The following is a 57,671-nucleotide window of genomic DNA, read 5'->3' on the forward strand; positions in this document are numbered from 1 at the left end:
TGGTCGATGCGCCGGTGTCGGGCGGGATCGCCGCAGCCAATGGCGGAACGCTCACCTTCATGGTCGGCGGAACCGACAAGGCGTTCGCGCGCGCCGAAGTAGTGCTGAACGCGATGGGCAAGGCGGTAATCCACGCGGGCGATGCGGGCGCGGGCCAGACCGCCAAGATCTGCAACAACATGCTGCTTGCGATCTCGATGATCGGCACCGCCGAGGCGATGAAAATGGCCGAGAAGCTCGGGCTCGATCCGCAGAAATTCTACGAGATCAGCTCGCAGTCCTCGGGCTATTGCTGGTCCCTGAATGCCTATACCCCCCTGCCCGGCGTCGGTGTCGAAAGCCCGGCGGACAAGGATTACCAGGGCGGCTTCGCGACCGGGCTGATGCTCAAGGATCTCAAGCTGGCGATGGACGCGGCGCAAACCGCCGATGCCTCGACCCCGCTGGGCCGCCACGCGAAGGAGCTTTACGAGCAGTTCGCCGAGGACAATGCCGGGCTCGATTTCAGCGCGATCATCAAGTCGCTCTGATCTCTTCCAGCACCCGCGCGAGCCATTCGCGCGGGGCCTTGCGACGGCCGATATCGGCGACGAATTCCTGCCCGCGCGCGACGCTTCTCAGTTTCCCGCCGCGTAGCCACCGGTCTTCGCGGTCGTGATAGCTCAGCCCCCCGCGCTTCAGCCAGACGGGCCGCGACCACACGGACGGCGGGCCGCCGGGCACCGTCAGCCGCAAGGCGTCGCTGGCGGTCTTCGCTTCGGTGCCCGGGCCACGGTACACCACGTCGTTGCCCGCGTGCAGTGCGATGGCATGCGGGTGCTTCGCCTCGATCAGGTCTTGCGGCACGCTGTCCGACAGATCGATAATCTCGGCGATCTCGCAATAGCCATAGATCCGATGATGCGGTTCACCGCCCGCTTCACGAAACAGTCCGAAGAAGAGAAAGACATCGCCTTCCCCCACACCCTGATTGGCAAGATGCGTTTGCGCGGCCCCGCATTGGCCGAACAGGCAATGACCTTCGCCGGTGAACATCGGATCGTGATGGCACAGGTCCTCCGCGCCGAGCTTACCGCGGCTGGCATGCGCGGCGTGATCGCCCAGCCCGAGATCGCCGTAGGTGGTGTGCGAGGCCTTGCCCGCGGGGATCGGCAGGCTGACGGGTCGTCCCGCGACGATCGGCGAGGGCCCGCCACCCGACGCGCTGTCGAAGCCCTTGCGGGAGAAGATAATTCGCACGTCATCCTAGTGCCTTAAGCGGTCGAGAGTGACAAGCGCGCGCATCGGTCCTATCTGCCCGCGCATGACAAGCGAAAACGATGGCAAGGTCACCGCCCTGATCATGGCGGGCAAACGCTCGGGTGTGCTCGATCCGCTCGCCGAACGTGCAGGCGTGGCGCAGAAGTGCGTCGTGCCCGTCGGCGGCATGCCGATGATCGAACGCGTTGTCGCCAATGTCGCGGCCAGCCCGCGGATCGGTGAAATCCGCGTGGTCGCACACGAACCCGACGAGATCGCCGCCATTCCGTCGATCGCCAAGCTGCTGGCCGAAGGCCGACTGGTGTTCAAGCCCGGGGCCTTCAACCTGGTCGACAGCGTTTTTGCAGGGGCCGAAGGGGCGGACTATCCGCTGCTGATCACCACCGCGGACAATTGCCTGTGGCTGCCCGAGGATTTCAGCGAGTTCGCCGACAAGGCGATCGCCAGCAAGGCCGGAGCCGCCGCAGCACTGGCGCACAAGGAAGACGTCCGCGCCGCGGACCCGCAGGGCCAGTCGCGTTTCTACGAATTTTCCGACGGCGGCTATTCCAACTGCAACGCCTACTGGATCGGCTCCCCCGAAGCGCTCTCCGCTGCCGAGATCATGCGCGGCGGGGGGCAGTTCGTGAAGTTCCCCGGCCGCATCGCCAAGGCTTTCGGCGTGATCAATCTGATCCGCTTTTTCCTCGGCTGGGGCACCAAGGAAAAGCTGTTCGCACAGGTTTCGCGCCGGTTCGGCTTCAAGCTCGTCCCGATCGAGATGAGCCACGGTCATTGCGCCATCGACGTGGACAATGAACGCACCTTCGAAGTGACCGAGAAGTTGCTCGCGAAGCGGCTCGCCACCGCCTGACGGGCACGCCGTAATGCAGCGCCTGCTCAAGAACATCGGCTGGCTCCTGACCGGGCGCGGCCTCAATGCGGTGTTGAGCATCGTCTACCTCGCGCTTGCGACGCGGACGCTCGGTCTCGACAATTTCGGCTATTTCGCGATTATCCTCGCGCTGGGCCAAACCGTAACCGGCCTCGCCAATTTCCAGACGTGGCAATTCGTCGTCCGCTGGGGTGCCGACGAACTGGCCGATGCGACCGGCTTCGCGATCGCGCTGGATCTGCTTTCGATGTTGCTCGGGCTGGTGCTGGCAGCCGTGCTGGTCTCGACCGCGCCGTTGTGGCTGCCGTTGCCCGACGATCTGTTACCGCTGGCTTTCGGCTATTGCGTCGTGTCGCTGCTGGCGATCCGCACCACACCTACGGGGCTGCTGCGCTTGCGCTTCGCCTATGCCCGCACGACCGCTGCCGAAGCGACGCAGCCCGTGGTGCGCGCGGCGGGTGCGGCGCTCGCTGCCCTGACCATGCCCACGGTGACCGGCTTCATCCTGGCATGGGCAGCGGCCGAGGTCGCCGTCGCCGTGGCGCTGTGGATCGCGGCCGCACGCCTCGAACCGATCCATCTGTCGCGGATCAGTCTGCGTCACATCCCGCGTGCGCATCCGGGTGCGTGGAGCTTCGTCTGGTCGACCAATATGACCGGCAGTCTCAATGTTGGGGCGAAGCAGGTGCTCATCCTGCTGGTCGGCGCGATCGGCGGTGAAACCGCAGCCGGCGGTTACCGGGTCGCCAGCCAGCTCGGGCAGGCGCTTGTCAGCCTTGCGCAGACCGTCTCCAAGGCGATCTACCCCGAACTGGTCCATGCCAAGGAAACGGCGCATGCCATGGCGCGGCGCATGGCCAACATCGCGCTGATCGCGGGCGTTCTGGCGGTGCTGGTCACGCTGTTCCTCGGCCGCTCCGCGCTCGCCCTGATTGCAGGGCCCGAATTCCGCGTATTCTGGACCATGGTCATTCTCGCGATAGCGGGCGCGATCGAACTGGTCGGCGCGAGCCTTGAATCGCTGCTCGTCAGCGCGGGTCGCGCCGGCACGGCCTTCCTTATCCGCGCAATCCCGACGCTGCTGGGCCTCGCACTGCTCGAGGTAGCGATGGGGTGGAACGGGCTGAAAGGCGCCGCCTTCACCGTTATGGGTGCATCCGCCCTGTCGGTGCTGGGCTTCTGGGTGGCGATCATCTCGCTCTCTCAGATCACGATCACCGTCAAGCCGAAGCCGGACTTGCCGCACAAGCGCTAGCGTACGCCCAGCGCCTCGGCCTCGGCTTGCAGGCGCGCGGCAGCCGCAGGATTGGCGGCGACCGCATCGGCCAGCGCCTTGCGCGCGCGGTCGGGCTGTCCGAGCGTCATGCGCGAGCGCATCAGCATCACCCAGCCATCGACATTCGCCGGACTTGCGCTGAGCTTCTGCTCGAGACTGGCCACCATGCCCTCGGCCATCTGCCGCTGCTCGCCCGGGGGAATGGCCGAGGCGGCAGCTATCTGCGCGGAAGTGGGCCCCGGAATGGCGCCCGTCGACGTCAACCGTTCGCCAGCCGATACGCCTGCGGCAGCGCGAGCGGCCTGTACCCGTTCGACATCCGCGTCGATCGCGATGCCGTTGATCCGCCCGACCTGTTCGATGGTGCGTACGAGGTCTTCCTCCCATGGGGCACCCTGCGGCGTATCGCCCAGCAGCGACAGCCATTCGTCGAGTGCCGCGCGATGGTCGCCATCGAGATCGCGCTTGACCGCGAGGAAGTATCGGGCCCGCGGATCGTCTGCATCGATCTTGACGGCCCGTTCGAAGGCGGCAAGCGCTTCGGGGGGCAATGGGTCCCGTTTGCTGTCCATGACCAGCGCCTCCCCCAGCGCCGACCACAGCACGGCCTCACCCGGGTCGATCTCCGCAGCCTTGCGATAGGCCGCAGCTGCAGCGCCATATTCGCCCTGTTCGAAACGCAGGAAGCCCAATTCCTGCCACGCGGCGCCATCATCGGGCGTTTCGGCAACACGTTCTTCCAGCCTGTCGAGCGGCGTCCCCAATTCGGCGTCGTCTGCTGAGATCGAATCGGTGCTCAGCGAGCGGTATCCGACTGCCGCCAGTATTGCTGCCAATGCGAGGCCGAACAGCAGCACGCCCCCTTTGACCCGGTTTCCAGACTGTGTTTCGGCCATGCCAATCCCCCTTCATGCATGGCTATCGCGGTCGGTCGAGACAAGCAATTGCCTCTGCCCGTCATTTGCCTATGATGCGCCCCCACAAGATAAGCGGGTTCGCAAGCCTCCGGGGGGGATTGCGTTGGGCGATAAGGTACGCGTTGCGATTGTAGGGTCCGGTCCTGCCGGGCTGAGCGCGGCCGCGCATGCGGCACAGCGCGGCATGAGCCACATATTGCTCGAGAAGACCGATCATCTGTCGGACACCATCTTCAAATACCAGAAGGGCAAGCACGTCATGGCGACGCCCAGCAATCTGGTGTTGCGGAGCGACCTCGATTTCGACGCCGGCAAGCGCGAGACAATTCTCGACACCTGGGACCGCCAGATCGCCGAAGGCCAGGTCAATGTACGCACCAACGCCGATGTCACCGCGATAGCGGGTAGCACCGGAGCCTTCACCCTGTCGCTGAAGGACGGTTCGGTGATCGAGGCCGAAGCGGTCGTGCTGGCGATCGGGACGCAAGGAAATCCCAACCTGCTCAAGCTTCCCGGCGCGGATCTGCCGCACGTCCAGTACCAGCTGGACGATCCCACCGAATATGTCGACGAACATATCACCGTGATCGGATCGGGCGACGCCGGGATCGAGAATGCACTTGGCCTCGCCGCCGACGAAGCGCAGGGCAATGTCGTCACCATCCTCAACCGCCGTGCCGATTTCGCGCGCGCCAAGGGGGCGAACGTCAAGCTGCTCGAGGAGGCCGAAGCCGACGGTCGTATTTTCGTACGGCGGGAGACCAGCCCGATCGAGGTTCGCGAGGGCGAGATCGTGCTCGAAACGCGCGACGGGCAGGAGACGATTCCCTGTCACCGGATCATCGCGCGCACCGGTTCGCAGCCGCCGCGCGCCTTCATCGAGCAATGCGGCGTCGAATTCGCCAGCGCCGATCGCGCGGCCTTTCCCAAGCTGACGCCGAGCTTCGAGACAACCCAGCCCGGCATCCACGTGATCGGCGCGCTCGCGGGCTATCCGCTGATCAAGCACTGCATGAATCAGGGCTACGACGTCATCGAGTTCCTCGATGGCAATACCGAGCTCAAGCCTGCCGACGAACCGATACTCGCGGAAAAGTTCGCCGATCTGCCGGGGCGGCGGACGGTGGATGAATGGCTCGAGACGTTCCGGTCGCAGGTCATTATACTTCAGGAACTCAGCCCCTTGCAGATGCGCGAGCTCATGCTCGACAGCACGGTGCATGCCTATGGTCGCGATGAGGTCATTTTCAGCCGCAACGAACCGGGCTCGTCGATGTTTGCCATCGCCGAAGGCTCGGTGCTGGTCGAGGTGGATCCGTCCGACAGATCGGTCACCGTGCCGATCGGTACCGGGTCCATCTTCGGCGAGGTCGGACTGATTTCCGGCCGCAAGCGCGGATCGACCATTCGGGCAGCCGAATCCACCGTCGCGGTCGAATTCTCGCGTCTCGCCGCGCTCAAACTGCTGGCGACGGCACCGTCGGCCAATCGCGCGGTCAACCGCATCTCGATCGAGCGTCAGGTGCTGCAGATCTTCGGATCGGGGCTAACACCGGAAGACATTGCAGAGCTGGTCGAAGCTGCCGAAGTCGTGAAAGTACCGGCGGGCGAAGTGGTGATCGAAGAGGGGGCCGACGACAAGGACATCTACATCGTCCGGGTCGGATCCATGGTGGTGGAGAAGGATCTGGGCGGCAAGCCGGTGTTCCTCTCCTATCTTCCCGCGGGATCCTATTTTGGCGAGATGGCCGTCATCGACGGATCGAAACGCAGCGCCAGCGTGCGCGCCGCGATCAAGAGCGAGGTTATCCGCTTCCCCGGCGAGGCCTTTAACGCGCTGCTCGATGCCAAACCCGATATCCGCGATCGCGCGCTGACCGACATGGCGGCGCGCCGCGAGATCAACGACTTCGTCGAAAGCCGCAAGGCCAGCTTCGGCGGCGCAGTCGACATGTATTCGCAAACCGCGCAATTCCTGGTCGACAATGGTCTCGGCGAAGCGACCGACGTGCTGCTGATCGACGAGAAGCTGTGCGTCGGATGCGACAATTGCGAAAAGGCCTGCGCCGACAGCCACGACGGATTGAGCCGGCTCGATCGCGAGGCGGGCAGGACCTATGCGCACCTGCATGTCCCGACATCCTGCCGCCATTGCGAACACCCGCATTGCATGGCCGATTGTCCGCCCAATGCGATCAGGCGTGGCCCGGATGGCGAGGTCGTGATCGACGAGACCTGTATCGGTTGCGGCAATTGCCAGCGCAACTGCCCCTATGGGGTGATCCGCATGGACGCCAAGCCGCCGACCAAGCCCGGATTGCTCAACTGGCTGCTGTTCGGCGCTGGGCCGGGGCCCGGCGAAGCCAGCTACGCCTGGCGGAAGAACAAGGCTGCCGAAGCGGGCGAAACCGCCAAGCTGGCGATCAAATGCGACATGTGCAGCGGGATAGAAGGTGGCCCCGCCTGCGTTCGCGCGTGCCCGACCGGTGCAGCGATCCGGGTCAGCCCGGAACGCTTTCTCAGCGTGGCACGGCTCGAGGAAGGGGTCGACTGATGGCCACGCTTTCCCCCCGCGATCGCGATGCAGGCTATGCCGAGATCGAACAGCGCCGCTCCGCAAGCCATGAGAGCTTTCTCGCCCATCGTGCCTACTTCTGGGCGCGGGTGGCCGGGTTCGCGAGCCTCTTCGTCATCATCACCTACCTGCTGGTCGATGTCGAACCGAGGCACAATGGCGGCAGCTGGTACGGCTACACGCTCGGCACCATCGGTGCGGGACTGATCGTCTGGCTGGCATGGCTGGGCATACGCAAGCGCCGCCCCACACCGGGGAGCTGGAGCCTGAAGGCCTGGACCAGCGCGCATGTCTATCTGGGCCTGTCGCTCGTGATCGTCGGTACGTTGCATACGGGCTTCCAACTCGGGTGGAACGTCCACACGCTCGCCTGGGTGTTGATGATGCTCGTCATCATTTCAGGCGCCTACGGCATTACCGTCTATGCCTCGCTGCCCCAACGCCTGTCGGAAAACCGGCGCGAGATGACGCGCGAGCAGATGATCGAGAGCCTTGCCACGATCGACAAGCAACTCGAGGCAGCAGCCCAGCCCCTGACCCGCGAGGATGCCGATATGGTCATCGCCGCGCTTGAGCAGGATGTTTTCGCTTCGGGCATCCGCGCGCGGTTCGCCGGCGCCGGACGGTCGGATGCCACGCGCCGCGCGCTCGAGCACATTTCGACCGGCCGCGCCTATGACGATGATCCCGACGACCTTGCCCAGCGCAAGGTTCGCGCGCTGCTCGGCAAGCGCGCCGCGCAGATCGACCAGATCCGCCGACAGATGCAGACCAAGGCCCTGCTCGAGATCTGGCTCTATATCCATGTGCCGCTGACGATCGCGCTGCTAGCCGCGCTGACCGCGCACATCGTCAGTGTCTTCTATTACTGGTGAGGAGCGCGCCATGACATTCCTCATCCGGACCATCGATCACACCGCCACCGGGCGGGAGATCGTGCGCGATCGCTCGATCGAAAGCGATCGGCTGAGCATTGGCCGCGCAACGACCAACGACGTTGTGGTGGCAGACCTCGCGGTCGAGCAGCACCATGTATCGGTATCGACCGGCGACCGTGGCCAACTGTCGATCGAGGCAATCGGCAGCCGTGACTTTACTCTCGACGGGCACCGGCAAACCTCGGTCACGCTCGATCCGGCGCGTGGTGGAGCGCTTACACTGGGCCTTTATACGCTGACCTTTGGACGCGAACCCGACGGCAAGACGCTGGTTACCGTCACGCAGGAGGAGCGTGAATTCGGCAATCGCGACGCCATCCGCGGGTTCGACCTCGCCAGTGCCATGCCAAGCAAGCGCGCCGCAGCGTGGATCGGCGTGCTCGTCATACTCGGTGCGTTTCTCGTGGTACCGATCTGGAGCAGCTTGGCGCGCGAGGACAAGCAGGCCGGCGCTGATGGCATCGACCAGGTGGCATGGGATTCCAGTTGGAGCACCGGCAAGCTGAGCCTTGCGCACCACTCGCTCGAGAACAATTGCGAGGCCTGCCATGTCGAACCCTTTGTCTCGGTCCGCGACGAAACCTGCCTCTCCTGCCACGATGACATCGGCAATCATGCCGACAGGCCGCGGCTCGCCACTTCGCGCGGGCCGATGAGCACGGGCGAGGCGCTGCTGTGGCAAGTAGCGGAAACCTTCGGCAAGGAAGGCCCCGAAGCCTGCACCACCTGCCACACCGAACATGAAGGCGCTGGCCGCATGGAACCGGCGGCAGAGCAGTTCTGCTCCAGCTGCCACGAGGACATGGACGCTCGCCTCACGGACACCGCGCTGGGCAACGCGCACGATTTCGGCACTGCGCATCCCGAGTTGCAGGCATTGGTGCACACCGCATTGGGCGATGACCGGCGCAGCCGCGTCATGCTCGACGGCAAAGCGCGCGAGCAGAACGGTTTGCGTTTCCCGCATGCCATGCATCTGTCGGCGACCAATGGCGTGGCGCGCATGGCGGATACGCTGCCGGCCTATGGCGAGGCGCTGGTGTGTTCCGACTGTCACCTTCCGACCGACGACCGCAATGGCTTTCTGCCGGTGGAAATGGAGAGCAGCTGCGAAAGCTGTCATAGCCTCGTCTACGACAAGGTCGGATCGACCTTCCGCAGCCTGCGCCATGGCGATGTGGCGCAGATGCGCGCGGATTTGATGGCGATGGACCGCGCGCCGCGCCGGCCGGTCACGCAAGGGCTGCGCCGCCCGGGCGAGTTCAAACGCGGGGGTCGCTACTTCCAGGATTTCGGGCGCCCGGCGCGCAATTACACCGCTGTGGCGCAGGCGCTATCTGATCAGGGCGTCTGCGGCGAATGCCACATCCCGTCCGGCGACGGGGGCGTCATGCCGGTCTTCCAGCACAGCGACTATTTCCTCAATGCGCGGTTCGATCACGAAGCGCACGAGCAGGAAGACTGCACCACTTGCCACGCCGCGGACCAATCGGACAGCGCCACCGACTTGCTGATGCCCACTCTGGCGAGCTGCCGCGAATGCCATGGCGGAGCAGAGGCGGTTCAAGCAGAGGTCCCGTCGACCTGTGCGATGTGCCACAGCTATCATCCGCCGAATTTCGGTCGCGGCGGCGACGGGCCACAAAGCCCGGCACCTGACCGCGTGGCGCACGTCTTACGCCCGCGTGGAGGCGCAGAATGACCGGCGCGCAGCAAACCGGCGCCACGGTGGGAGAATGCCCTTGCTGATCGCCCAGTTGACCGATGTGCATATCGGCTTCGATCCGGACGCCCGTCCGGAGGAGCTCAACCGTATCCGCTTTCGTGCGGTGCTGGACCGGCTTAAGAACGCGCCGCACAAGCTCGACCTGCTGTTGCTGTCAGGGGACCTGACCGATCATGGCGATCGTGACAGTTTCGACAAGATCGCGGCGGTTCTATCGGACATCCCCTGTCCGATCTTACCGCTGGTCGGCAACCATGACGATCGCGAGGAATTGCTCCGCGCCTTCCCCCAGACACCGTGCGAAGATGAGTTCCTGCACTATGTGGTGGAGCGCGACGGGCTGCGGATCATCTGCCTCGACACCTTCGAACCCGGTCGCCATGGCGGTGCCTTCTGCGAGCGTCGGCGCGACTGGTTGCGTAACGAATTGAAGAAAGGCGGCGCGCGCCCTTGCGTCATCTTCATGCACCACCCGCCGATCGTAAGCGGGATCGACTGGATGGATCCCGCCCCGACCGAACAATGGATCGTCAATTTCGGCGACGCGATCGACGGCTTCCAGGATGCCATTCTGGCAATCCATTGCGGCCATTTGCATCGCCGGGTGCATGCCCGGTTCAAAGGTATTCCCCTGGGCATCACGCCATCGGTAGCGCCGCTCGTCGCGCTCGACCTGCGCCCGATCGACGAAGACCGCGCCGACAATCGTGCGCTGATCACCACCGAACCCGCAAGCTATGCGCTGCATTTCTGGAACGGGGAAGACCTCGTGACCCACTACGAAAGCTGCGGCGAGTGGGATGTACTCGCCCATTTCGGTGAGCACCTGAAGCCCATGGTTCGCGAAATGAAGGCCGAGCGCCGCTAGAGCAGACGCCGCCAGAACGTGGACTGACGCGCCAATAGCGGCGCATCTTCAGCCTCCCAGCGTCAGGAAGTCATTCGCCGGGTGCGCCCGCGTCCCGATCGAGCCACGGGCCGCGCCCGCCCACCCATGCAGTCATGTCGGGAGTGTCCGACACTTTCCACGGCACCCCGGCGCGGGTCAGGAACAGCTTTTCCATCTCCGCCCGGTTGAACGGCCGCGATCCGAGCCGCCCGAACACCGCCATCTGGCCGCCCGTCTCATCGACCCCCCGGTCGCGGTCGAGCCCCTTGCTGAGCGACAGCGCGGCGCCCTTGGTGCGGGCCCAGGCGATCAGTTCGGGCTTTGGTGCGGGGCTGAAACCGTAGAAATTCGGCTGGCTGTCCGGGGTGGTCAATTGCAATACCTTCAGCCCGTTGCGGCCATCCGCCACATAGGCGAACAGCGTCGCATTGGTCGAACCGACGATAACGTCCTCCGCATCGTCGAGCATGCCGTCGAGCGTCACCCGCTGGTAGAGTTTGGGCGCAAGCGGCCTGGTCACATCGAGGATGACCAGGCCGTCGCGCTTGGCCGCGACATAGGCATAGGTGCGCGCAACATAGATGCGCCGCGCCTCGGCTAGCGGAACCGTCGCCTGCGGCATCGCCACCGGATTGCGCATGTCGGTCACGTCGAACAGCTTCACGCCTTCGGCGTCGGTGACCCAGAGATAGCGGAACTGGATGGTCGAAGCGCGGGCATCGGTCAGCGCGCGCACCGCCATCAATTGCGGATCTGCAGGATCGGTGAGATCGATTGTCACCAAACCTGCATCGGCAGCGATATAAGCGATATCGCCCGCCAGAGTGACATGGCGCGCGCCTTTCAGGACACCATCCGGGTTCCACGCCGTGGAGCCATCGGCAAAGCGCGTGCGATCGAGCTTGTTGTTGCGAAACTCGCCATCGGCCATCGTTTCGACATTGACCAGCACCAGCCCTTCGACCGCGTCGGTGATCACGGCGTAGTCGTAAATCGGCCGCATCGGCTGTTCCTGGTTCACCTGCAGCAGCGTCATCGGTGAGCCGTCGGCATTCAAGACCGGGTTACCCTCGGCATCGCTCACCGGCGTCTGCGCCATCGCCTTGTTGCGGTCGGGCCGCACGGGCTGGTTGGTCGCCAGTGCCATGCAGGTCGCGTTGGTGGTCTTCACATGCGTGTCGTGCCCCGCCGCGCTGAATGGTGCGGTGAGGATGCGTTCGGATACGCCCTTGTTGGCGATCGAGGCCACGTCGTAGACGCGGAACCCGCCCTGGCCTTCGGCAACGAACATGTATTCGCCGCGCAATTGCAGGCAGCCGACACTGTCGCGCGTGCCTTCATGGACGTTGGCGAACTGTTCGAAGGCCTTCGTCTCGCCCCCGACATCCTCATCGAACGTCTTGCCACGCACCCAGTCCTTGAGCTCGCGATCGTTGTCCTCGACATGCATGCGCCAGTAATCGGGATAGGCATAGCGATGCAGATAGCTGCCCAGCACCGCCTGCGGCTCGTCCCATTCGGTCACGCGCACCGCCTCGAAGCCGGTATCGAGACCCACCCACGCATTCAGTCCGACGAAGTTGACGAAATTCGTGCCGAGCAGCAGCAGCTGGCTCATGATGGCATTGTTGTCGTCTGCTTCGGAAAGGTGGCAATCGCTGCAGGTCTTGGTTTCGGTCAGCCGCACCGTGTGCGGGAAATGCGGCGCGAACGCCTGGCTCGAATACCCGCTCGCCGCGACCGGCGGTTGCTGCACGTAGATCCGTTCGCGGTTGATGTTGGTCGAAGACAGCACCAGCGCGCTGGTCGAGCGGATCGGGGCGACCTGATTTCCCTTCGTGGTCTGGTGGCGGCCGAGCTGGAACATCTGATCGCGCGCCACCTGCGGGTTGTAGGTCGCGAAATTGCGCGTTTCCTCAGTGCCGTAATGGTGTGACTTGGTCTTCCAGTTCGCCTCGATCGGCAAGTGGCAGCCGCCACAGCTGGTGGTCCATGACAGATGGCAGGTGAAACAGGCCATTTCTTCCGTGCCATGCGCACGGTCTTCGGGCGCAATGCCGGTACCGAATTCGAACAGGCCGGTCTCCGCGCCCCGCTTGCTCATCAGCTTGGCGCGCGCCGATTTTGCGTTGAATTCGCGCGATTGCGGGTCGACGCTGTCGCGCGTCAGGCTGACCTGCCATTCCAGTTCGGGATCGACGATCGAGCGCTGGATCAGAACCTGCCGGCCGTCATCGCCATAGGTCCATTCGAACCGCCGCCGGCCGTCGGGATTGCGCAGCAGCGAAAGGTCGGTGCCCTTCGGCGGTGCTGCAGGGCCGCTGGTTCGCAGGCTGGGATAGGCATCGGCAGTGCCGTGGCAGTCCTTGCAGCCGATCTCAACCGCATTGGCGACCTCGGTGTAGATCAGGCCGTTGCCATGGCTGTCCTGCGCGAAATGGCAATCGGCACATTGCAGCCCCTTCTCTGCGTGGATGTCCATCATATGGACGGTCTTTCCCGGATTGACGCCCGGCTCGACGAACTTGCCCTCATCCTCGCGGCGCCATTTCTCAGGATCGTCATGCGCGACGATATTGCCGTCCTTGTCGAGCAGATTGCCCTCGCGGTCGCGCTTCAGGATCGCGCGGAAATTCCACCCGTGTCCGTGATAATCCGCGAATTGCGTGTCGCTGAGTTCGGGATTGAGATCGTAGACATTGCGCAGGAAATCGACGTCCGCCCATTTGCCCTTGGGGGCCGCGGCTTCGGGATTGCGGTCGAGCACTGCGCGGATTTCCGCGGCCGTGGGATATTTCTGTTCCTCCGGCCACATGTGTGGCGCGTCGGATTCGTAATCCCACATGGTGTAACCGAGATAGGAATTCAGGAAGATGTTCGGCTGGTGCATGTGGCAGTTCATGCATTGCGCGGTCGGGATCGAACGCGTGAACGTGTGCCGGATGGGGTGCCCGCGCTGCTTTTCGCGCTCGTGATCCGGCGTTTCTGAATGCACCTCACCGCCGGGCTGCTTGACACTTCCGTGGCCGCCCCCATGGCTCTCATCATGCCCGTCTTCGTAAAGTGAAGCGATGGTGGGATCGACTGTCGCGCTCTGCCCGTCGCGGCCGTGCTTGGCGTAAATGAGCGAATGGCGCGGCTCGCGGTCGTTGGCATAGACCACATGGCAACTCGCGCAGCCCGAATGGCGATAATCGCCCGGCTGGTCATTCGTCCCCATGAACCACATGAAGGGATCGTTCAGCCGGGTCTTGTGGATGTTGAGCACCGGGATCGCAACGCGCAGGCCGGTTCCCGGCCCCCGGTTGGACTGTTTCAGATCGGGCCGTCCCGGTTCCTCGAGCCGCTGAATCAGCCCGGTGGGGTTGGGAATGCCGACCTCGGGGAATTGCGAGGCGATATTGCGCCCGCCGCGCTCGAACACGCGAAAAACATCGCCCGGCGGGATCACGTGCCATGTCGGCATCGGATAAAGCGCCGCCATCGCGCCGCGATCTTCCTGCGCGTCGGTGACGGTACCGGCGGGAACGCCGGGGCTTTCGATCTTCGCGGGCTCGCCATCACGCGTGTAGGCTTCGCCGAGGATGTAGCGTTTGAACGGCAGGATGCCATTGTTGTACGAGGCTCCACCCCACAGCATCGCTCCGGTGGCCATGATCGATCGTTCGGCTGCCTCGATTGTCTCGATATGGCAGGCACCGCAGGATTCGCGCGCCACGCGGTAATCGCTGGGATTGACGAAGCGGACGAAGACCGGGTCTTCCTTGTTGAGCAGCGCGTAGCTGCGTTTCGGATTGGCCGAGGACGGCCAGTGCCAGCTTTCGGGATACTTGGGCAGCACATGCGCGGCATCGCGCGCCGCGACATAGGCGGGATCGTCATGCGCCAACTCGCTATTGCCGAACACTTCGGCATTTCCGCCATGGCAGTCGACGCAGCCCAGCCGTACGGCCGGGGTCTCGTGCATGGTCGGCTGGTCGGTGCGCACGTGGCAGGAGAAACAGCCATCCGACTTCGCCGCCATCTGCGCCTCGGTCTGGATGCGCGGGGCCGGGGCAGCGGTAACGAGACTGTAGTCGCGTTTGACCGGCTTTTCCTTGTCCGCGGCGCGCAGCCCCACCGCCCCGGCAAGTAACGTCAGCGCAATCGTAAGGAGAAGGCGGGAGAGGCTGCGCATCAGTAGGTCAGCACCACATTGGCGAGCACCGAGTAATAGGTGCCGGGATTGTCGAGCGCGGTGAATAGGTCCTCGAAGCCGGCACCCGAGACCAGCGCCGCACCCGACAGACGGAAGACGATGTTCTGCGTCGCCTTGGGACGCCAGATCGCAGCCGCGGACAGGTCCCAGCCGATCGCCTTCGGGATCGATCCCTCATTGCGCAGCGCCTGCAAGGTCGCGGTGTTCTCGAACCAAAGGTGATTGGCATTCGCCGAAAGGCGAAATTCGGGCGTGATGTCGAAATCGGCGCCCGCCCCCACCAACATCAGACCGGGATTGTTGAAGTTGGACTGGCCCTGCTCTTTCGAACTGCGCAAAGAATTCAATATGCCGTTGCGCCCATTGACGCTGATCGCCCGGCCCCCGCCCGCAAAGGGAATGGTCTGCCGGATCCAGTACGACGTATCGGCGCCCGCAAAGACGGGGTTCTCGAAAATCGCGTCATAACCCGTTTCGACGTCGTCATAAGGATCGCTGTCACCGCTGGCATAGGCCGCCGACAGGCGGAAACGCATCCAGTCGCGATCGTAACTCGCCTCCAGCGCAGCGAAATACGCGCTGATGTCGGCGCGCTCTTCGGTGAAGAAGGAATTGCGATCTTCGCCGAAGGCATAATAGGCGCTGCCCGTCAGATTGATGCGCCCGATGCGGCCGTCGGCATTGTAGCCGAGGTAGAAGACGTCGTAGTCGCGCCCGCGCAACGAGCCCAGCAGCGCCGGTCGCACGGGGAACCCATTGTCGTCGATCTGGACGTCTTGGGCCTCGCGATTGGCATTCCACACGAATGTCAGCTGGCTGGTCAAAGCGGGGATCAGGAAATCCTGGCGGTAGGCATTGACGTAGAAGACGTAATCGTCGCGCGGCGTCTGCAGGACCGCGTTGAGCCCGCTGTTGGTGTCTTTCTCGAGCCGCCAGAACCCGCCGAAATTATACTGGAATCGGTTGTTGTCGCGCGTGCCGAAAAAGCGGATGCCGAGCTGGTTGTCGTTGAACAGGAAGCCGCGGAAGTCGGCCTGGAACGGCTGGATGCCGATCCGCACGCTATCGAAATCGTAGCGGTCGGAAACATTGCGGAAGTGATAGTCGAAGAAAGCTTCCTGCACGCCGACGAAATGGTCGAAGCGGTGCGAAGGCTTGCTCGGTTCGACGAACAGCACGCGCCGCTCGGGGACGTCGACATAATTGATGTTGCCCGCCAGCGTGACGCGATACTCGACGTCGGGTGGCTTGTAGGCGGTGCTGCCCTTGAGCAGTGCGGCGCCGACGATGAAGGTCTGCGACAGGACGTAGCTGGCATCCTTGCCGAACACGTCGATGCTGTCGGGGCGCTCGGTCGTCTGGACCCCGACCGGGATCGGGAAAGTGCGCGGTTCGAACACCGTGTCGCTCACCGCATTGACGATGAAGAACCAGTCGTCGCCGGTGATCGGCAACCATGGCACCTTGTCCGGATTGATCGGCCGATCGCCTTTGTAGGTGTTCTGGTTGTAGGGATCCCACCAGCGTTCCTTCACCACCCCCAGGCTCTCGATCAGCCGCCAGCGATCGGGTACGGGCACCTGGTCGACCGGAAACGCCTCGGGCGGCGGCGCGCGCACCGCGCCGACATTGGTCTGGGTAACCTCCTCGGGCAGCGGCTCGGTGTAATCGGGGCGGCGGCGACCTTCGATGATTTCATTGTCGACCGCGGGCGGTTCGGCGGGCTCGGCAACCACCACCGGGCCTAGTTCGGCAGGAGGCGTTGCGGGCGGCAATTCGGCCTGCGCCGCGAGCGCGATTGCCATCGGGCCGAAGGCGATCGGCAGCGTCACAGCCCCTCGCAGACGTTCTGGCGCGGATCAGCGAGAAACGGCGCGAAGGGGCAATTGACATAGCGCAGGCGCACGTTGCGGCCATTGACGCTGACGACGATGCGGTCGGCACGGATATCGACCCGCGCATTGCCGATCCCCCCAACCCGCTGTCCGGCGTTATGCAGTCCGAGGAAACTGACCATGTCGTCCTGGTCGATCCCGTCACCCGACACGCCGATACCGCCGACCAGTTCGTCGCCCCGATAGATCGGCACCGAACCGGGGAAGATCTGGATGCCATTGCCGATCCGCTTGCCCCCGCCCGGCGCATCGGGAAGCTGCGTGCAGCCGCGCGGCGTATCGGCGCTCGCCCCGCCTGAGATCACGAAGCCGAGATGCTCCACGAGATTGGGCAGGATCAGATCGGTCTGCAGCCCGGTCATGAACGGACTGAACTGGCCCGGCCGTTCGACCGAGAGCGGGCCGGCGACATCGCCCACCTCGCCATCGGGAAAATAGGGCCGCGACAGATTGCCGCCCGAGCGGTCGGCGAAGGCAAAAGTGCCTGTCAGCGCATTGGGATCGCCAAGGAAACTGCGCACGCGCTGGACATAACCGGCCACGGCCCCGCCCGCGGCCTGCATCTGCGCCGCGGCAATGCGGTTGGAGAAGAAGGCCGCGGTGCGCGCCTTCTGCAGCGAAACATCGGTCCCGAATATCGGGCCGTCGGGCGAGCGCACCACGCCAAGGATCGCACCATGCGTATCGACCATGCTGATGCTGGCCTGCATGCGGCTGTCGAGCGGGCGGCGGATCTGCGCACGCGATCGGCCGAGCACGGCGAAGGCTTCTTCCAGGACCGCCCGGACTTCGGCCTCCGTCAACGGATTAGCCACGCTCGCCGCATCGGTACCCGCGCGGATCGGGAAGCGGGGCGTTCCCGCGCCATCGACCAGCACGTAGGCGTCTTCGCTGGTGAATTCTGCAGTAGTGCTGCGGCGGATCCCCGAAGCGGCAGTCCCATAGGCTGTCCCGGCGCGGATCGTGCCATCGTTGTAACCGAAGACTGCGACCAATGCCCCTGTAGGACCATTCACCGCGCCGAAACTGCCCTGTAGCGGGCCGAGTTCGTCGGCCCCAGCGTCGCGGAAGCGCAGGCTGGTCCCATCGACGGGGATCCGGTCGGCCTCGATTTCGCGCGGGGGGGTGAAGCCCTGCGTACCCGCGAGGGCTGCAAATTCTTCCGCATCACGGTCGAGGTCGAGCGTATCGGGATCGAACCCGTAGTCACCATCCCCGGCGACTCCGATGCCGCCAACGACCACCCCTTCCTTGTACAGCGGAAAGCCGCCCGGATCGGCTGCCAGGCCAAGCGGCGAGCGCTGTGGCCCGATCATCCCGTCGCTCATCCGCGCGGAGAGGTCGGAGCAGGGCAACTGGCTGAACTGCACGCCGAACAGCGGCCCGCTTTCAAGTCCAACCGTGGTCGGGGCGGGCGGAAAGTGCTCCTGCACGATCTGGCTGGCAGTCCGAGTGGAAAAGGCGTTGCCGCTGCTCGACAGATAAGCGCCGGTGACCGCCTTGGCGATCGCCGCTGCGGCAGTCGGGACTTCGACCCCTTGCAACCCTACCTCTTCCCCCGCCGCTGCACGACCAGCGATTGTACGACGGCTGATGCGCGTGTTCGCGGGCGAACCGGTCATGGCGAAGACACCGAGCACATTGCCTACGCGGTCGACTACTGCGATCGTCGCCGGCAGGCCACGGGACTGCGCTTCACCGACGGCTTGCGCAATCACACGCTGGACGTCTCCGACCGTAAGCGAACGCTGGAGCGGATCGACGAACAACCTCCCGCCGCTGGTCGGGGTAGGCGTCGGCGTCGCGGTCGGGGCCGGTGTACCGCCCCCTCCGCCAGAGGAATCGCCGCCACCGCAAGAGATCAGCGCGAAGGCCAAGGCTCCCGCGAGGCAGGAGTGAGCACCGCGCCGCATCAGCGCAGGCTCCCGATCGCATTCGTCGCAGACGCCAGGGCGGTACGAAATTCGGCCGGGCGATAGGTCTCGGGTGCGGCCACGGCGGCATAGGCCCGGTTGATGCTCGCGCGGATCCCCGCCGCAGCCCCCACGGTCACGCTGCGCTCGCGAACCAGCGCATTGAGCAGCGTATCGATCGCCATCACTGCCTGCACCGAACCGGCATAGTCGGTGAAACGCGGCGCAGTCGTGACCGAGGCGATGTTGGCGACCACGCGGTGGATGTCGGCGCCCTTGTAAGAGCGCGCCGCGAATGCTGCGGACAGCGCCTGCGCGCGTTCGCGCAACGACAGCGCCGCGGCCTGCGCCGCTTCGCGGTCTTCGCCCATTGCGCGATGGAAAGCGGCGCTCGCGGCGCTGAAGGCTTCGCCTGCGGCAGGCGCAAGCGCGCCGCTCACTGCCGACAGCATGATGATGTTTTCATCGTTGAAGGGTGGGTTGCCGAACGGGATCGGGCGGCCGGGATTGGTTTCGAAGGTCAACCGGCGCGCCGGCCCATCGGTGATCGCGCGATGGCAGCTGTGGCAGTCGTAGAAGTAGAGCTCGGGGAACATGCCGCGCATGCCGTATTTCGGACGCGCGAAGAGATCGGTGGCGCGGGCTACCGCTTCGGCCTGCCCGACGGCCCATAGGCGCAGGCTGTCGGTGCGACGCTTCCGCCGGACATAGTCGACGTCTTCATCGTGATGCTGCTGCAATGCCGAGAACAGGTCGAGTTCGAACGATATACGCGGGTGGCCTGCCGCCATCATCGAATGCGTGACGAACTGCCCCGTCTTGGTGCTCCCGTAGTGGCAATCGAGGCAGACCTTGGCGCGCACTTGTGGATCCTGCAGCGGAACCAGACCGGCCCGGACATTCGACGCGTGGCTGGCACCTTTCTCGTAATGGACCTGCAACCAGCCTTCGGCGGCGCCATGGCAGCTTTCGCAGCCTACCCCATCGCTGGTATGGAAACGCGCGCCGCGGCGCGACTGCGGCACGTAGGTGGCGTGGCAACCCAGGCACGCGGGCGCCGATGTTGCAGCCCCGAGCCCCAGCGACTGGGCAATCTGGCGCCCGCGACGGCTGGCGAGCACCGAATAGGCGCGGCTGTGGGCGCCGCTTGCCGAGGACGGTTCTTGCCAGCTTGCGATTTCATCCTGCCGGACGATTGCCCCATTGCCTTCCGATCGGCCATGGCAGGTCGATCCCGCGCAGGTCGCGACGCCTTCAAACCGCGCGCCCGATGCCTGCGCCTGAGCGGACGAGGGTTCAGAGCCGGCTAAGGCCGACCATCCTGCAAGAACCAGCGATGCAGGTGCGAACAGGCGCAGGCCCCTGCCCCGCATCCGCAGCCAGCTTGCAACCTGGCGTTCCATCGGCCCTCCCCATTCGCCTCGTGTCATGCTGCCGCCCCCGCGACAGCCCCCCATTGCCCCGTACCGCGGGGCCACCGGTCACGCGTCAGATCGCCAGCTTGTCACTCAACAGATCCAGTTGGGCCGAGCAGCCCTGTTCGGCGAGCAGCACAGCGAGATCTTCCGCGTTGTCGGGCGTCTCTGTCAGCGATACGAACTCGACGCGCTGCTTGGGCCCGCCCGCCGGACCCGAAAGGTCGTACAGCGTGTTGTGGGTCAGCGGCAGTTCGTCGGCACTCATGGTCGCGGTAGCGTTGCCGTCTTCGAACATTACGTGGATATGGAAATCCGACACGGCCGAACCCAGCACCCAAGTCTCGCCGCCTTCGACCGAAGGGCGCCAGAAGGTCAGTTCGGCACTGCCGGGCAGACAGAATTTGCCCGGCTGGCTGGTATCGATGTTCCACAGATTGGTGTTGGTGGCCTCGCTACTGGCGCCGCCACGCACCGCCCCGGTGCGCACCCGCGCGCCCGAGCGCTGGCGGGTCAGCATGGCGAATGCGGTGCGCTTGCTGGCTCCGCGCGCACCCACGCGATGCGTGCCCGGACCGGTGATCACCCGTGTCCCGCTCGAGGTCAGCACGGTGAGACTGTCGCCAATGCGCAGCGTTACGCTGGAGGCATCGTCGAGCTTTTTGCCGACCGGATAGGTGCCTGCCGAAGGGCCGCTCGACTTGACCACCACTCCGGCCTGTGCCGGTGTGGCGACCAGAAAACCCAGCGCCGCGAGCGAAGCCGCCGTGCCCGAAACAATTGCTTTAACCGAGGACATATGCCCCTCCATCACCCAGATTCTGCATGCGGTATAACAGGTTTTTCAAAGCCGCGTCATGCGGATGGCGGGCTGACACATCGCGCACGATGTCGACTGCCTTAGCATCGCCGTTTCGCGCCGCCTTGTATGCATCCGCCAGCCGCTGCCGGTCAGGCGCGGGAAAGTCCGGCGCGGGCTCCATGAGTTCCACCGGCTTCGCGCGCCCGCGCAGGACGACCGCACCCATGGGCCGCCACCAGTCCATTCCCGACCTGTCGGCGAATTCACGGCTGGCCATGACACTGGAATCGAGAGCCTTGTTGGCAGCCTCGAGCCGAGCCGCAGTATTCATGCTGTCACCCAGCGCCGTGTACTGGATGCGGTTCTCGCCGCCGAAATTGCCGACGACCGCTTCGCCGTAGTGCAGGCCCACGCGCGTTTTGCCGATCTTCGGCAGGGTGGCATCCATCGCCGCGACTTCCTCGCGGAACGCCTCGCCCGCTCGCCACAGCGCATATCCTGCGCGAGCCGCGCGTTCGCCATCGTCGGGCCGCGCGATCGGGGCGCCCCAGAAGGCAACCACGGCATCGCCCACGAACTTGTCGATCACCCCGCCATGTTCGAGCACCACGTCGGACAGCATGTCGAGATAGCGGTTCAGCAGCTTGGCGACCATCTCCGGCTCGATCGCATGGCTCATCTTGGTGAAGCCCTCGAGGTCCGAGAACAGGACGAAAAGCTCCTTCTTTTCGCCATGCAAGGCGAGCAATTGGGGATTGTCGAGAATTTCCTGCGCCATTTCGCGCGGCAGGTATTTGCCCAGCGCGCCCTGCGCGAAATTGCGCTGCACCGCGCCGCTGGCACGCGCCGCGGAAACGACCGCGGTGAAGGCGACGATCCAGCCCAGCAGCCACCCCGCTGCAGGCACGCCAAGCGTTTCGGCCCCGCGCCATTCAAGCAGGAAAGGAAGCCCGATGAACAGCGCGAACTGGCCGACAACCAGCGTATAGATGCGCCAACCGCTCCATTCGAGCAGACCGGTCAGCACCGCCGTCGCAACCACCAGCAAGGCCATCGCCCAGAGCATCGTTCCCGACAGCGGGCGGCGGCGCTCGCCATCGAGCATTTGCGCGATCATGTCCGCATGCACGCGCAATCCCGCGGGATTTTCGCCGATCACGCTGGAAAGCGTCGTCTGCACGCGGTCGTAATCGATGATGTCACCGCCGACGAGGACATAGCGCCCTTCGATCTGCTCGCGCAGCATCGCCCGCACTTCGGGGATTTCCATCAGCACCGGATCGAGGAAATTGTCGATCTGCAAGCGGCCATACATCGGCTCGTTCTCGAACGCCGGATGGCGGTAGCGCAACGATCCTTCATATCCGGGAAAGGCGCTGTCCGCTTCGCCGGCCTCGCGCAGCATCGCCCGGCCCAGGACGGGCGGCAGATCCGGCTCGATACTCGGCCATTTGCGCGTCACCCCGTGCGTGTTGTCAAGCCTGATGCTGGCAGGCCGGGCATTGCTGCCATCAAGCTGGGCGAGAAACTCCTCGAGATAGACCTGCTGGTCGTAGACGATATCGGCCTGATTGGTGGCGAAGTTGGCATAGCCGACCAGCGTGGGCGTCTGCATCGCGCGCAATATCGCGATCAATTCGGCATCTTCGTCCTGCGGCTGGTCGAACAGGATATCCAGACCGATCGCCTTGGGTTCCATATCGTCGATGATCCGCAGCGCCCGCGCGAGCATCCCGCGATCAAGCGGGGAACGCTTGCGCGCATTGATCAGCGTCTGGTCGTCATAGACGACCATGGTGATGCGATCGTCCTGTTCGATCCGGTCGGCCAGAAGCGAACTGCGCAGATCGTAGAGCGCCCGCTCGGCATCGCCGGTACCGGGCGTCTTCATGTCGGTCTGTTCGGCACCTTGCGTGCGGAGCGCTTCGGGAATGGCCTGCCAGGGGATGTCCCAGCTGAACCGCGCGATCAGCAGGGCAAGCAGTACCAGCAGTGCCGTGAGCGCAAGACGACGCGGCCCGGCCTCGCGCACATTGCGCCAGCCGCGAAGCAGCAGATTATCGTCCCTGTCCTCGCTCAAACCCCGCCTCCCTGCGGTTCGTCGAGCGACCCCCTAATTGTTATCGGGGCGGTTCTAGAGCAGCCACGCGAGGGAGCAACCCCCTTGCGTCACGCCATGTCCGGATCGTTCCAGGCAAGCACCGGCTTGCGTGCGGCCTGCGTTTCATCGAGCCGGCGCCGCGGGGCGTAATGGGGCGCGCTTTTCAGTGCTTCGTCGCCGGTCTTCGCACGCTCGGCCACGCTGCGCAGCGCCATGATGAACTGGTCGAGCGCCGCCTTGCTCTCGGTCTCGGTCGGTTCGACCAGCATCGCGCCATGGACCACCAACGGGAAGTACATGGTCATCGGATGGTAGCCTTCGTCGATCAGCGCCTTGGCCAGGTCGAGCGTCGACACATCCTCGGCGAAACCCCTGTCGCTGAACAGCGCCTCATGCATGCACGGGCCACTCAGGCCGAAGGGCGCATCGAGCACGTCTTCAAGGCTTCGCAGAATGTAGTTGGCATTGAGGACGGCATCCTCCGCCACCTGCTTCAGCCCATCGGCACCATGGCTCAGCATGTAGGCCAGCGCGCGGGTGAACATGCCCATCTGGCCATGGAAGGCGGTCATCCGCCCGAACGCCTCGGTGTGCTCGAATTCGTCCGCGTTCTCTTCCTCGACGAGGTGCACCACCCCGTCCTCGGTGCGCGCGGTGAACGGCAACGGTCCATAGGGGCTGAGCGCTTCCGACAGCACCACCGGGCCCGAACCCGGACCGCCACCGCCATGCGGGGTAGAAAAGGTCTTGTGCAGGTTGATGTGCATCGCATCGACGCCGAGGTCGCCCGGGCGCACCTTGCCGACAATGGCGTTGAAGTTCGCGCCGTCGCAATAGACGAAACCGCCCGCCGCATGCACCGCATCCGAAATCGCTTTCATGTCGCGTTCGAACAGGCCGCAGGTGTTGGGGTTGGTGATCATCACGCCCGCCACGTCGGGGCCGAGCCGCGCCTTTAGCGCCTCGAGATCGACACGGCCTTCGGGCGTCGCGGGAATATCTTCGACCTTGTACCCGGCGAAGGCGGCGGTGGCGGGATTGGTACCATGCGCGCTTTCCGGGACGAGGATGACTTCGCGCGCATCGCCGCGCGCTTCCAGTGCGGCACGGATGCACAGGATACCGCACAATTCGCCATGCGCTCCCGCCTTGGGGCTCATCGCGACCCCGTGCATGCCGGTGAGGTCGAGCAGCCAGAAGGCAAGCTCGTTGATGACTTCGAGCGCGCCGCGCACCGTGTCGACCGGCTGCAGCGGATGAACGTCGGCAAAGCCGGGCATGCGCGCGACCTTCTCGTTCAGGCGCGGATTGTGCTTCATAGTGCACGAACCGAGCGGGAACAGGCCGAGGTCGATCGCGTAGTTCTGCCGCGACAGACGCGTGTAGTGACGCACGGTTTCGGGCTCGGACAGGCCAGGCAGGCCGATCGGCGCAGTCCGGTCGAACCCGCCGAGGCGATTGGCGCCGCCCTGCGGTTCGGGCAGGTCGACCCCGGTGGTTTCGACATGACCGATCTCGAACAGCAGCGGTTCCTCGAGCAACAGGGCACGATTGCCGGTGGCTGTATCGGGTCCGCTCATCGCGTTGTGCCCGGTGACGGGGGTGCCGGGCTTCCAGCCGGATGCATTGGGTGTGCTCATGCCAGCACCTCCTCGAGTGCGGAGGCAAGCGTTTCCACGTCCTCCTCGGTGGTGGTTTCGGTCACGGCCACCAACAGGCCGTTGGCGAGAGCGGTATTGCCCGGGAACAGGCGTCCGAGCGACACGCCCGCCAGAATGTCGCGCTTGGTCAGATCGCGCACGATCGCGCGCGCATCGCCATCGAGCAGCAGGGTGAACTCGTTGAAGAAGGCGTCGTTGAGCACTTTCACGCCCGGGACCTTCGCCAACCGGTCGGCCGCCATGCAGGCGAGGCGGTGGTTCTCCATCGCGAGGCGCCGCAGCCCCTTTTCGCCGAGCAGTGTCATATGGACATTGAAGGCCAGCGCACACAGCCCCGAATTGGTGCAGATGTTCGATGTCGCTTTCTCGCGGCGGATGTGCTGCTCGCGCGTCGAAAGCGTCAGCACGAAGCCACGCTTGCCCTCGGCATCCACCGTTTCGCCGCACAGCCGCCCGGGCATCATGCGCACGTGCTTTTCGTCGCGCACCGCAAACAGGCCGAGATAGGGCCCGCCGAACTGCAGGCCGACTCCGATCGACTGGCCTTCGCCCACGACGATATCTGCGCCCAGCTCACCCGGCGAGGCGATCGCGCCTAGCGCCACCGGCTCGGTGTTGACCGCGATCAGCAGCGCCCCCTGATCATGCGCAGCCTGCGCGATCTTGGCGAGGTCGGGCAGGCGTCCGAGAATGTCGGGATATTGCACCACGACGCAGCTCGTGTCGCCGTCGATCCGTGCAATCAGGCCGTCATCGTCGGGCTTCGCCGTCAGGCTGGGCGGAGCCCCGGCGATCTCGTCATCGGTGAACTTGGCCATCGTCCGAACGACTTCGGCATAGTGCGGGTGGAGCGCGCCCGAGAGCACGACCTTGCGCTTCTTGCCGCGCGCCACGCGCCCGGCCATCGCCACCGCTTCCCAGCAGGCGGTCGAGCCGTCGTACATTGAGGCATTGGCCACCGCGCAGCCGTAAAGCCGCGCGACTTGGCTCTGGAACTCGAACAGCATCTGCAGTGTGCCCTGCGCGATTTCGGGCTGGTAGGGCGTGTAGGCGGTGAGGAATTCGCCGCGCTGGATGATGTGGTCGACGCTTGCGGGGATGTGATGCTTGTAAGCCCCCGCCCCGAGGAAGAATGCCGCATCGGAAGCGGCAAGATTCTTCTTCGACAGCCGCCGCATGTGCTTTTCGACCGCCATTTCCGAGGCATGCATCGGCAGGCCTTCGATGGAGCCGGCAAGCCGGGCCGCTTCGGGCACATCGGCGAACAGCGCATCGATATCGGGTGCGCCGATCGTGTCGAGCATCGCCGAACGGTCGGTATCGGTCAGGGGTAGGTAGCGCATCGAATTTCCTCGCCAACCCCCACTCGGGCAGGGGTTTCAGTCGGTTGCGGTCGACCGGGTGGTCCGCGGCCCCCGCCTTTGCGGGGACCCGCGCGACCTCAGAGCCCGTCGCAGAAGGTCTTGTAGGCGGCTTCGTCCATCAGTCCGTCGAACTGCGACTTGTCGCCAATGGTCATCTTGAAGAACCAGCCATTCTCTTCGGGCGACGTGTTCACCAGCGCCGGATCGTCCTCGAGCGCGTCGTTGGTTTCCATGATTTCGCCGCTGATCGGCGCATAGACATCGCTGGCAGCCTTGACGCTTTCGACTACGGCAGCGTCCTTGCCCTTGTCGATCACGCTGCCGACATCGGGCAGTTCGACAAAGACGATATCGCCCAGCTGACCCTGCGCGTAATCGGTAATGCCGACCGTGGCGGTGTCGCCCTCGACGTCGATCCATTCATGTTCGTCGGTGAAGTAACGGGCCATTTCGATCATTTCCCTCTGTGATAGCGATGGGGCACGAAGGGCAGTGGTGCGACCTTCGCGGGCAGTCTCTTGTTACGAACCTCCACCTCGAGTTCGGTTCCCTCCTGCGCCAGCGCCGTGTCGACGTAACCCATGGCGATTGGCCGCTCGAGCGTGGGCGAGAATCCGCCCGAGGTGATCCGGCCGACCTGCGTGTCGCCCGAGAAAATCGGCGCACCCTCGCGCGCGGGCATGCGTCCCTCGATGGCCAGGCCCACACGTTTCTGCAGGGGGCCGCTTTCAAGCACTTGCATGACCTTGTCGTGGCCCATCCAGCCCCCTTGTTCGCGGCGCTTCTTGCTGAGCGCGAAGCCGAGGTCGGCGGATACCGGGTCGGTTTCGGTGGTGATGTCGTGGCCGTAAAGCGGCAAGCCTGCCTCGAGACGCAGAGAGTCGCGGGCGCCGAGGCCGATGGGACGAACCTCGATCTCCGCGCACAGCCGGTCGGCAAGGCTTTCGGCGAATTCGGCGGGCACCGAAATCTCGAAGCCGTCTTCCCCGGTGTAGCCTGCGCGCGTGATCCGCAGCGGCCATTCGCCGAAATCGTGACAGACGCTTTCCATGAACACCATGTCGTCGATAACGTTGCGCATCACGCGATTGAGCGCGGTTGCCGCATTCGGGCCCTGCAGCGCGATCAGCGCATGTTCGTCCATGTGGGTGAGCGTGACATCGTCGTCGAGGTGTTCGCGCAGATGGGCGATGTCGTCCCATTTCATCGCGCCGTTGACGACGAGATAATACGCCGGATCGCCCCAATGGCCTTCGGTCCCGGCTTCTTCATCGCCCTCGATCCACGGCGTCGCATTGGTCACCATGAGATCGTCGAGGATACCGCCGTCCTCGTTCACCAGCAGCGAATAACGGACCTTGCCAGGCTTGAGCGAAGCGATCGCGCCCGGAAGCAGCTTTTCGAGTTCTTCGGCCGCCTTGTCGCCGGTGACCATCAGCTGGCCCATATGGCTGACATCGAACAGCCCGGCCTGCTGGCGGGTCCAATTGTGTTCGACCACGATGCCTTCGTACTGGATCGGCATGTCATAGCCCGCGAAGGGGACCATTCGCGCACCCTTGCGGCGATGCCACGCATCGAGCGGCAGCGTTTCGATTTCGGCAATCGTGTCTTCGGTTTCGTCGCTCAAGTCCCGTCCCTCGCAAGCATGGGGGCGCCCCTAAGCGGTGCGCCTTCAACCCCATGCCCCCTCTGTCGGGAAACCTGAGAGACTGGCGCACATATGGGTGCGCTTACCCCTTCGGTGGTCGCACGAGAATCGCGCGACGCTTTCCAGAGTGTCGATGGAGCGCACGGTCCGCTTAGCCTGAGAGTTTCCGGGGCGGTTGCTCCTTCGGCGCCGGATGGACGCCGCCACCCGGTCTCTCCCGTGCGCGCCTGCTGCAGAATCGCTTCCACGGCCGACGCGAACGCCCTGCGCGATTAGCGCGCGCCGGTCAATCCAGGTTCGGCCGCAGCCAGCGTTCGGCAGTGGCAATATCCACGTTTCGCCGGGCAGCGTAGTCTTCCAGCTGGTCGCGGCCGATACGTGCCACGCCGAAATACTGCGCTTCCGGATGACCGAAATAGAAGCCGCTGACCGCAGATGTCGGGTACATGGCGAAATTCTCGGTCAGGCTAATTCCCGTATTCGCTTCCGCGTCGAGCAGATCGAACAGGATCGGTTTGAGGCTGTGATCGGGACAGGCGGGATAGCCCGGAGCGGGCCGGATACCGCGGTATTCTTCCTTGATCAGCGCGGCATTGGTGAGCTGTTCCTGCGGCGCATAGCCCCACAGATCGGTGCGCACGTGCTGGTGCAGCCGCTCGGCGAAAGCCTCGGCGAAGCGGTCAGCCAGCGCCTTCAGCAGAATATCCGAATAATCGTCCTTCTCGGCGAGGAAGCGGCGTGAATGCTCTTCGATGCCATGAATGCCGACCGCAAAGCCACCCAGCCAGTCGCCTGCGGGATCGATGAAATCGGCAAGGCACATATTGGCACGCTCGCGTGATTTCTTCACCTGCTGCCGGAGGAAGGGCAGCACGGTATGCGTTTCGCCATCGGCATCGTGGAGGATCACGTCGTCACCATGGCGAGCACAGGGCCACAGGCCGGCGACGCCGCGCGCGGTGAACCATTTTTCCGCGACGATCCGATCGAGCATGGCGTCGGCATCGGCCTTCAGGTTGCGCGCGCTTTCGCCCACGACTTCGTCCTCGAGGATCTTGGGATAGGTGCCATGCAATTCCCAGGCGCGGAAGAACGGGGTCCAGTCGAAATACTCGCGCAGTTCGGCGAGATCCCAGTCGTCGAACACATGGACCCCCGGCTTTAGCGGCGGGGCCGCCTTGTCCGACAGATAGGCGTCGTAGAAATTGGCGCGCGCATCATCGATCGCCAGCAGTTCGCTCTGGCCCTTGCCCGCACGGGCGTCGCGGACATGCGCATAGTCGGAAGCGGTGGTCTCGACGAAGGCATCGCGCTGCGTATCGGAAAGGAGACGACTGGCGACGCCGACCGCGCGACTGGCATCGAGGACATGGATGACGGGCCCGTCATAGGCCGGGTCGATGCGCAGCGCGGTATGGACCTTGCTGGTGGTCGCCCCGCCGATCAGCAGCGGCATCGTCATGCCCGCCGTTTTCATTTCTTCGGCGACCGTCACCATTTCGTCGAGCGATGGCGTAATCAGGCCCGACAGGCCGATCATGTCGGCATCGTTCTCATTCGCCGCGGCAAGGATCTTCGACCATGGCACCATCACGCCAAGATCGATCACCTCGTAGCCATTGCACTGCAGCACCACGCCGACGATGTTCTTGCCGATGTCGTGCACATCGCCCTTCACGGTGGCCATGACGATCTTGCCCTTGGCCTTGGCGCCGGCTTCCTTCTCCGCTTCGATGAAGGGGATGAGATGCGCCACCGCCTTCTTCATAACGCGCGCGGACTTGACCACTTGCGGCAAGAACATCTTGCCGCTGCCGAACAGGTCGCCGACCACGTTCATGCCATCCATCAGCGGCCCTTCGATGACCTCGATCGGCCGGTCGAACTGCTGGCGCGCCTCTTCGGTATCGGCAACGACATGCGCGTCGATCCCCTTGACCAGCGCATGCTCGAGCCGGCGTCGCACCTCCCAGCCGCGCCATTCCTCGGCCGCCTTCTCGTCGGCGGCGCTCTTGCCCTTGTAGCTCTCGGCAAGGTCGATCAGCCGCTCGGTCGCATCCGGGCGGCGCATGAGGATGACATCCTCGCAGGCTTCGCGCAGTTCGGGATCGATCTGGTCGTAGACGTCGAGCTGGCCGGCATTGACGATCGCCATGTCGAGCCCAGCCGGGATGGCGTGATAAAGGAACACCGAGTGCATCGCGCGGCGGACGGTCTCGTTGCCGCGAAAGCTGAAGCTGAGGTTCGACAGGCCGCCGCTGGTCTTGGCGTGCGGACAGCTGGCCTTGATTTCCGCGACCGCTTCGATGAAGTCGAGCCCGTAGCGATCGTGCTCCTCAATCCCCGTCGCCACGGCGAAAATGTTGGGATCGAAGATGATATCCTCAGGCGGGAAGCCGATTCCGGTCAGCAGGTCATACGCCCGCTTGCAGATTTCGACCTTGCGGTCCTTCGTATCGGCCTGGCCGGTCTCGTCGAAGGCCATGACCACCACCGCAGCGCCATAATCCATGCATTTGCGTGCGTGGTCGAGAAAGGCTTCCTCTCCTTCCTTCATGCTGATCGAATTGATGATCGGCTTGCCCGAGACGCATTTGACCCCCGCCTCAATCACGTCCCACTTGGAACTGTCGATCATCACCGGGACGCGCGCAATATCGGGTTCGGCCGCGATCAGCTTGAGAAAGGTGGTCATCGCCTGCTCGGCATCGAGCAGGCCTTCGTCCATGTTGACGTCGATCACCTGCGCGCCGTTCTCGACCTGCTGGCGGGCGACCTCGACCGCGGTCTCGTAGTCGTCCGCCATGATCAGCTTCTTGAACCGTGCCGAACCGGTGACGTTGGTGCGTTCGCCGATGTTGACGAATCGGGCAGTGGTGAGATCGTTCATGTGGGATCAGGTCCGTTCGAGGTCACGCGCGAGCACGACATCGTCGTAGAGGGTGCCGCCGACATCGAAGCGGCGGGTGGCGATCTGGGCGAAGCCCTGCTTGGTATAGAAAGCGATCGCGCGATGGTTGTCGTTCTTCACGCCCAGCACCAGCCGGTCATAACCTGCCGCGCCGTCCAATGCATGGTCGAACAGCGCGGCAGCGGTGCCGGTACCGTGGAAGCGCGACAGCAGGTAGATCTTCTTCAGTTCGATATCGCCTTCGCGGGCCGCCTCGAGTTCGGGCGCGGTCAGCAGTGCGTAACCCACCGGCGCACCGTCCGCTTCCGCAAGCCACCCGCGCGCGCCATGCGCCAGCCGCTCGGCGAGATAGGCCGGGGCATGCTGCGTTTCGCAATGCGCGACCAGCGCGTTGCCGTCGATTACGCCGGCGAAGGTTTCGAGAAAGGTCGCATCGGCGACCAGCGACAGGCGTGCGGCATCCGACGACGACGCCTCGCGGATCGCGACATGGCCTGAGGGTGCACGAGTCATGCGGCTATCGAAAACGGCTCAAGCCCGGCGAGCCGCATTTCGGGGGTGATGGCGGGTGGCACGCGCGGGGCCAGCCCGGCCACGGCCTCGGCCATGGCGGCGATATGCGCGGGCGTCGAACCGCAGCACCCGCCGAGTGCATTGATCCGCCGGTTCTCGGCCCAGACCCGCGTCAAGGCGGCGGTCGTTTCGGGAAGTTCGTCATATTCGCCCAGGTCATTGGGCAGCCCGGCATTGGGATAGGCCATCAGATAGGTATCCGCGACATCCGACAGCAACTGGACATGCGGGCGCAACTGTTCGGCACCAAAACTGCAATTGAGCCCGATGGTCAGCGGCTTGGCATGACGCACGGTGTACCAGAACGCCTCCACCGTATGACCGGACAGATTGCGCCCCGACAGATCGGTCAGCGTCAGCGAAATCATCAGCGGTATGTCGCGACCGAGCTCGCGCTCGAGCTGCTTCACCGCCATGATCGCGGCCTTGCAGTTGAGTGTGTCGAAAACGGTCTCGATCAGGATGAAATCGGCTCCGCCCTCGAGCAACGCCCGGCACTGCTCGACATAGACATCGGCAATCTCGTCGAAAGTGACCTCGCGATAGCCCGGGTCCTCGACATCGGGGGACAATGACAACGTCTTGTTGGTCGGCCCCACCGCTCCGGCGACGAAGCGCGGCACGCCATCGTCACGCGCGTCGATCGCCTTGCGGATGATGCGCGCTGCGGAGACATTGATCTCGTGGACCAGAGCCTCCGCACCGTAGTCGGCCTGGCTGATGCGATTGGCGTTGAAGGTGTTGGTTGCGAGGATGTGCGCCCCGGCGTCGATATAGCTGTCGCAAATCGTGCGGATCACCTGCGGCTGCGTCAGGTTCACGAGGTCGTTATTGCCCTTCTGCTCCTGCGTGAGATCGGTGCCCGCGGCATAGTCTTGTGCCGCGAGTCCCGCGCGCTGGATGGCGGTCCCGTAGGGGCCGTCCTTGATCAGGATCTGCTGCGCGGCGACAGCTTCGAACTCTTCGCGTTTGGTCATGCGGCAACTTTCGGGCGCAGACCGAGCATATGGCAGATCGCATAGCTCAGTTCGGCGCGATTGAGCGTGTAGAAGTGGAATTGGCGCACCCCGCCCGCGTAGAGGCGGCGGCACAGTTCGGCGGCGATTGTCGCGCTGACCAGCTGGCGCGCTTCGGGACGGTCGTCGAGCCCGTCGAACAGGCCTTCCATCCAGTCCGGGATGGCGGTGCCGCACAGGCCGGACATACGCTGGACTGCCGCGAAGCTGAGCACAGGCATGATGCCGGGGACAATTTCGCCCTCGATGCCGGCAGCCGCGGCACGATCGCGGAAATCGAAGAAGCATTCGGGGTCGAAGAAGAACTGCGTAATCGCCCGGGTCGCGCCCGCCTCGAACTTTGCCTTCAAGTTGTCCAGATCGGCCTGCCGATCGGGCGAGTCCGGGTGGACTTCGGGATAGGCCGCCACCGAAATCTCGAAATCGGCCACGCGCTTGAGACCGGCGATCAGTTCGACCGCATTGCCATAGCCATCGGGATGCGGCCGGTATGTGCCTTGGCCGTCGGGTGCATCGCCGCGCAGCGCAACGATGTGACGGATCCCTTCGTCCCAGTAATGGCGGGCGACCTCGTCGACCTGGTCGCGCGTGGCCTCCACGCAGGTGAGATGCGCGGCGGCGGGTATGTTCGCCTCGTTCTGAATGCGCACGACCTGCTGGTGCGTGCGTTCGCGGGTCGAGCCACCTGCCCCATAGGTCACGCTTGCGAACCGGGGTCCCAGCGGCGCAAGTGTTTCCACGCTGCGCCACAGCGTTTCGCCCATCTTCTCGTTCTTGGGCGGGAAGAACTCGAAGCTCACCTCGATATCACCGGGCAGGCCCGAGAACAGCGGCGTCTCGAGAGCCCTCTGCGCTTCGCGCATCTGGTCCATCGTCGGGCTCACGAGGCCAACTCCCGCTCCGCCGCGCGGCGTTGCGCGATCCAGATCTTCACCACCAGTTCTCCATCTTCCAGAGCGATCGGCGCAGCGGGTTCAAACCCCGCTGCATCCAGCATTCCGGCCAAAGCGGAATCTTCGAAACCGAGCCGCGCATGCGCATGGCGATCGCGCAGCTCCTCGCGCTGGTGCGCGGCGAAATCGACAATCGCCACCCGTCCATCGGGCCGGGTAACGCGTGCAGCCTCTGCGAGCACGATTGCGGGTGCCTGCGCAAAATGCAGAACCTGGTGGAACAGCACCGTGTCGAAGCTGTCCGCTGCGAAAGGCAGCGAACCGAAATCGCCCTGGACCAGTTCGACCCGCTCGGCCGGCAAATGCTGCAGCTTGGCACGCGCCACACGGAGCATCGCCAGGCTCTTGTCGAGCGCGACGATACGCTCGGCCCGTTCGGCGAACAGTTCGGCCATGCGCCCCGTCCCCGTGCCGATATCGAGCAGGCGACCGAGCGGCCGTGCCTCGAGGGCCCGCGCCAGCGCGGCCTCGACCGCTTCATCGGAGGAATGCATCCGGCGAAGCTCGTCCCAATCTTCCGCATGGTCGGAAAAATAGGCCAGCGCTTCGCTTTCGCGGTGCTCGCGAATCTCGGCCAGCTTGCGTCGGTCCTGGCGACATTCCTCGGCGAATTGCGCGTCTGCCGCTTCGGCCTCGACCAGCAGTTCGGCAACCGCGCGGCTCAGTGGTGGTGCCTCGCCCGAATTGGCTCCCGCGCGCAGGAATACCCAGCTACCCTCGCGCCGCCGTTCGGCCAGCCCTGCGTCGCACAATATGCCGATATGGCGCGAAACACGTGGCTGGCTCTGGCCAAGCACCTGCGCAACCTCGCCGACGGCCAACTCCATCGAGCCGAGCAAGCGCATGATACGCAGGCGCGTCGGGTCGGCGAGAGCGCGGAAGATCAGTTCGGTTCGCATTGCTCAAATGGATATAAAGATATTTTTATATCTGTAAATCACCTTCCGCCATAGACTGCGAACGCGTGGAACCGGTCTTTGACAACGTTCGACACCGTATGTTTACCTATCTGGAGGAAACCGGTGGACCATGGTCCGCCGCCCATCCCATCACGCCGCCGAACGCGAGCGTTTCGTCGAAGACCTGCTCGCCATCATGACGGTCGAGGAGAAGGCGGGACAGTTGGCCGCGCTGCCGGTCCCAGACCCCGACAACACGGACGAGATCGAAGCCGTGCGCGCCGAATTGCGACGCGGGCGGCTGGGAACGCTAGTGGGACGTGCCGATCCCGGACGCTTGGCTTCGTGCCAGAAACTCGCGATCGAGGGTTCCCGTCTCGGAATCCCGATGCTTTTCGCCGACACGCCGGGACGAGGGACGGGCGTGGTCATGCCCGCACCGCTCGCCCTCGCCGCCACGTGGTCCCCCGCGACCGTCACCCGTGTGGCCCGCACCATTGCCGCCGAAGCACGCGCGGCGGGCAACACCTGGCTGCTCGCGCCAGAGGTCGGCCTGAACACCGGCAGCGATGATCGCGTATTGGCCGATTGCTGGGGGGAATCCGAAGTTCTCGCCCGCTTTCTGGCTGCGGCCACGATCCGCGGCTATCAGGCGGACGACAGCGACGACGCAGGCGTGCTCGCATGTCTGCGTACCGACGGCGCGAGCTGGACCGACCGCCGGACACCCGAACTTCTGACCGAAAAGCTCCGGCTGGTGGCCGGGATTCTGCGCAATACGCCGCCGGGCAGCGTGGCCTTGGGACGGCTCGTGGAATCTGGCGACGATGCCGAGAACATCGATCGGGCTGCCCCTCCCATCGCAGGGCCGGGAAGTTTCGACGGCATCGATCTGGCCGAATGGAGCGCGATCGCCCGGGCCGCCGGGCACACCGCACCAGCCGATCTGCTGTCGGCCATGCCGGTCGATGCAATCGTGGAAGCGGTAACCGAAGGGCGGATTCCGCTTCGCCAGCTCGATGATGCGGTGCGCAAGGTCCTTGGTGCAAAATACGATCTCGATCTCTTCCGCACCCAGGCCAACGGCGCCACGAAGGCGAACAACTGGTCTCCGGAACTCGCGCGCGAGACCGCACTGGACAGCGCGCGCCATGCGATCGTTCTGCTGCGCAACGCGCCCGTCCTGCTTCCACTCGACATCGCGTCGGGCGAAATCCTGCTTGTCGGACATGCTGCGGCGGATCGCGGACTGCCCAATGGCGAGGCGGGAGGCGAGGCAGCCAGCCTGGTCGACGGCTTGGAAGCGCTCGGTCTGGCGCATCGCTGCGTCCCCGGGCTGGCATTGCGTGAAGAGGGGGAAAGCTGGGATCTGCGCGACGCGGACAATATGGCGATCGGCATGGCCAGCGAGGCCGCACGTCGGGCCGGAACCGTCATCGTGGCCTTGGGTCCGTGTAGTGAACTCGGTGCCGCGCAGCGCACGCTGCTTGAATCGCTCCACGCGATCAATCCCAACATCGTGCTGGTCACACTGGGCTCGCGACCGCTCGATCCGATCGTCCGCGGCACGCGCATGCCTTGCGTGCTCCACGCCGGGCAATTGGGTAGCATGTCGGGGCATGCAATCGCCGAAGTGCTGACCGGCGAGTTCGCGCCGCGGGGGCGCCTGCCCCTTGCCCTGGTCGATGAGGGTCGCCCGGACCTGCCGCTCGGCCACGGAATGGGATACTGCGAATTCGCCCTTGGCGAGACCGGCGTCGAGCTGAGCTACGACCGCATTATCCTCAGTACGGTGCTGAAGAACCGCGGCCCACGCGAGGGCACCGCGACGGTGCAACTGTATCTGCGTCGCCCGGACAAGCGGGGCAGTTCACCTGCCGAACTCGCCGATTTTCAGCGCATCTCGTTGATGGCGGGCGAGACCCGGCGGCTGATGTTCGAGGTAAGCGGGGATCACCTCGGTCGCTTCGAACGCAATGGACGGTTCGTCGTCCAGCCCGGCCCCTACGATCTCGCGCTCGGCCTAAGCGAACAACAGGCTCGACCGACCAGCGTAGCGGTACTGCCCACGCTTGCCGAAACGATGACTCGCGCAATGGCAGCCGGCCCGCTGCCCGCGCTCTTCGACCGATTGAGGGATACCGGCTGAGCGATTTCGGTTTCGGCACCGTTGCCGCATGTGTAGAGCCTCCACATGCGCGATGCTCATGGCCGCTCGATCGATTACATTCGCCTGTCGGTGACCGACCGCTGCAACCTGCGCTGCACCTATTGCATGGCGGAAGACATGCAGTTCCTGCCGCGCCGCGACCTGCTGACGTTCGAGGAGATCGAAACGCTTTGCGCGCATCTCGTAACGCGCGGGGTGCGCCGGATCCGCCTGACCGGCGGCGAACCATTGGTGCGCAAGGGAATCGTCGACCTCGTTCGGCGGATCGCCGCGCTGAGCGCGCACGGCCTCGAGGAGGTGACGCTCACCACCAATGGAACGCGCTTGCCCGAAATGGCGAACGATCTTGCCGAGGCCGGTATCCGGCGGGTCAACATCAGTCTCGATACGCTCGACCGCGCGCGTTTTGCCGAGCTCACGCGACGCGACGAGTTCGACCGCGTGGTTGCAGGTATCGATACAGCGCTGGCAGCCGGGATAGCGGTGCGTATCAACACGGTCGCGATGAACGGCATCAATGAGCGCGAGATGGTCGACCTGCTCGCCTGGAGCGGCAGGCGCGGCTGCGATCTCGCGCTGATCGAGGCGATGCCGCTGGGCGAGGTTTCGCTCGATCGGCAATCGACGCATCTGCCGTTAGACGCCGTCCGCCGCGATCTCGAACGCGCGTTCACGTTGGTCCCCTCGCTCCACCGGACCGGCGGCCCGGCACGCTATTACGACGTCGCCGAGACGCAGACGCGCCTGGGGCTGATAACGCCGCTCACCGAGAACTTCTGCGCTGGCTGCAATCGCATCCGCATTGCCGCAACCGGGACTGTCTATGGCTGCCTCGGGCACGACCAGAAGGTCGAACTGCGCGATGTCATACGTGGCGGGGGCGAGGAGGCGCTCGATGCCGCGCTCGACACGCTGCTGGCCGGCAAGCCGCTACGACACGATTTCGACATCGCCCGCCGCGAGCCTGCTCTGACGCGGCACATGAGCGTCACCGGCGGCTAGCGCGAGAGCCCTGCCGCCTCGACATGGGTGTCGACCGGTTCGTCGCGGTCCTTGCGCTCCGAATAGCGGTCGACAAGCTGGTCCGAATGACCCCGCAACAGCACGGTGAAACGCGTCAGTTCCTCCGCCACGTCGACGATTCGGTCGTAATAGCTCGAGGGGCGCATCCGCCCCGCTTCGTCGAACTCCATATAGGCCTTGGCCACGCTCGACTGGTTGGGAATGGTGAACATCCGCATCCAACGCCCCAGTACGCGTAGCGTGTTGATGCTGTTGAACGATTGTGAGCCGGCGGACACCTGCATTACCGCCAGCGTACGCCCCTGCGTGGGCCGCAGCCCCTTGTAGGCGAGCGGCAGGTGATCGATTTGCGTCTTCATGATGCCGGTGATTTGGCCGTGCCGCTCGGGGCTGCACCACACCTGTCCTTCGGACCAGAGCGAGTGTTCGCGCAATTCGGCGACCGCGGGGTGATCGTCGTCCTTCACCTGATCGGGCAGCGGCAGGTCGGACGGATCGAATATCCGCGTTTCGCACCCGAAATACTGTAACAGCCGGGCGGTTTCCTCGATCACGCCACGCGAGAAGGAACGCTCGCGCAGCGAACCGTAGAGCAGCAGGATACGCGGCTTGTGATCGAGCGGACCCAGCCCGGCTGAGGGTTGACGATGCGCGAATTCGGGCCGCAGAGCGGGCAGGCGATCGGGATCGCTCAGCGTACGCAGGCGGGTAAATGATGGGGGCGTCATGCGTTTGTTCTCTGGGGTGCTGTCATGGGAAACCAGCGCCGGCCCAGTCGGGTAGCGACACCGACCAGCGCAATCAGCACGGGCACTTCGACCAGCGGGCCGATGACTGCGGCGAAGGCGACCGGGGAAGCCAGTCCGAAAGCGGCGATCGCCACGGCGATCGCCAGTTCGAAATTGTTGCCCGCCGCGGTAAATGCCACCGCAGTGGTGCGCGGATAATCGGCCTCGATCAGCTTGCCCATCCAGAAGCTGATCAGGAACTGGACCACGAAGTAGATCGTCAGCGGGATCGCGATCTTCACGACATCACCGGGAATGGTCAGGATTTCGCTACCCTTCAGGCTGAACATGGCGACGATGGTGAACAGCAAGGCCCCAAGGGTTAGCGGGCCGATGCGCGGCAGGAATTGGGTCTCGTACCATTGCTCGCCCCGCGCGCGCACCAGCCAGCGGCGGGTCAGGAAACCGGCGAGGAAGGGAATACCGAGATAGATCGCCACTGCCTGCGCCACGGTCCAGAAGGCGACATCGATCACGCTGCCTTCGAGCCCGAACAGCGGCGGCAGGACGCTCAGGAAGAACCAGGCGTAGGCGCTGAAAAACAGGATCTGGAAAATCGAGTTGAAGGCGACCAGGGCGGCGACATACTGGTTGTCTCCGCGTGCGAGCTGGTTCCACACGATGACCATCGCGATGCAGCGCGCCAGCCCGATCAGGATAAGGCCGGTCATGTAGGCGGGCTCGTCGGACAGGAAGATCACCGCCAGCGCGAACATCAGCACCGGACCGATGATCCAGTTCTGGACCAGCGAGATCGCCAGCACGCGCTTGTCCTCGAACACGCGCGGAAGCTCTTCGTAGCGGACCCTGGCGAGCGGCGGATACATCATCGCAATCAGCCCGATCGCAATCGGAATATTGGTCGTGCCGATACTCATGGCGTCGATTGCGGCGGGGAGGCCTTCGACCAGCGAACCGAGCAGGACGCCTCCCGCCATGGCGAGAAAAATCCATAGCGTCAGGTAGCGATCCAGGAAGGACAGGTGCGGGCGCGATGCACCGGTCATCTCAGGCAGCTCCATCGATCCGGTTGCCGTCGACGTCCACGACCTTCTGGCCGTCTTCCTTGCTGAAAGCGCCTCGCTGCTGGACCGGCAACAGATCGAGCACCGCTTCCGAAGGGCGGCACAGTTTCACACCCAGCGGCGATACCACCAAGGGCCGATTGATCAGCACCGGATGCGCCATCATGGCATCGACCAGTGCGGTATCGGCAAGGCTATCATCATCGAGGCCGAGTTCGGCATAGGGCGTCCCCTTTTCCCGCAGCAACGCACGCGGAGAGATACCCGCGCGCTCGATTAGCTGTTCGAGCATGGTACGGCTTGGCGGCGTCTTGAGATATTCCACCACATGCGGCTCGATCCCCGAATTGCGGATCATGGCGAGCGTGTTGCGCGAGGTCCCGCAATCGGGATTGTGGTAGATGACAATGTCGGTCACGGATGCGATCCTTCAGCAGCAGGAGAGTTCGGCGATCAGCGGCTCGCACAATTCGGCGCGGCCCTGGCAGCAGTCATTGGCGAGAAAGAGCATCAGGGCGCGCAGCGTATCCATGCTGGCGTGCTGAATCTGTTGGCGACCGCGCTTTTCTGACGTGACCAGCCCCGCTTTCGCCAGCACTGCGAGATGGGTCGAAAAGGTACTTTGCGACAGCTGCGACAGGTCGACCAGCTCGCCCGTGGACAGTCCGCCCGGTGCGTATTTCACCAGCGCGCGGAACGCCTCCAATCGCGTCGGGTGCGACAGCGCAGCAAGCGCGGCGAGGGCCTGTTCGGGGTTCATGCATCGGGATTTAACGATACTTTTGCATCTCTGCAAGATCCATCGGAATTTTCCGATAAATCTGGTCGATCAACCAACTGCCAATTGCGCAATTGCAGCCTCGCGCCGCTCCGCTAGGATGCGGGCCATGACAAAAGCTCCCTGGCATAGCCGCTTCGCCCTGATCCTCGCGCTTCTGCTGCCGCTCTATTTCGCTCTGGCCGCGCTGGGGACCAAGTTCGGCCTGTGGGGCTGGCGCACGGGGCTACTGACGCTGACCATCCAGACCGGCCCGATCCTGATGGGCGTGGTTGCGCTCGCTGCCTTGATTTCGCTGATCGTGGTGTTGTTACGCAAGCCGCGCAAAGGATGGCTGGTGTCGCTGATCGCGCTGTTGATTCCGGTCGGCATCTTCGTAGGCCTCGGCCATATCCGCGGCCAGGCGGCGGACATCCCCCCGATCCACGATATTGCGACCGATACGACCGTTCCGCCCACTTTCTCGCAGCGGGTGCTGGACCTCCGCAGCGAGGCGAAGGCGAACCCGCTCAATGACTACAGCGTACCGATCGGCGAATTCGCCATGTGGGCGGACAGTCCCGCCCCATTGGCGGAGCAGTCGCACGCGCAGATCATCGCCGCGTCCTATCCCGATCTCGCGCCGCTCCCGCTCGGCGATGCCGCCCCCCAGGATGCGATCGAGGCCGTTGTCGCAGCCATGGAAGAGATGGGCTTCACCGAGGTCACCGCCGAGCCAGCCGCGGGGCGGGTGGAAGGCGTCGCGGAAACGTTCTGGTTCGGTTTCAAGGACGACATCGTCGCACGTGTCGCCGACGGGCAGATCGATTTCCGCTCGGTTTCGCGCGTCGGCATGAGCGATCTCGGGGCCAATGCCGCGCGTATCGCGGCATTGCGCGATGCGGTCGCCGCGCGCCTCAATCCCTGAATTGCATGATCGCCAGCACGCTGCGCTGGATCACCGTCAGCACGCAAAGCACCGCATAGCCATAAGCAAGCGGGACGAAATACGCGGGCAGGAGCGCGAAGGCGACGAACACGGCAATGGTCTCGCCACCCTCGGCAAGACCGGTCGAGTAGAAAAAGCTCTTGCGCCCATGCGCCTCGGTCCGCTCGCCGCGCTCGGCAGCGATCACCGCGAAAGCGAGAAAGCTGACGCCGGTAAGGACGAAACTTGCCACCAGCACCAGTGCGGCCAGCGTGTTCGCCGGGTTTAGCACGCCGAACCCCAGCGGCACCGACACATAGAAAGCGAAGTCGGCCACGATGTCGAAATAGCCACCGAGAGCCGTCGGTCCCCTAACACGTGCGACCGCCCCATCGAGACCGTCGAGCAAGCGATTGGCAATAATGAGCCCTAAGCCGGAAAGAAGATGGCCAAAGGCAATCGCGGCCGCGCCCGCCAGACCAAGCGACAACCCGGTGAATGTCAGCAGGTTCGCCGATACGCCCGATCGGGCGAGCGCCATCCCCATCCGGTTGAGCGGCGGATCGATCAGAGGTCTCAATTTCGCATCGAACATCGCTAGCTCACCCGTTCCCCCAGGCGCGCAAATGGCTGTCCGAGGATCACGCCCATGTGATCAGCCCGATCCAAGCGCCGGTCATCGCAGTTGCCATATTGCCTGCGATCCAACTGCGCACACCCAGTCCCGCCACCTCGCCGCGCCGTTCGGGGCACAGCGTGCCGATGGTCGACACCAGCAAGCCGATGCTGGCGAGATTGGCCACGCCGCACAGCGCGTAGGTGACGATCAAGAGACTGCGCGGCGAAAAGGTCTCTTCCGGAAGCGCCGCGAGTTCGAGATAGGCGACATATTCGTTGAGGATCGCCTTCGTGCCCATCAGGCTGCCCGCGGATTGCGCTTCGGCCCAGGGTATGCCGACCAGCCACATCAGCGGGGCGAACAGCCAGCCGAACAATCGCTTGAGCGTCAATGCCTCGCCATCGACCAGCGGCAGCAGCGCCAGCAACTGATCCGCCAACGACACCAGTGCAAAGACAACGATGATTACGGCGATCACCGCGAGGAACAGCTGCATGCCGTCCATCGTCCCCTTGATGATCGCATCGATGCTCGATTCGAATTTCAGCCCGGGCTCATCGGCGCGATCGTCGTCCCGATTGTCGTCGGCTTTGCCGGGAACCATCAATTTCGCCACCAGCAACGCGGCGGGCAGAGAGATTAGCGACGCTGAGATCATGTGGCCGACCGCGTCGGGAACGGTGCGTGACAGGGTGGTTGCGTAAAGGATCAGTATCGCGCCGCTGATAGTGGCCATCGCCAGCACCATGACCTGAAACAGATCGGCGCGGCTCATCCGCGCAAAATAGGCGCGCACGACCAACGGGCTTTCGACCACCCCGAGAAACATGTTTGCCCCGCCGGACAAGCCGACCACGCCGCTTACCTTCAGGGTACGCTGGAGCAGGAAAGACAGGCCCCTGACCAGCCAGCGCAGCACACCCCAGTGCCACAGCAACGCGGCGAGCGCGGAAAAGACGATCACCAGCGGCAATATCTGGAAGGCGATGATTACCGGCGCATCGGCCCCTTCGCGCAAGGCGAAGGGCAAGGGCCCGCCGCCAAGGTAACCGAACATGTAGGACGATCCATCAAGCGTGGCCCGCTCGATCGCGGCCACCGCCTCATTGGCCAGCGTTACCGCACTCCAGACGAAAGGAACGCGCACGATCAGCAGCGCCAGCGCTGCCTGCAGCATCAGCGCGCCGGCGATCCACCGCCATGACGGACGTTCGGAGCGGTTCTCCGACAGCGCCCAAGCGATCAGCACCAGCAGCACAATGCCCGCCAAGCCGCGAAACTGATCGAATAGGTCCACGCCCGCCCCCTTCCGGCGCTATCAGTCCTTGCGCTTGATCAGGTTGTCGAGCGCCCAGCGGTCATGTTCGCGAAAGGCGATGAGCGCAAGCGCCGCGCCAGCAACCGTGATCGAAGGGAAGAACAACAGGTTGGCGTCTTCCGGATTGGCGAAGAGGTATTGGCCGAAGGGATCGAGGAAGTGCCGCCAGATCGGGAAGGCGCCGCCAACGAGGATCACGGCCGCACCGATCAACGACACCTTGCGCAGCAGCCCCAGCACTACCAGCGCGCCGATAACGACCTCGACAGTTGCGAAGGCCAGCTGGAAGGTGCTGGCAGCGCCGACCCCGCCGTAGTATTTTTCGGCAAGCTTGGCGCCCATCCCGTCGCTGAGCAGCCGCGCACCACCCCACAGCACCAGCAGCATGCCGGTTCCGATACGCATGATGAGCAGGGAAATCTTGGCGAGCATTGTAAATCTCCTGTGGCCCGTACCCGCCTAGCGGCGGCGCCAGGCGTGGTACTTTTTCACCAGCGCCAGCAGCGCTTCGGGCTTGTGCTTCTTCTTCCACTCGCCAGCGGCAAATTTGTTCGCCTCTGCCATGGTCGGGTAGGAATGGATTGTGCCGAGGATCTTGTTGAGGCCCAGCTTGTGCTTCATCGCCAGAACATATTCGACAAGCAGTTCGCCGGCATGCGCTCCGACGATGGTCGCTCCGAGAATGGTGTCCTTGCCCGGCGGGGTCAGAACCTTGACGAACCCCTGACGTTCGCTGTCGGCGATGGCGCGATCGAGCCCGTCGAGCTCGTAGCGCGTCACCTCGTATTCCACGCCCTGTTCGCGCGCCTCGCGCTCGTTCAGCCCTACGCGCGCGATTTCCGGATCGAGGAAGGTCACTGCCGGAATCACGCGATAGTCGGCCTTGAACCGCTTGAACTGGCCGAACAGCGCGTTGACGCTGGCGAACCACGCCTGATGGCTGGCCGTATGCGTAAATTGATAAGGGCCCGCGACATCGCCCGCCGCGTAGATGTTGGGAAATCTCGTAGCGAGAAAGTCATCGGTCACGACTGTCTTCGTTGTGTCGATCCCGATATCCTCGAGCCCGTAGCCGGTTAGCCGAGCGGCGCGCCCCACCGCCACAATCAACACGTCGAATTCGATAGCGACTTCGCCATCGTCGCGATCCGCGATCAGGCGACCGGGTTCGACCCGTGCGGCGCGATGTCCGGTCAGCACCTCGACACCCGAGGCTTCGAGCGAAGCCTGCGCCAGCGCGGATACCTCGTCATCCTCGCGGCCCAGCACGCGCTCCGCCATCTCGACCTGCGCGACCCGCGACCCGAGCCGCGCCAGCGCCTGCGACAGCTCGCAGCCGATCGGGCCGCCGCCGAGCACGGCAACGCGGGCCGGGGCACGCTCCATCTTCGCAAACGCGTCCCACATGGTGTCGCTGGTCAGATATTTGCTCCGCTCCAGACCGGGGATGGCCGGCACGAAGGGCTCGGCCCCCGCCGCGATCACGATGCCGCGTGTTGTGAGCCGCTGCGTCACGCCATCCTTGCGCGCGATCTCTACCGTCCAGGGATCAACCACTTTGCCGTAGCCTTCGACAACATCGACACCCAGGCCGGTGTAGCGCTCGACGCTGTCATGCGGTTCGATTGTGCGGATCGCCTGCATGACCCGCTCAATCGTCTGGCCGAAGGGTATGTCAGGTTCGGTTGGCGTGATGCCATAGCGATCCGCATGGCGCATCTGTTCGGCGACCTTGGCGCTCTTGATCAGCGCCTTGGACGGCACGCAACCGGTATTGAGGCAGTCGCCGCCCATCTTGTTCGCTTCGACCAGCGTCACCTTGGCCTTCACCGTCGCCGCAATCAGCGCTGATACCAGGCCTGCGGAACCGGCGCCGATGACCACGAGGTTGCGGTCGAAGCTCTTCGGGCGGTTGAAACCCGCATAGACCTTGCGACGCTTGATCCAGCCAATGATCGCCTTGGCAAACCACGGCGCTATGCCCAGCAGCGCGAAGGATGCCAGCACCGCCGGCGAAGCGATGCCCGACAGGCTGTCGATACGCGCAAGCTGCGTGCCCGCATTGACGTAGACGATCGTGCCCAGCAGCATGCCGACCTGGCTGACCCAGGCGAAGGTCCAGGTCCCGATACGGGTGAGCCCCATGACGAGATTGACCACGAAGAAAGGGAACAGCGGAATCATCCGGATGGTGAAGAGATAGAAGGCGCCATCACGCTCAAGCCCCTGATTGACCGTCCGCAGTCGTTCGCCGAAGCGCGCTTCGATGCCGTCGCGCAGAACATAGCGCGAGGCGAGGAAGGCAAGCGTGGCCCCCAGTGTCGAGGCGAAAGAGACGATGATCGTGCCCACCAGCACGCCGAACAACGCTCCCGCGGCCAGCGTCATGACGGCCGCACCGGGCAGCGATGCCGCCGCGACGGCGACATAAACCAGGAAGAAGCCCGCAATCACCTGCGCGGGATTGCGCTCGTAATATGCGCCGACATCGCCTGCGACCTGCTTGATGCCCTCGACGGTCAGGTAGTCGCCCAGCCCGAAGAAGAAATAGGCCGCGACCAGCGCTGCGAGCGCCGCAATGATGAGAAGTCTTTTCATGATGTCCCTTGTTGCCCGCCGGTTCGTCGCGTCCCAATCGTGGGTTACACTGAGAAGGCCGATTTTCTGAAACGCGCAATCCAGCGCGTGTCGATCCAGTGCTTGAGACGCGCAGCCCAGCGGCCTTGCGCAGCCAGTGGGCCATAGCTCGCGATAGCCTCGTCCTGGCCGGTCGACAGCAGAAAAAGACTGGCGGGGCGCGGTCGATAGCTGTCTTCCGGTGCGCGCCCCTCGACCATATTCCGAAGATTGGCGGCCAGAACGGGACCCGCGTGGACCGCATGCACTCCGGCATGCGGAACCGCGCGATCCTGCCGAGCGGCGACATCGCCCGCCGCCGAAATGAAGGGGTGCGACAGCGAACGCTGATACCGATCGACCGCGATGAAGCCGTCTGCGTCGAGTTCGAGACCCGTGTCGCGCAGCCAGTCCGGCGCAGCTGCGGCGAGCGCCGCGACGATCATGTCGACCGGCTCGAGCCTATGCGGCCCGGCCAACAACGCGCTATGCTCAAGCCGCGCATCTTCCTCGACCAGGGCGATGCCTTGCCGCGCCATTTCCCTTCGCGCCACGCGACGCACGCTGGCTGAAAAGCCCTCCAGCACGCCCGCATGTCCCGCGACCAGAGTGAGTTTCGTCGATGCCTCGGCGTAGCGCTGCCGTAGCGCGAAGGTTAGCTCGATCCCGCCCGCGCCGCCCCCGACGACGGCGATGTGGCGCGGTGGCTTTTCCGCAGCCCGGTCACGTTCAGCCTGACGGGACAGAAAACTCGCGATGGGCCGCACGTCCACCAGCCGCGGGTCCTCCCCCAGGACGCGCGCCGCGTACCCCGTGCCGCCGGTGTCGATAGATGCGTAGTCGAAAGCGATAGGCTCCCCGCTGGCGGTGAACGCCCTGCGCGCCCGGGGATCGATCGCAATGCAGCGATCCCGGATGAACACGGCACCCACCCGCTGGGCGATCGGATCGAGGTCGATCAGACCCGCGCCGGCATCATATCGGCCGGCGAGCGTTCCCGGAATCATGCCCGAATAGCGCGTGTGGCGATCGGGGGAGAGCAGGACGATCCGGGCATCCGGCGTTCCGCGCCGTGCCCATGCGTCCAGCGCGCTGCAATGGGCGTGACCGCCGCCGATCAGCAGGATAGTTGGCCGCCCGTCGCGCATCATCCGCAACTGCGCGGCATGAAAGGGCAAGTCAATCGATCGCGCGCCGTCAAGCTAACGCTTGTCAGTGCGGAAACCAAGCGCGCCCCAGCCGCGTTTCAACCTATGCCGATGCGCGGCTGTCCCAAAAGGCGCGCACGCCGTCGCGAGGTTAGCCGGCCCCCCTGCCGACCTCGCGGCGTTTTTCTGCCGCAGCAAGGATGCTCTCGTGTTCACGCAACTCAATCCACCGCTTCCGGTCGTGGTTACCGAAAAGGGCACAGGCATGGCCTTTGCCGTGATCGACTATGGAGCCGAACACAATCTGCTCTGGGTGACCGCGCTCGACCATTCGGGCGAGATATGGTGCGCCCCCAATCCCAAGGTCCGGATGCAGGCCAATTGGTCGATGGGCCGGGGCAAGGATCCCGCATTCGACTTCGTACCCGAAGGGGTTGCGGCGCAATGAATGGCGGAGTGCTGGCCGTCGAGGACACGCGAGCCGAGGAGATCGAGGCGCAATTTCGCGCGCATATCGCCGATCGCGCCTTTCCCTGCGTAGGCGCGAAATCGGCTGCCGCGCGCAACTTGCTCGAAGTTGTCGTGGCGCACGACATGCGCAGCGGCTGGGACGATTTGCGCATTCACAACCGTCTGCTCGACTGGGCGGACCGCTATCGCGACGATCCGGAGGGCTTGCGCAGCATGGCGGTGATCTTCCAGCAGCCGGGCGATATCGACGAAGGCGCTTTCGAACGATTGCTTTGGGAGCGCCTCCAGTCCTTCGCCGAAAAGGACAACTGGCTGGGCCAGCCTTACGATACGGATGTCAGCCCCGACCCGGACGATCCGCATTTCTCGCTCAGCTTCGGTGGCGAGGCCTATTTCGTCGTCGGGCTCAACCCCGCCGCATCGCGCCCGGCGCGCCGGTTCGCCTATCCGACAATGGTCTTCAACCTGCACGACCAGTTCGAGACCCTGCGCGAAGATGGGCGCTACGAGCGCATGCGCGAGGCGATCCTCGAGCGCGATCGCGAACTGGCGGGCGATATCAACCCCATGCTCGCGCGACACGGCGAAAGCAGTGAAGCCCGCCAGTACAGCGGGCGCGCAGTCGACGATGGCTGGGCCTGCCCGTTCCGCGATCCCCGATCGGAGAAATCATGACTCGCATTCCCCCGCGCAGCGGCACCGCTTTCGAACTGGCCAAGGGCGCGTCCCTCACCGTTATCGACCCCGAAGGCAGCCAGGTTTCCGACCTGCTCGCCTACAATGTACAGGACGTGCGCGAGGTGATCTCCAACGGCCGGACGTTCGATTACGAGGAGACGCTGCGCCTGAGCACGGGCAACCGGCTGTGGTCGAACCGGTCGAACCCTATGCTGTCGATCGTGGAGGACACGGTAAAGCGCCACGATTTCCTGCTTACCCCGTGCTCGACCGCGACTTTCGAACATTTCTATCCCGACAAGCCCGTCCATCGTGGCTGTTTCGGCAATCTCGCCGAGGCGCTGGAGCCATACGGTATCGGACCCGACGACATCCCGACTGCGTTCAATGTCTTCATGAACGTGCCGGTCGACGGCGAAAGCGGGCTGATCGCGGTCAAGCCGCCGGTGAGCAAGGCGGGTGACCGGATCGTGCTGCGCGCCGAAATGGACCTGATCATCGGGCTGACCGCCTGCTCCGCCTATGATTCCAACGGCGGCAGCTTCAAGCCGATCGATTACGAGCTGGACTGACATGGCCGAAGCGCTCAATCTGTGGTCCGGATGGCCGCGCATGGTGGAAGTCGGCGGAAACGCGTTGCTGTTCTACGTGCTCATCGTCGTAATGGTTCGGCTGGTCGGGAAACGGACCACCAGCGAACTCAACAATTTCGACTGGATCATAAACGTAACGATCGGCAGCTTGGCTGCCAGCGGCATATTGCTGAAGAACGTCGCGACGGCCGATGCGATTGCCGCGATCGCAGTACTGGCGGCCTGCCAGTTCGTCACCACAATGGTGGTCCAGCGCAGTCGCAAGGCGGCCGATGTCATCAAGGCCGAACCCACACTACTGACGCACAAGGGGCGCTATCTGCACGAAGCGATGGAACGCACGCGCATCAGCGAGGAGGAGATCCGGGCCGCGCTGCGTCAGAAGGGAATTACGGAAAACGCCGGCGCCAATTGGGTGGTGCTGGAAACGAACGGCCAATTGTCGGTCATCCCGCGCCAGGACGCACGCTGGGACGAGGCCGAAGCCCTGTCCGACGTTCGCGGCCCCACAAACCTCGAAGACTAGTCCCAGTCTTCCTTCACCTTCAGCGGACCATCGCCGTATAGGTAATCGGGATTGAACTGCGCATAGCGCTTCAGCGCATCCCAATCATTGGTGTAGAGATCGCCGCGACGGATTTCGGCAATGCCGAGTTCGCGCAACTTGCCGACCGCACGATTGGCATGGATGGCGCTGACCCCGCACATATCCGCCATGTCGAACTGGGTGAATGGCGTACGCAGCGCCCGACTGAAATCGCGCCCGATCAGTTCGAGCCGCGTGTGCAATTCGGCATAGAGATGCGCGATGCGGCGTGGGGCATCGAGCTGTTCGAGCGTCTGGATCCACTTGCGGTGGATCGCCGCGTCGAGCAGAGTGGCAAACCACATCGCCCGGGCAACTCCCGGCCGATCGCGCATGACGCGCCGCAGTGCCTCGTGACTGACCGAGCCCACCGTAACCCGCCCGGCAGCATCGATATTGTGATCGAGCCGCTTGAGCGCGAAACCATGCAGGTCGACGAAATCACCCGGTACATGCACACCGGTAATGAAGCGCTTGTCCCCGCTCTCTACCGTGCGGAAGATATAGCCTTCGATCAGGATCGTGCTGCGGTCGGTTTTGGTGCCCCGCGCAAGCAGACGCGCGGTATCGCCATGGTCGGAAACAGTTTCGACCAATGCTTCGATATATTTCAAATCGTCGAGGCTGAGGTTCTGACGCAGTCGACCGGCAAGAAAATCGCCGGTCAAAGGGAAACTCGAAGCCTCTACACTTCCAGTAGTCCGGTTCATGGCGCGCCGTAGAGCAAGTGATGCAAATTGCGTCTATTGACGGATGTTAGCTTCCTGTTCTTTTTGACATCGCTGCCATTTTTTTCAACCCGCTAGTCGCCAAACGCGCCGAGCGTCGCATCGCGTATAGCGCGGAACGGGTGAGTGACCTGGGGGGACCACCGATCCACTCCGCCACCCGGGACATATCCCCATTGGGCCAGCCGACCGGCGAGATCGGGTGCGATATCCTGTGCGACCTCATAATCCGAATTGCCTTCGCGCAGCGCGATTCCCGGGTCTTCGTCTTCGAGATCGAGAAAAGCGAAAGCCGCCCGGCGCATCGCCCCCGGTTGCATGACCAAATCTTCGTAACGCAACACGAATACCGCGTGCAGATAGGCGAGGTCCTGCGTCATGCGATCGTAAGCGTCGAGCCCGTATCGCAGCAGCGCTTGGGGATCGTCATCCACCCATTTCCCCAATGCCGCAGCCATGACCTGTGGGTGGCGCAGGATAATGATGAACTGCGCGGTCGGGAAAAGCTGCTGATAGAGCCGCATCCGCGTCAGATTTACGGGCGATTTCTCCAACCACCATTTCCGATCCGGCGCGAACCAGGGCGACCAGTCCTCCAGTATTCGCCGTCGTGTTTCCAGCGTGTTCCGGGGCGAGTTTTCGGTGTGATGCTGCGAAGGGTCGGTGGCGTAGTGACCGGGACGCCCGTCAAGCGCGGTATGCGGGATCGCACCCTGCAGATAGCACCCCTCGTTCTCGGGCACGGGCGCGCCCGTGATCGCGGACACATCGCAGTGGCTGGCCAGGATGCGGGCGAGCAGGCTGGTGCCTGTCCGGTGCAGGCCGGCCACGAACACAAACCGGTTGTGGACCGGGTTCATCCCGCACGGCGCAGCGCAAGGCTGCCTTCACCATAGAGATAGTCGGGGCGAAATCCGGCATAGTCCTCCAGCCGCGCGCGATCGCGAATGCGCACCTCGCCACGACGGAAATCGGCCAGATCGTTACGTCGCAGATCGGCCAGCGCGCGATTGGTATGGATCGCCGTAGCGCCGCACATTTCGGCGATCTCGCTTTGCCGCAAGGGCGTCTCGAACCCATCGGGGAAAGCTCGCCCGACCATTTCCAAGCGCCGCCAGATCTCGGCGAAGACATGCGCGATGCGCTTGGGAACGGTCGATTGTTCAAGCTTCATGATCCATTCGCGGTGCATCGCCGCGTCGAGCAGGGTCGCGAACCAGAACAGGCGCGCGAGATGCGGTCGATGCTCCATCACCCGCGCGATGGCGTCATGTGGTACGCGCCCGAAGGTCGCTTCGCCCACGCAATCGATATTGTGATCGAGGCGCCGCAGCGCAAAGCAATGCAGGTCGACGAAATCGCCCGGCACGTGAAAGCTGACAGCATAGCGCCGCCCGCCATTCTCCAGCGTACGCAGCACGAACCCGTCGATCAGGATTGCCGACCAATTGCAGGCATCGCCGCGAGCGATCGCCCGCGCGCCGTCGCGCAAGGTCAACGTATCGACGACGAGACCCTCCAGCTCGGTCTTCTCGGCTTCGCTCATTTCACTGCGCAGCCGCCCGGCAAGAAACCGGCCGGTCTTTGGATATCGATCGAACTCAGTGCTGACCGTCATCGATCCTCCTGCGAAAAGAATGCAATGCGATGCGACGCGTTCCGGTGGCATGTTCCATTTATGTTAGCTTTCGGGAACAGGCGTGTTCGGGGGCGTTTCTCGATCATGTCGCACCATGCATCGCTCCGCACGTGAAGATCGCGGTCCTCGCCCATATCCGCCATGCCATCGCCGAACCCTTCGGGGGCGGAATGGAGGCGCACTGCGACATGCTTTGCCGTGGCCTGCGCGCCGCAGGGCACGAAGTCGATCTTTACGCTGCCGACGGATCGCATGACGAGAGCCTCGTTCCGATCTGCGAGGCACCCTATGACGAAGTCCTGCCATGGCGGATCTACCGCGGCACCAGCGAGCTCGCTGCCTACCAGCGCCACGCCTTCGAACGCGTCCTGCTGAAAATCGGCGCGGGCGGCTATGACGTGGTTCACAACAATTCGCTGTTCCCAGAGATCATCGAGTGGTGCGCACGCGCCGGGATACCCTGCGTGACGTCGCAGCATGTTCCCCCGTTCGGGACCATGTTCGATGCAGTCGTCGCGACCTGCAAGGAACCGCACATCGGCTTCACGGTGACTTCGCACGACCAGCGGGCGCTGTGGGCGGATCGCGGCTGCCCCGAACTCGATGTCGTGCCCAACGGCATCGATACCGACCGCTGGGTGCCGCAAGGCGAACCGCAGGATTACCTCACATGGGTAGGGCGCATCGTGCCCAACAAGGGACTGGCCGAAGCGATCCAGGCAGCGCGCAGGGCGCGGGTCAAATTGCGCATCTTCGGCCCGGTCGAAGACGCGTCCTATTTCGCGGAGAAAGTCGAACCCTTCTTGTCGAAGGGGATTGAATTCCACGGCCATCGCTCGGCCGACAGGCTTCGCAGCGAAGTGGCGCACGCGCGGGGAGCGATCGTAACGCCGTTGTGGGACGAACCCTTCGGGCTGGTCGCGGCTGAAGCGTTATCCTGTGGCACGCCCGTTATCGGCTTCGATCGCGGCGCGTTGTCCGAAGTGGTCGGCGACTGCGGCATTCTGGTACCCGGGGGCGACATCGGTGCGCTCACGCAGGCAATCCGGCGCGTCGGCAGGTTCGACCGCGCTGCCTGTCGCAGGCGCGCGGTCGAAAAGCTGTCTATCGGCGCAATGATATCCGGTTACGAGGCCAGCTACGCTGCGGCAATCGCGGGCGCACGGCTCGCCGCGCTGCCGCGACTGGCCTGGACCTCGAGCTGTTCGAGCACGAGCGAACTGCTCGCATAGGGCTGATGCTCCTGCTGCCGGGTCAGGGCGAGGTCGCTTTCGCCCGGCTCGCGCAGCTTGATCCAGCCACCGGCACTATCAGGTTCGATGAGCCCCATCAGACGAAATGCGCGCAGCCAGTGTTGCATGGTCGGTTCGCCCCATTTCTCCGCAAAAATCTGCGCATTGGCGACGACGCTGTCGAGATGGTGGACCGGCGGCATGTGGTGCTTGTGGTATTGGTGATAGGCCTTCGCGCCCTTGGCCCACCACAGTGGGATATCCTTCGACACGATGGCGCGGCCAAAATCAGTGTCCTCGCCGCCATAACCGACATAGCGCGGATCGAAACCGCCGATCGTCCGGAAGGTCGCGGCGTGCAACGCGAAGTTCAGCGACCAGAAGCAGCGATAATCCCCGCACTTGCCCACCATCCCGCGCGGCGGTCCCGCGCGGTCCGCATGCTTGACCGCCAACCGTTCGAACACCGCATAATCGATCCCTCGATCGGTCGCGCCCTTGGGCAGATAACCGACTTCGCCCATCAGCACGCCTTCGTTGAAGGCCGCTGCGACGGCGTAATCTTCGACCAGTCGCGGCGCGGGGATGCAATCGACATCGAGGAATATGAGCAAATCGCCCCGAGCTTCGCGGGCAGCAGTGTTGCGGGCTTCGGCAAGGCATATGCCTTTGTCGCCCAGCAAGATCTGTCGGACCGGGAAGCTGGTGCTCGGCAGGTCGTAACGGTGATCCTGCATCACCGCCACGACCAGTTCGCATGGCGGACGCTGCGAATGGTTCAGTCCGCTTACCAGATTGCGCAGATGGTCTTCGCGACCATGCGCCAGTGTGCAAATCGATATGGTCGTCATGCCACTGCCTCCAGCGCGGGCCGCTGTTCGGTGCCGCGCCACAATTGCGATGAAAGCCGGTCGAGCCATTGCGCCGCCGCTTTCTCTGGCTCCGCGGCGATGACGGCGCGTTGTCGATCGATGTCGATCAAGCCAGCCGCGTGCCATAAACGGTCCCAGGTACCGGCATGCGAAGGCCAGTGGCGCGAAACCGCCGCCAGTCCTTCGCGGTCAAGCACCTCCGCCTTGCAGAACTGCTCGTCGAAGTAACGCCATTCGGGGATTACGACCCAGGGTTTGCCGGCGGCCAATATCATATGCACCGTCGTGTTGCCGCATGACGAGACGATGCGATCGGCGGCGGCGATCCAGTCGCGCGGATTGTCCACCCAGCCGCGGTGTTCGAGATTGCCGGGCGGCGTCTCGTGCCATTCGCTGCGGACCTGGCCGATGGTAATCCAGCGTGCATCGGGTTCGTTGCGCGCGCCGAGTGTCAGCGGAGCCGAAGGCGTGCCCTCGCCGCCGCCACCGGCTATCACGAGTACGATCTCCTCGGCATCATTAAGCGCCAGTCTGCGGCGCGCCTCCTCGCGGGTCGGGAATTCGGCGCAGTCGACACCGATGCCCGACGCATAATGGGTCTTGCCCCGCATGCCGGCCGTTCGTTCCTGCTGTTCGAGCTGTTCGGCATAGGGGGCGAGCAGGCCCACTGTGCTGTCATAGGCGGCCATATGCCCCGTGTCGCCGCGCTCGCCATGTTGCAGCACGGCGACATGCGGCACCGAACACAGCCGCGCCAGCTGGCCCAGCTCGGCCGAGACATCGGTCACGAACAGTGCCGGTTCCGCTTCGGCAAACCATTGCGCAATGGTGGCGAACCCTTGCGTGATCGATGGCCAGCCGAGCGGTGCGCAATGCACGGTTCCGGGCATGGGCAGGGCAGCCATGGCAGGCGCCTCGCGACCGGTGGGTTCGAACAAGGAAGGGATGAGACGCAGCTCGATCCGTTCGTCGAGTGCGGGGAAAATGTCATCGCGCGCGCAGAACAGCGTAACGTTGCGCAGGTCGACCAGCGCATTGGCCAGCGCGGCCGCTCGCTCTGCATGCCCCCTCCCCTGGTGATGGACGAAATAGCCGATCGGTCCGGTGGCGCTCATGCCGGGATCCTCCTGTTTTGACGATGGCGGTTGCGTTGCGCGCGATGCTGCGCGAGCACGCCTTCGAGCGTCCCCGAAGCATGGCTGCGCCGGGCGAGATAGACATTCGGTCGCTGCGCAAGGCTGGCGACCTCGGCCGCGTGATTGCCGACGAGTATGGCATTGCGGCAGGCACTCAGCATGTCGGCATCGTTACCGCTGTCGCCTGCGGCAAAAACCCGTTCCAGGGGAATCGCGAAAGATTGCGCGACATGCCGCATGGCCGCGGCCTTGCCTGCATTGCGCGGCAAGACGTCGAGCAGGCGTTCATGGCTGAACACCACCCGAGCCGGAATCCCTGCAGCCTGCAATCGCTGGTCAACCGAACGTGCCAGTTCAGGTGCCTCGGCGTAGTAGCTGCGTTTGTAGGTGCGCTGTTCGTAGTTCGCTTGCGGCACGAGCCCCGGGACATCCGCCAGCGCACGATCAATCGCTTCGGGTTGCCAGTCGCGCAAGATCTGGTCGGCATAGGTCTGGTCGAGCACGAGTTCTCCGGCGCGCTCGACATAGATTTCCGTACCAACGGAGGTGATCCATGCGCGCGGCTCGGGCAAGTTCCAGTCGCGCACGAGCCGTCGCGCTTCGACAATCGAACGCCCGGTTGCGATAACGAAGCCGAACTCCGCCTTGCGGCGGAAGAATTGCGCGATCCGCTGCACCCCGCGGTCGCAACCGGTCAGAGTGTTATCGAGATCGCTGACGAGCAAGTATTCCGGTCGGGGCGACTCGATCGCAGACGGGGCGATTGCGTTTTGCGCGATAGCAACAAAGCCCGCAGCGTAAGCGTCCCAATTGACGCCGAGGCTATTGCCGCGGGCGTTGCGGGCACATTGCTGCCACAAGGCGCGATCGGTTACCAAGCGCTCGATGGCCATGCCGATGCCCGCGCCGTCGCGCGGGTCGATCAGCAAGCCGTGTTCGAGTTCGCCGATGATATCCTGCGGCCCACCGACCTTGGTTGCCACCACCGGCAGGCCATGCGCCGCGGCCTCGACCAAAGTCAGCCCGTAAGGCTCCATCAGTGCCGGATTGACGAATACGCCACGGGTTTCCGCTGCAAGGGCATACAGCGCCTCGACCTGCTCGCGGCTGTGCGACTTGGGATAGGCGACGCTGCCGTAGAGATCGTGGCGGTCGATCGCATCGACCAACCCGCGCAGCACCTGCTGCTGTTCCTTCGCGCCACTTTCCAGCCCCTCGCGCAGCCCGGCAAGGACCACCAGATTGCATTTCTCGCGCAGCACCGGATTGGCCCCAAATGCATCCACCAGGCGAACGAGGTTCTTCTTGTGCACCGGGCGGGCGATGGCGAGCACGATGGGCTTGTCCATCTCGCGCAGGAACGGCGCGATCAGCTCGGTTGCGGGAGTGGTGTTGCTCGGCGCGCGTCGCCGATCGATTCCTGGGATCAAGCGATGAATCCGACCGATCGCGGCAGAAGGATAGGCGACAAGCTGGCGCTCGCATTCGTCACGCGAGGAACCGATCACCGCCCGCGCGCAGGCGATGGCACGGTCCTCCTCGGCAATCCGGGCGTCCAGCGCGGGGCTTGGCGAGGAAAGCGCGTCCCTTTTGTCCATTCCGAGCGAATGCGCCGTGTAGATGAACGGTATGCCAAGTTCGGCTTCCACCTTGCGCGCGACATCGGCCGCATCGGCAAAATGCGCGTGGATCACGTCCGGCAACCGCTCACGGCGCCGCAAATCGGCGATAAATGCTCGGGTGAACCCTTCGCGATCGGCGCTCAGCGCTTCCTTCGCCAGATAGCGGCGGTCGCCGCTGTCGATGCGGCGGATCAGGAGCTTCGGAGCAACCCATTCCTCTTCAAGGGCATGCGCCGCGCCGAGCCGCGGGTCGTCGAAACGCCGCGTTACGATTTCGGCCAGCGTGACATCGTCGCGGCGGGCGAGTGCGTCCATCTCGCCCAGGATATAAGTGATGTGACCCCCCGTATCTTCCGTGATCCCGTACCGGACCGGCTCTGCCTTGAGGCAGCCGCCGAGTGCGAGCGATACGATATGCAAGACAAGTCCCCTTGGTGGTTACTGCCTCACAACGTCGGATCGACCGTTTCGGCCTCCCGACCCATCAATATTTAAGCTGGGAACCCGAATAGCCAGCGATGGTTTAGTCGCGATTTTGTTGCACGCGACTAGCGCTGCAATAATTCAAGGTCTTCCTGCCGATCGATATCCTGCAGGCTCGCGCTGCCAGGCGCGATGACATCGGCATCGTGCCATTCCAGACTGCCCGCTCCCTCATTGGTGGCAAGCTTGGCCAGGCGAGGATACGCGGACCGGGGGAAACCCGCAGGCGCCCCAGGTCTCCCGTCGTCGTGCTGCGTGAAAACCGGACCTTCCCCATTTGCCAGCAGGGACAGATGGGCTGGTTCGACCAGCGGCATATCGGCCAGTGTCATGACCAGCCGCGTGTGCCGGCGTGCCTGCGCGACGCCCGCCGCGATCGATGTGCCCATGCCCTCGTCGGCGCGCGAATTCAGTACGACCTGCCACCCGGGGCGCGGCGATATGGCGCTGTGCGGACCGACCACGAGATAGCGATGCGCAAAGCCCGCTTCTTCGGCAGCGCGCGCGGCCCAACTCCATAGAGGCGCGCCGCGAAAGGCCACCACGAGCTTGTCGCTTCCGAACCGCCGCGAACGACCGGCGGCGAGCAGGATAAGCGCGGTATCCGCGTCCGGATTAACCATACAGGCGTTCGTAGTCCCCGACGATTTCGGCGAGAGCCGAAAGCGCCAGCGTTTCGGGCGAACGGCATGTCGGGATCAAGCCGATAGGGCTGCGAATGCTAGCGATGCGGCTCTCCTCGATATTGCGAGATGCAAGGGAAAGTGTGCGCTGGATCCGCGCGCGTTCGCCGCCCTGCGCCCCGACGTAGAAGGCCTCGCTAGAAAGCGCCTGCTCGAGCAAAGGAGCTTCCCATTCGTGATCATGAAACAGCATGACCACTGCGGTCCAGCGATCGAACCGGCAATCCTTCGCCAAACTCCCGAGCGATAGCGCGGTCTTGTCTCGGGCGTCGCACTCAAGCCCCATCGCCGCGGCCAACCGCTCGATGGCAGCGAGTTCGGGCCCCTCTCCGAAAGCCACGATACGCAATGCCGGCTGAAACTGGCGTTCTCTGATCGGAGCAGTCCCGGGCAAATGCAGCCGCGCCACATGCCGCGCTGTGAGTTTTGCCACAGCCTCCCGACAAGCCGCACGATCGGGTGCGGGATCGAGCAGGATGTCCAGTCCGCCGCCACACGGAAGGCGAAAGTCGATTGCCTGCGCGCCGGCTCCATACCGTCGGACCTGCGCTGCGGTCATAGTACGCATGTCCGATGCTAGCTGCGCTTCAAGACACCCGTCGCTCAGGCTGCCCACGGTCGAGCCATCGGGAAGAATGGCCAGTTGCGCACCCAGTTTCCGCGAAAAACTGCCTTCGATTCCGACGATCGTACACAGGCCTACCCCGGGTTCGCACGCTGCCGACAATGCAGCGTGATCGCCCGCTGGC

Annotated in this window: 49 protein-coding genes and 1 riboswitch (2 of these 50 cut by a window edge); of the genes, 15 read left to right on the top strand and 34 right to left on the bottom strand. The window is 64.2% G+C overall.

The window, feature by feature from the left end; genetic code table 11:
• Positions 1 to 530: the 3' portion of a 3-hydroxyisobutyrate dehydrogenase gene (mmsB, locus tag FHS69_RS07280; protein WP_166777172.1), read on the top strand. Its footprint begins 337 nt before the window's first position; only the last 530 of its 867 coding nucleotides appear in the window; the start codon falls outside the window, past its left edge; its stop codon occupies positions 528 to 530.
• Here the strand turns inward: mmsB and FHS69_RS07285 are convergent.
• On the bottom strand, positions 517 to 1,239 hold the full coding sequence (locus FHS69_RS07285) for an Nmad3 family putative nucleotide modification protein (RefSeq protein WP_166777173.1): 723 nt from the start codon (positions 1,237 to 1,239) through the stop codon (positions 517 to 519). The genes mmsB and FHS69_RS07285 overlap by 14 nt on opposite strands.
• Positions 1,240 to 1,303: 64 nt before the next feature.
• Between FHS69_RS07285 and FHS69_RS07290 the strand changes: the two genes are divergently transcribed.
• Together FHS69_RS07290 and FHS69_RS07295 are read left to right on the top strand one after the other, a co-directional pair.
• Complete coding sequence (locus FHS69_RS07290; RefSeq protein WP_166777174.1) at positions 1,304 to 2,113, top strand: NTP transferase domain-containing protein; 810 nt, start codon at positions 1,304 to 1,306, stop codon at positions 2,111 to 2,113.
• Positions 2,114 to 2,126: 13 nt separating this feature from the next.
• Complete coding sequence (locus FHS69_RS07295) at positions 2,127 to 3,389, top strand: lipopolysaccharide biosynthesis protein (RefSeq protein ID WP_166777175.1); 1,263 nt, start codon at positions 2,127 to 2,129, stop codon at positions 3,387 to 3,389.
• Here FHS69_RS07295 and FHS69_RS07300 read toward each other — a convergent pair.
• The gene (locus FHS69_RS07300; RefSeq protein WP_166777176.1) at positions 3,386 to 4,306 is read right to left on the bottom strand and encodes a tetratricopeptide repeat protein; all 921 of its coding nucleotides are present in this window, start codon (positions 4,304 to 4,306) and stop codon (positions 3,386 to 3,388) included. The genes FHS69_RS07295 and FHS69_RS07300 overlap by 4 nt on opposite strands.
• Positions 4,307 to 4,430: 124 nt before the next feature.
• Here FHS69_RS07300 and FHS69_RS07305 point away from each other — a divergent pair, with 124 nt between their 5' ends.
• From FHS69_RS07305 to FHS69_RS07320, 4 genes are read left to right on the top strand one after another with little or no spacing between them, the layout of a single operon-like run.
• On the top strand, positions 4,431 to 6,881 hold the full coding sequence (locus FHS69_RS07305; RefSeq protein WP_243844589.1) for an NAD(P)-binding domain-containing protein: 2,451 nt from the start codon (positions 4,431 to 4,433) through the stop codon (positions 6,879 to 6,881).
• A complete protein-coding gene (locus FHS69_RS07310) occupies positions 6,881 to 7,777 on the top strand; it encodes a hypothetical protein (protein ID WP_208380264.1) in 897 nt (298 codons plus the stop codon). The genes FHS69_RS07305 and FHS69_RS07310 overlap by 1 nt, the downstream gene beginning before the upstream one ends.
• 10 nt (positions 7,778 to 7,787) lie before the next feature.
• Positions 7,788 to 9,542, top strand: coding sequence for a cytochrome c3 family protein (locus FHS69_RS07315; RefSeq protein ID WP_166777178.1), 1,755 nt, complete (start codon positions 7,788 to 7,790; stop codon positions 9,540 to 9,542).
• Between the two features lie 34 nt (positions 9,543 to 9,576).
• Entirely contained in the window at positions 9,577 to 10,434 is an 858-nt protein-coding gene (locus FHS69_RS07320) for a metallophosphoesterase (RefSeq protein ID WP_082837428.1), read from the top strand.
• A 70-nt stretch (positions 10,435 to 10,504) separates the two neighbouring features.
• Here the strand turns inward: FHS69_RS07320 and FHS69_RS07325 are convergent, their stop codons facing one another.
• The 15 genes from FHS69_RS07325 to FHS69_RS07395 form a co-directional block, all read right to left on the bottom strand.
• A complete protein-coding gene (locus FHS69_RS07325; protein WP_166777179.1) occupies positions 10,505 to 14,632 on the bottom strand; it encodes a multiheme c-type cytochrome in 4,128 nt (1,375 codons plus the stop codon).
• Entirely contained in the window at positions 14,632 to 16,458 is a 1,827-nt protein-coding gene (locus FHS69_RS07330) for a hypothetical protein (protein WP_208380284.1), read from the bottom strand. Before FHS69_RS07330 ends, FHS69_RS07325 begins: the two co-directional genes overlap by 1 nt.
• A 23-nt stretch (positions 16,459 to 16,481) precedes the next feature.
• Entirely contained in the window at positions 16,482 to 18,461 is a 1,980-nt protein-coding gene (locus tag FHS69_RS07335; RefSeq protein ID WP_166777181.1) for a heme-binding protein, read from the bottom strand.
• Positions 18,461 to 19,864 carry a cytochrome c family protein gene (locus FHS69_RS07340; protein ID WP_243844590.1) on the bottom strand — a complete coding sequence of 468 codons (1,404 nt, stop codon included), beginning with the start codon at positions 19,862 to 19,864 and terminating at the stop codon, positions 18,461 to 18,463. Before FHS69_RS07340 ends, FHS69_RS07335 begins: the two co-directional genes overlap by 1 nt.
• An 85-nt stretch (positions 19,865 to 19,949) precedes the next feature.
• Positions 19,950 to 20,675: a hypothetical protein gene (locus FHS69_RS07345; RefSeq protein WP_166777182.1), complete on the bottom strand. Its 726-nt coding sequence runs from the start codon at positions 20,673 to 20,675 to the stop codon at positions 19,950 to 19,952.
• Entirely contained in the window at positions 20,662 to 22,758 is a 2,097-nt protein-coding gene (locus FHS69_RS07350; protein WP_166777183.1) for an adenylate/guanylate cyclase domain-containing protein, read from the bottom strand. Before FHS69_RS07350 ends, FHS69_RS07345 begins: the two co-directional genes overlap by 14 nt.
• A gap of 89 nt (positions 22,759 to 22,847) precedes the next feature.
• Entirely contained in the window at positions 22,848 to 24,419 is a 1,572-nt protein-coding gene (gene gcvPB / locus FHS69_RS07355) for an aminomethyl-transferring glycine dehydrogenase subunit GcvPB (protein ID WP_166777184.1), read from the bottom strand.
• Positions 24,416 to 25,783: an aminomethyl-transferring glycine dehydrogenase subunit GcvPA gene (gcvPA, locus tag FHS69_RS07360; protein ID WP_166777185.1), complete on the bottom strand. Its 1,368-nt coding sequence runs from the start codon at positions 25,781 to 25,783 to the stop codon at positions 24,416 to 24,418. The genes gcvPB and gcvPA overlap by 4 nt, the downstream gene beginning before the upstream one ends.
• Before the next feature lie 98 nt (positions 25,784 to 25,881).
• A complete protein-coding gene (gene gcvH, locus FHS69_RS07365) occupies positions 25,882 to 26,253 on the bottom strand; it encodes a glycine cleavage system protein GcvH (RefSeq protein ID WP_067463074.1) in 372 nt (123 codons plus the stop codon).
• A gap of 5 nt (positions 26,254 to 26,258) precedes the next feature.
• Positions 26,259 to 27,434, bottom strand: coding sequence for a glycine cleavage system aminomethyltransferase GcvT (gene gcvT / locus FHS69_RS07370; protein ID WP_166777186.1), 1,176 nt, complete (start codon positions 27,432 to 27,434; stop codon positions 26,259 to 26,261).
• Positions 27,435 to 27,588: 154 nt separating this feature from the next.
• Positions 27,589 to 27,685: riboswitch (glycine riboswitch) on the bottom strand.
• A gap of 56 nt (positions 27,686 to 27,741) precedes the next feature.
• Complete coding sequence (gene metH / locus FHS69_RS07375) at positions 27,742 to 30,345, bottom strand: methionine synthase (RefSeq protein WP_166777187.1); 2,604 nt, start codon at positions 30,343 to 30,345, stop codon at positions 27,742 to 27,744.
• A gap of 6 nt (positions 30,346 to 30,351) precedes the next feature.
• Positions 30,352 to 30,879 carry a GNAT family N-acetyltransferase gene (locus FHS69_RS07380; RefSeq protein ID WP_166777188.1) on the bottom strand — a complete coding sequence of 176 codons (528 nt, stop codon included), beginning with the start codon at positions 30,877 to 30,879 and terminating at the stop codon, positions 30,352 to 30,354.
• Complete coding sequence (locus tag FHS69_RS07385; protein ID WP_166777189.1) at positions 30,876 to 31,916, bottom strand: homocysteine S-methyltransferase family protein; 1,041 nt, start codon at positions 31,914 to 31,916, stop codon at positions 30,876 to 30,878. The genes FHS69_RS07380 and FHS69_RS07385 overlap by 4 nt, the downstream gene beginning before the upstream one ends.
• Positions 31,913 to 32,839, bottom strand: a complete 927-nt coding sequence (gene metF / locus FHS69_RS07390; RefSeq protein WP_341801731.1) for a methylenetetrahydrofolate reductase [NAD(P)H] — start codon at positions 32,837 to 32,839, stop codon at positions 31,913 to 31,915. Before metF ends, FHS69_RS07385 begins: the two co-directional genes overlap by 4 nt.
• Complete coding sequence (locus FHS69_RS07395; RefSeq protein ID WP_166777190.1) at positions 32,836 to 33,807, bottom strand: ArsR/SmtB family transcription factor; 972 nt, start codon at positions 33,805 to 33,807, stop codon at positions 32,836 to 32,838. The genes metF and FHS69_RS07395 overlap by 4 nt, the downstream gene beginning before the upstream one ends.
• Positions 33,808 to 33,937: 130 nt before the next feature.
• Between FHS69_RS07395 and FHS69_RS07400 the strand changes: the two genes are divergently transcribed.
• Together FHS69_RS07400 and moaA are read left to right on the top strand one after the other, a co-directional pair.
• Positions 33,938 to 35,956: a glycoside hydrolase family 3 C-terminal domain-containing protein gene (locus FHS69_RS07400; protein ID WP_166777191.1), complete on the top strand. Its 2,019-nt coding sequence runs from the start codon at positions 33,938 to 33,940 to the stop codon at positions 35,954 to 35,956.
• 45 nt (positions 35,957 to 36,001) lie between these two features.
• Complete coding sequence (gene moaA, locus FHS69_RS07405) at positions 36,002 to 36,979, top strand: GTP 3',8-cyclase MoaA (RefSeq protein ID WP_166777192.1); 978 nt, start codon at positions 36,002 to 36,004, stop codon at positions 36,977 to 36,979.
• On the opposite strand, the gene arsH is transcribed toward moaA, so the two are convergent.
• From arsH to FHS69_RS07425, 4 genes are read right to left on the bottom strand one after another with little or no spacing between them, the layout of a single operon-like run.
• On the bottom strand, positions 36,976 to 37,728 hold the full coding sequence (gene arsH / locus FHS69_RS07410; protein ID WP_166777193.1) for an arsenical resistance protein ArsH: 753 nt from the start codon (positions 37,726 to 37,728) through the stop codon (positions 36,976 to 36,978). The genes moaA and arsH overlap by 4 nt on opposite strands.
• Entirely contained in the window at positions 37,725 to 38,795 is a 1,071-nt protein-coding gene (gene arsB, locus FHS69_RS07415) for an ACR3 family arsenite efflux transporter (protein WP_166777194.1), read from the bottom strand. The genes arsH and arsB overlap by 4 nt, the downstream gene beginning before the upstream one ends.
• A gap of 1 nt (position 38,796) precedes the next feature.
• The gene (arsC, locus tag FHS69_RS07420) at positions 38,797 to 39,231 is read right to left on the bottom strand and encodes an arsenate reductase (glutaredoxin) (protein WP_166777195.1); all 435 of its coding nucleotides are present in this window, start codon (positions 39,229 to 39,231) and stop codon (positions 38,797 to 38,799) included.
• 12 nt (positions 39,232 to 39,243) lie between these two features.
• Entirely contained in the window at positions 39,244 to 39,573 is a 330-nt protein-coding gene (locus FHS69_RS07425; protein WP_094063733.1) for an ArsR/SmtB family transcription factor, read from the bottom strand.
• Between the two features lie 127 nt (positions 39,574 to 39,700).
• Here FHS69_RS07425 and FHS69_RS07430 point away from each other — a divergent pair, with 127 nt between their 5' ends.
• Positions 39,701 to 40,498 carry a DUF1499 domain-containing protein gene (locus tag FHS69_RS07430; protein ID WP_166777196.1) on the top strand — a complete coding sequence of 266 codons (798 nt, stop codon included), beginning with the start codon at positions 39,701 to 39,703 and terminating at the stop codon, positions 40,496 to 40,498.
• On the opposite strand, the gene FHS69_RS07435 is transcribed toward FHS69_RS07430, so the two are convergent.
• The 5 genes from FHS69_RS07435 to FHS69_RS07455 are packed head-to-tail and all read right to left on the bottom strand — an operon-like array spanning position 40,488 to position 46,229.
• Complete coding sequence (locus tag FHS69_RS07435) at positions 40,488 to 41,093, bottom strand: CDP-alcohol phosphatidyltransferase family protein (RefSeq protein ID WP_166777197.1); 606 nt, start codon at positions 41,091 to 41,093, stop codon at positions 40,488 to 40,490. The genes FHS69_RS07430 and FHS69_RS07435 overlap by 11 nt on opposite strands.
• Before the next feature lie 46 nt (positions 41,094 to 41,139).
• Positions 41,140 to 42,414 carry a nucleoside transporter C-terminal domain-containing protein gene (locus FHS69_RS07440; RefSeq protein WP_166777198.1) on the bottom strand — a complete coding sequence of 425 codons (1,275 nt, stop codon included), beginning with the start codon at positions 42,412 to 42,414 and terminating at the stop codon, positions 41,140 to 41,142.
• Between the two features lie 21 nt (positions 42,415 to 42,435).
• Positions 42,436 to 42,867, bottom strand: coding sequence for a hypothetical protein (locus tag FHS69_RS07445; protein ID WP_166777199.1), 432 nt, complete (start codon positions 42,865 to 42,867; stop codon positions 42,436 to 42,438).
• Positions 42,868 to 42,894: 27 nt separating this feature from the next.
• Positions 42,895 to 45,033: an FAD-dependent oxidoreductase gene (locus FHS69_RS07450; RefSeq protein WP_166777200.1), complete on the bottom strand. Its 2,139-nt coding sequence runs from the start codon at positions 45,031 to 45,033 to the stop codon at positions 42,895 to 42,897.
• A gap of 44 nt (positions 45,034 to 45,077) precedes the next feature.
• Positions 45,078 to 46,229, bottom strand: coding sequence for an FAD-dependent oxidoreductase (locus tag FHS69_RS07455; protein WP_243844591.1), 1,152 nt, complete (start codon positions 46,227 to 46,229; stop codon positions 45,078 to 45,080).
• Between the two features lie 235 nt (positions 46,230 to 46,464).
• Between FHS69_RS07455 and FHS69_RS07460 the strand changes: the two genes are divergently transcribed.
• Genes FHS69_RS07460 through FHS69_RS07475 form a run of 4 tightly spaced genes read left to right on the top strand, consistent with a single transcriptional unit; the run spans position 46,465 to position 48,467 of the window.
• A complete protein-coding gene (locus FHS69_RS07460) occupies positions 46,465 to 46,647 on the top strand; it encodes a hypothetical protein (RefSeq protein WP_166777629.1) in 183 nt (60 codons plus the stop codon).
• Positions 46,644 to 47,345 carry a guanitoxin biosynthesis heme-dependent pre-guanitoxin N-hydroxylase GntA gene (gene gntA, locus FHS69_RS07465; protein WP_166777201.1) on the top strand — a complete coding sequence of 234 codons (702 nt, stop codon included), beginning with the start codon at positions 46,644 to 46,646 and terminating at the stop codon, positions 47,343 to 47,345. The genes FHS69_RS07460 and gntA overlap by 4 nt, the downstream gene beginning before the upstream one ends.
• Positions 47,342 to 47,920 (top strand): DUF1989 domain-containing protein, encoded by a 579-nt coding sequence (locus tag FHS69_RS07470; protein ID WP_166777202.1) that lies wholly within the window; start codon positions 47,342 to 47,344, stop codon positions 47,918 to 47,920. The genes gntA and FHS69_RS07470 overlap by 4 nt, the downstream gene beginning before the upstream one ends.
• Before the next feature lies 1 nt (position 47,921).
• On the top strand, positions 47,922 to 48,467 hold the full coding sequence (locus FHS69_RS07475; RefSeq protein ID WP_166777203.1) for a DUF421 domain-containing protein: 546 nt from the start codon (positions 47,922 to 47,924) through the stop codon (positions 48,465 to 48,467).
• Here the strand turns inward: FHS69_RS07475 and FHS69_RS07480 are convergent.
• The 3 genes from FHS69_RS07480 to FHS69_RS07490 all read right to left on the bottom strand — a co-directional run bounded on the left by FHS69_RS07480 (position 48,464) and on the right by FHS69_RS07490 (position 50,873).
• On the bottom strand, positions 48,464 to 49,237 hold the full coding sequence (locus FHS69_RS07480; protein ID WP_166777204.1) for a Crp/Fnr family transcriptional regulator: 774 nt from the start codon (positions 49,235 to 49,237) through the stop codon (positions 48,464 to 48,466). The genes FHS69_RS07475 and FHS69_RS07480 overlap by 4 nt on opposite strands.
• Before the next feature lie 92 nt (positions 49,238 to 49,329).
• On the bottom strand, positions 49,330 to 50,115 hold the full coding sequence (locus FHS69_RS07485; protein WP_166777205.1) for a sulfotransferase family protein: 786 nt from the start codon (positions 50,113 to 50,115) through the stop codon (positions 49,330 to 49,332).
• Positions 50,112 to 50,873 carry a Crp/Fnr family transcriptional regulator gene (locus tag FHS69_RS07490; protein WP_166777206.1) on the bottom strand — a complete coding sequence of 254 codons (762 nt, stop codon included), beginning with the start codon at positions 50,871 to 50,873 and terminating at the stop codon, positions 50,112 to 50,114. The genes FHS69_RS07485 and FHS69_RS07490 overlap by 4 nt, the downstream gene beginning before the upstream one ends.
• A gap of 131 nt (positions 50,874 to 51,004) precedes the next feature.
• On the opposite strand from FHS69_RS07490, the gene FHS69_RS07495 reads away from it, so the two are divergent.
• Positions 51,005 to 52,126, top strand: coding sequence for a glycosyltransferase (locus FHS69_RS07495; RefSeq protein WP_166777207.1), 1,122 nt, complete (start codon positions 51,005 to 51,007; stop codon positions 52,124 to 52,126).
• On the opposite strand, the gene FHS69_RS07500 is transcribed toward FHS69_RS07495, so the two are convergent.
• The 5 genes from FHS69_RS07500 to FHS69_RS07520 form a co-directional block, all read right to left on the bottom strand.
• Positions 52,033 to 52,977 (bottom strand): glycosyltransferase family 2 protein, encoded by a 945-nt coding sequence (locus FHS69_RS07500; protein WP_166777208.1) that lies wholly within the window; start codon positions 52,975 to 52,977, stop codon positions 52,033 to 52,035. The two genes, FHS69_RS07495 and FHS69_RS07500, sit on opposite strands and share 94 nt — an antisense overlap.
• Complete coding sequence (locus FHS69_RS07505; RefSeq protein WP_166777209.1) at positions 52,974 to 54,113, bottom strand: glycosyltransferase family 28 protein; 1,140 nt, start codon at positions 54,111 to 54,113, stop codon at positions 52,974 to 52,976. The genes FHS69_RS07500 and FHS69_RS07505 overlap by 4 nt, the downstream gene beginning before the upstream one ends.
• Positions 54,110 to 56,176 carry an HAD-IIB family hydrolase gene (locus FHS69_RS07510; RefSeq protein ID WP_166777210.1) on the bottom strand — a complete coding sequence of 689 codons (2,067 nt, stop codon included), beginning with the start codon at positions 56,174 to 56,176 and terminating at the stop codon, positions 54,110 to 54,112. Before FHS69_RS07510 ends, FHS69_RS07505 begins: the two co-directional genes overlap by 4 nt.
• Positions 56,177 to 56,304: 128 nt before the next feature.
• Positions 56,305 to 56,862, bottom strand: a complete 558-nt coding sequence (locus FHS69_RS07515; RefSeq protein WP_166777211.1) for a nucleotidyltransferase family protein — start codon at positions 56,860 to 56,862, stop codon at positions 56,305 to 56,307.
• Positions 56,855 to 57,671: the 3' portion of an XdhC family protein gene (locus tag FHS69_RS07520; RefSeq protein WP_166777212.1), read on the bottom strand. The gene runs 29 nt beyond the window's last position; only the last 817 of its 846 coding nucleotides appear in the window; the start codon falls outside the window, past its right edge; it ends in the stop codon at positions 56,855 to 56,857. Before FHS69_RS07520 ends, FHS69_RS07515 begins: the two co-directional genes overlap by 8 nt.

Source organism: Qipengyuania flava, assembly GCF_011762005.1.
Taxonomy (GTDB): Bacteria; Pseudomonadota; Alphaproteobacteria; order Sphingomonadales; family Sphingomonadaceae; genus Qipengyuania; species Qipengyuania flava.

Excerpts from the sequence above, each read along its gene's own strand:
- FHS69_RS07300 (WP_166777176.1), bottom strand. The coding sequence starts at position 4,306 with ATGGCCGAAACACAGTCTGGAAACCGGGTCAAAGGGGGCGTGCTGCTG.
- FHS69_RS07290 (WP_166777174.1), top strand. The coding sequence starts at position 1,304 with ATGACAAGCGAAAACGATGGCAAGGTCACCGCCCTGATCATGGCGGGC.
- FHS69_RS07320 (WP_082837428.1), top strand. The coding sequence starts at position 9,577 with ATGCCCTTGCTGATCGCCCAGTTGACCGATGTGCATATCGGCTTCGAT.
- FHS69_RS07500 (WP_166777208.1), bottom strand. The coding sequence starts at position 52,977 with ATGACGACCATATCGATTTGCACACTGGCGCATGGTCGCGAAGACCAT.
- FHS69_RS07400 (WP_166777191.1), top strand. The coding sequence starts at position 33,938 with ATGGTCCGCCGCCCATCCCATCACGCCGCCGAACGCGAGCGTTTCGTC.
- gcvH (WP_067463074.1), bottom strand. The coding sequence starts at position 26,253 with ATGGCCCGTTACTTCACCGACGAACATGAATGGATCGACGTCGAGGGC.
- FHS69_RS07445 (WP_166777199.1), bottom strand. The coding sequence starts at position 42,867 with ATGCTCGCCAAGATTTCCCTGCTCATCATGCGTATCGGAACCGGCATG.
- FHS69_RS07330 (WP_208380284.1), bottom strand. The coding sequence starts at position 16,458 with ATGGCAATCGCGCTCGCGGCGCAGGCCGAATTGCCGCCCGCAACGCCT.
- FHS69_RS07435 (WP_166777197.1), bottom strand. The coding sequence starts at position 41,093 with ATGTTCGATGCGAAATTGAGACCTCTGATCGATCCGCCGCTCAACCGG.
- moaA (WP_166777192.1), top strand. The coding sequence starts at position 36,002 with ATGCGCGATGCTCATGGCCGCTCGATCGATTACATTCGCCTGTCGGTG.
- gcvPB (WP_166777184.1), bottom strand. The coding sequence starts at position 24,419 with ATGAGCACACCCAATGCATCCGGCTGGAAGCCCGGCACCCCCGTCACC.
- FHS69_RS07475 (WP_166777203.1), top strand. The coding sequence starts at position 47,922 with ATGGCCGAAGCGCTCAATCTGTGGTCCGGATGGCCGCGCATGGTGGAA.
- FHS69_RS07395 (WP_166777190.1), bottom strand. The coding sequence starts at position 33,807 with ATGCGAACCGAACTGATCTTCCGCGCTCTCGCCGACCCGACGCGCCTG.
- FHS69_RS07460 (WP_166777629.1), top strand. The coding sequence starts at position 46,465 with ATGGCCTTTGCCGTGATCGACTATGGAGCCGAACACAATCTGCTCTGG.
- FHS69_RS07335 (WP_166777181.1), bottom strand. The coding sequence starts at position 18,461 with ATGCGGCGCGGTGCTCACTCCTGCCTCGCGGGAGCCTTGGCCTTCGCG.
- FHS69_RS07325 (WP_166777179.1), bottom strand. The coding sequence starts at position 14,632 with ATGCGCAGCCTCTCCCGCCTTCTCCTTACGATTGCGCTGACGTTACTT.
- FHS69_RS07490 (WP_166777206.1), bottom strand. The coding sequence starts at position 50,873 with ATGACGGTCAGCACTGAGTTCGATCGATATCCAAAGACCGGCCGGTTT.
- metH (WP_166777187.1), bottom strand. The coding sequence starts at position 30,345 with ATGAACGATCTCACCACTGCCCGATTCGTCAACATCGGCGAACGCACC.
- FHS69_RS07425 (WP_094063733.1), bottom strand. The coding sequence starts at position 39,573 with ATGAACCCCGAACAGGCCCTCGCCGCGCTTGCTGCGCTGTCGCACCCG.
- arsH (WP_166777193.1), bottom strand. The coding sequence starts at position 37,728 with ATGACGCCCCCATCATTTACCCGCCTGCGTACGCTGAGCGATCCCGAT.
- FHS69_RS07315 (WP_166777178.1), top strand. The coding sequence starts at position 7,788 with ATGACATTCCTCATCCGGACCATCGATCACACCGCCACCGGGCGGGAG.
- FHS69_RS07380 (WP_166777188.1), bottom strand. The coding sequence starts at position 30,879 with ATGACTCGTGCACCCTCAGGCCATGTCGCGATCCGCGAGGCGTCGTCG.
- FHS69_RS07310 (WP_208380264.1), top strand. The coding sequence starts at position 6,881 with ATGGCCACGCTTTCCCCCCGCGATCGCGATGCAGGCTATGCCGAGATC.
- arsB (WP_166777194.1), bottom strand. The coding sequence starts at position 38,795 with ATGACCGGTGCATCGCGCCCGCACCTGTCCTTCCTGGATCGCTACCTG.
- FHS69_RS07385 (WP_166777189.1), bottom strand. The coding sequence starts at position 31,916 with ATGACCAAACGCGAAGAGTTCGAAGCTGTCGCCGCGCAGCAGATCCTG.
- FHS69_RS07505 (WP_166777209.1), bottom strand. The coding sequence starts at position 54,113 with ATGAGCGCCACCGGACCGATCGGCTATTTCGTCCATCACCAGGGGAGG.
- FHS69_RS07430 (WP_166777196.1), top strand. The coding sequence starts at position 39,701 with ATGACAAAAGCTCCCTGGCATAGCCGCTTCGCCCTGATCCTCGCGCTT.
- FHS69_RS07340 (WP_243844590.1), bottom strand. The coding sequence starts at position 19,864 with ATGGAACGCCAGGTTGCAAGCTGGCTGCGGATGCGGGGCAGGGGCCTG.
- FHS69_RS07480 (WP_166777204.1), bottom strand. The coding sequence starts at position 49,237 with ATGAACCGGACTACTGGAAGTGTAGAGGCTTCGAGTTTCCCTTTGACC.
- FHS69_RS07515 (WP_166777211.1), bottom strand. The coding sequence starts at position 56,862 with ATGGTTAATCCGGACGCGGATACCGCGCTTATCCTGCTCGCCGCCGGT.
- FHS69_RS07345 (WP_166777182.1), bottom strand. The coding sequence starts at position 20,675 with ATGTCCTCGGTTAAAGCAATTGTTTCGGGCACGGCGGCTTCGCTCGCG.
- gntA (WP_166777201.1), top strand. The coding sequence starts at position 46,644 with ATGAATGGCGGAGTGCTGGCCGTCGAGGACACGCGAGCCGAGGAGATC.
- FHS69_RS07485 (WP_166777205.1), bottom strand. The coding sequence starts at position 50,115 with ATGAACCCGGTCCACAACCGGTTTGTGTTCGTGGCCGGCCTGCACCGG.
- FHS69_RS07450 (WP_166777200.1), bottom strand. The coding sequence starts at position 45,033 with ATGAAAAGACTTCTCATCATTGCGGCGCTCGCAGCGCTGGTCGCGGCC.
- FHS69_RS07470 (WP_166777202.1), top strand. The coding sequence starts at position 47,342 with ATGACTCGCATTCCCCCGCGCAGCGGCACCGCTTTCGAACTGGCCAAG.
- FHS69_RS07295 (WP_166777175.1), top strand. The coding sequence starts at position 2,127 with ATGCAGCGCCTGCTCAAGAACATCGGCTGGCTCCTGACCGGGCGCGGC.
- gcvPA (WP_166777185.1), bottom strand. The coding sequence starts at position 25,783 with ATGCGCTACCTACCCCTGACCGATACCGACCGTTCGGCGATGCTCGAC.